Raw genomic sequence first — 57671 nt, 5'->3', positions numbered from 1 at the left:
GCTTTTAATGACAGTAAACAAACCCAAGCTTGCTCACCAACCTGAAGTTGAGTGAGCTTTTCAAAGCCCTCAGAGTGATACGATGTAGCAGAGTTTGCATCGTTGATTTCGATGAACCCTTCTAATGGCTTGGTCGTGACCAGCCAAATATTCACTTCTGATGCGGTCACTTTGCGGAGAATAGGGCCCGCAATGATAAGAGGAAGATGAGGATGTTGGGTTTTGTCTAATGATGAAGCCAAACTGGTTCCTTATTTGTCTGATTCTTCTAATATTTCTACTACTTGAGCGCTACTCAACTCGTGACCCGCAAGAAACAAACCTAGCATCGCTTCGGTCTTCGAATCGTTATCACTGTCTTCGTCCAGAACCTGTCGTAATCGAGTACGAATTAAGTCAATTTCATGGTCAACGAAACCCCGACCTTCTTCTGCCTGACATTCTTCTGGTGCATTGTCGAAGCTCAAAAATAACAGATTGCCGTCGAGTTGTGTTTCCACCAATCTTTCCGGCAGCCACTCTTCTCCCATAACAATATTTGGGTCAGTGTTGGTCGGCAAATTATTAAGGATGGAAATGAGTTCTGATACTTTCACTTTTTATTCGTTATCGTTAGGGCTAGCGACATAACTGGCACAACTCGTTAGGTAATTCATTCTATTTCAACGAGATTCAATGCCAATTTATCAAAGCATAAGATTTATTCTGTCACGTATATGACAACATTTCACATTGTAACGGCCCATTTAGAAAGAACATAAGCGTAAAGTTTCAATTAACGAATGATTGCTTTTTTATCGACCAATTTTATAGAAAATACGTGAAATGGCTCCGGCATGCCTCACTTCTGGCATTTATGGTTGGGGCTTGAATGTCTTTCCATTTTACAACGAGATCAAAAGGTCGGATTTGTCACCGCGAAAAATATCACCCATTCTCAGTGAGATGAAAACTAATACACTATTATCCCAGCTGAAATTTGTTTATCGCGCAAAGGTTAAAGCCATTTGCAATGCATCCGATAAATTTGATGGCATTAGCACGATGAGCATTGATTCTTCATATAACATTCAGATTGAGGGAACAAATTGCACTAATGACGAGTTCGCCAAGCGATTCTTTGTGGTTAACGGAGAAGGGCATATGGAAGGCGACGGATGGTTAGTGCTTTACGTTGACTCAATAGAAGTGCGTGTGGGTGAAGAAATAGAGATACCCAGCGATGTCGCGTTTGATGCAATGGTAGAGCGCATGGTTCAGGAGGCTGAAGAAGTATTAGAGCAACTCTATAAGAACGCGCTAGAAAACATAGAGAAGACCGCAGACGAAAATAAAACCGAAGGTTCATAACCCAACACTGTGGTAAATACTGGAATGCTTCTATTCGCAAATATGAAGTGGTCAATAAAAAGGGATGGCAATTGGGGCCATCCCTTTTGTATTCATACTAGTTGAATCAAGCTTACGCTAGCGTTGCTAGTTGGCTCTGAGCTTCAGTGATGCCTTTTGCTGCTGCATCTTCACCCATGTTTAGGGCTTCAGCGTAAACAAACTCCACATCAGCGATACCAACAAAACCAAGTACCGTGCGTAGGTAAGGCGTGATGTTGTCTGTCGGAGCATCTTTGTGAATACCGCCACGAGTCGTTACAACAATCGCTTTTTTGTTTTCAAATAGACCTTGAACGCCATTTTCGGTGTATTTAAATGTCACACCTGCACGAGCAATCAAGTCAATCCAGTTTTTAAGCTGAGTTGGAATCGTGAAGTTATACATTGGCGCTGCAATGACTAGCGTATCCGCTGCTTTCACTTCTTCGATAAGCGAATCTGACAGCTCAACAACTTGCTGTTGTTCCTGAGAAAGGTCACCTGTCGAGCGTAGTGCTGTCGCTACGGTAAGATCAAGCACTGGCAGTGGGTTCGCCGCTAAATCACGAACCGTTAGTTTGTCTTGAGCTACGTTTTTGATGAACTCTTCAACCAACTTGTTTGATTGTGAGTTGTCGCCAAGGATGCTTGATTTTAGAGCTAGTACACGAGACATAATGGTTATTCCTTAAATAAGTGCTTTCGACTATGTGATGCATTATAAGCAATGGGCTGAGGTTCTAAACCCGACTTGTTTGCTTAAGTTGTTCGAAAAAATTGAATAAGCTTTCAGTTGTCTTGTCTTGGCCCTGTTGTGATACAATTCGCGCAGTTTTATGTAATGAAAAGAATAGGAAACGCTTTGACTTCGTCACAGCCTACAAAGAAAACCTCCGCTGAAGCGCAATCTGCGCCAGAAAATGGAGCAAAGAAAGTTCAAGCGCCTCATGCTCAAGTGAACAATGCCGCCTCGCTACGCAAAGCACTTAATCAGTGCATGATGCGCGACCGTTTTCGCTTAAGTAAACGTATTTCTGGCGCAAGTAAAATTAAGAAAGATGCATCGCGTAATGTCGTGTTTGATGAAATCGCTTTAGACATTGCTAAGTCGATGATGGAAGTCGAACAACGTGGCAGTTATCAGCCAAAAATCGAATATCCTGCGATCCTGCCTGTTAGTCAAAAGAAAGACGACATTGCTAAGGCGATTGATGAAAACCAAGTGGTTATTATCGCTGGTGAAACGGGTTCGGGTAAAACCACGCAGATACCAAAAATTTGTGCAGAGCTTGGCCGTGGTAAATTTGGCCTGATTGGTCATACTCAGCCTCGTCGTCTTGCTGCACGTTCCGTAGCAAATCGCATCGCGGAAGAGATGGAAACTAAGCTCGGTGAATTTGTTGGTTATAAAGTTCGATTTAACGATCAAATCTCAGAGAACACTCAGATTAAATTGATGACGGACGGTATTTTGCTGGCAGAAATTCAGCATGACCGTTTTTTGAATCAATACGACACTATCATTATCGATGAAGCGCACGAGCGTAGCCTGAACATCGATTTTATTTTGGGCTATCTGAAAGAACTTCTGCCACGTCGTCCTGATTTAAAAGTCATCATTACGTCGGCAACCATCGATCCGGAACGTTTTTCCAAGCACTTCAACGATGCCCCAATTATTGAGGTGTCTGGTCGTACTTACCCAGTAGAAACGCGTTACCGTCCGTTAAGCGGCGATGAGGATAACGATCGTGACCAGCTAGAAGGTATCTTCGAAGCCGTCGATGAGCTGTGCGATGAAGGCTTGGGCGATATTCTGATCTTCATGAACGGTGAACGTGAAATCCGTGATACGGCAGATGCGCTTTCTAAACGTAATCTTAAGAGTACAGAGATTGTACCTTTGTATGCGCGTTTATCGGCTGGTGAACAGAACAAGATATTCCAACCACACGCTGGGCGCCGCATTGTATTGGCAACCAACGTAGCGGAAACGTCGTTAACCGTTCCGGGCATCAAATATGTGATTGACCCAGGTACCGCACGTATCAGTCGATACAGTTACCGAACCAAAGTACAGCGTCTTCCAATTGAGCCGGTTTCTCAGGCAAGTGCGAACCAGCGTAAAGGTCGTTGTGGTCGTGTGGAAGAGGGTATCTGTATCCGCCTCTACTCAGAGGAAGATTTCGAGTCACGCCCAGAGTTTACCGATCCAGAAATTCTGCGTACCAACCTAGCGTCGGTAATCCTGCAAATGACGGCTCTTGGTTTAGGCGATATTCAAGCGTTCCCATTTGTTGAAGCGCCAGACAAACGCAACATTCAAGATGGTGTGCGCCTGCTAGAAGAGTTGGGTGCGATTAATTCAGATGCAAAAGATCCGAAAAAACGCCTTACCCCAACTGGTCGCCAACTGGCACGATTACCAATCGACCCGCGTTTAGCGCGCATGGTGTTAGAAGCACCAAAGTACGGTGCGTTAAAAGAATTGATGGTGATTGCAGCCGCGTTGTCGATCCAAGACCCACGTGAGCGCCCATCGGACAAACAACAATCTTCAGACGATAAGCACCGTCGCTTTTTCCATGAAGAGTCTGACTTCCTGACGTTAGTAAATCTTTGGGATTACATTCAGAAGCAGCAAAAAGCGCTGACAGGTAATCAGTTCCGTAAACAGTGTAAGCAAGATTACTTGAACTACTTGCGTGTTCGCGAGTGGCAAGACGTTTATTTCCAAATTCACCAATCCATGCGTGAAATGGAATTTAAGCTCAATGACGAGCCTGCGTCATATCATGGTGTGCACAGCGCAATTCTGGTTGGCCTGTTATCTCACATCGGTATGAAAGATCAGGAGAAGAATGAGTATCAGGGTGCGCGGAATGCCCGTTTTCATATCTTCCCAGCGTCTGGCTTGTTTAAGAAGCAGCCTAAATGGATCATGTCAGCGGAGTTGGTAGAAACCTCAAAACTTTGGGGTCGAATTATTGCAAAAATTCAGCCTGAATGGATTGAGCCATTAGCCAAGCACTTAATCAAACGCAGCTACAGCGAACCGCACTGGTCGAAGAAACGCGCTGCGGTTATGGCGTACGAAAAAGTTATGCTGTATGGAGTGCCAATCGTCCCTAAACGTCTGGTGAATTACGGTAACATTGATTCATCTATCAGTCGTGAAATCTTCATTCGCAGTGCGTTAGTTGAAGGCGAGTGGGAAACCAAACACGCGTTCTTCAAGCAAAACCGCAAACTATTGCAAGAAGTCGAAGAGCTGGAACATAAATCTCGTCGTCGCGATATTTTGGTCGATGACGATGAGCTATTTGATTTCTACGACCAACGCGTCGGTACCGAAGTGGTTTCTGGTAAACACTTTGATTCATGGTGGAAAAAAGCGTCGAAAGAAAACAAGGAACTGCTCAACTTTGAAAAAGAGATGCTTTTCAAGGGCGATGCCAGCCATGTTACTGACTTAGACTACCCGAACTTCTGGCACCAAAATGGTTTAAAACTCAAGCTTAGCTATCAGTTTGAACCAGGCGATGATAGTGACGGTGTAACAGTTCATCTACCACTACCAATTCTTAACCAGGTGGAACAAGCCGGCTTTGACTGGCAGATCCCAGGTCTGCGCCATGAACTTGTGGTGAGCCTGATTAAGTCGTTGCCAAAAACCATTCGTAAGAACTTTGTGCCAGCGCCAAATTACGCAGATGCGTTCTTAGCTCGTTCTACGCCAATGGAAGCACCACTTCTCGATTCACTTGAGAAAGAGTTACGCCGCATGACGGGCGTAGAAGTACTGCGTGAAGACTGGAAGCTGGATCAGGTACCGGAACACTTGAAAGTGACATTCCGCGCCGTTGATCATCGCAATCGTAAGCTGAAGGAAAACAAAGACCTTCATGAGCTGAAAGAAAGCCTGAAAGAGAAAGTTCAGGAAACGCTTTCAAAAGTAGCTGACGATGATATCGAGCAGCAGGGCTTGCATACGTGGAGCTTTGGCGAACTGCCAAAAGTGTATCAACAAAAACGCGGCGGTTATGATGTGAAAGCGTACCCAGCCCTTGTCGATACCAAAGATAGCGTTGAAATCAAACTATACGAGACAGAATACGAGCAAATCTCAGCGATGCGTGCTGGTCAGCGTCGTTTAATTTTGTTGAATGTGCCATCGCCTATTAAATACTTGCACGCCAACTTGCCGAACAAATCAAAACTGGGCTTGTACTTTAACCCGTACGGTAAAGTACTGGATCTGATTGATGACTGCATTGCCTGTGGCGTCGATAAGCTTATCGAAGAGCAGGGCGGATTAGTTTGGGAACCAGAACAATTTGAAAAGTTGAAAGAACACGTTCGTGCCGAACTCGGCGATACCGTGGTTGAAATCGCTAAGCAAGTTGAAACTATTTTGACGACCGCCTTTAACATCAATAAGAAGTTGAAAGGTAAGATCGACTTTACCATGGCGTTTGCACTTTCAGACATCAAAGCTCAAATCGAGGGTTTGATCTTCAAAGGCTTTGCAACTGAGTGTGGCTGGAAACGTCTACCAGACATTCTCCGTTACATGCGTGCAATTGAACGCCGTATGGAGAAGTTGCCAATCGATCCGAATAAAGATCGCCTGCATATGTTGAAAATCGAGTCAGTAACCAAGGACTACAAAGAGTTATTGAATAAGATTCCAAAAGGCATGGCTATTCCAGAAAACGTAAAAGAAGTGCGTTGGATGCTAGAAGAATTGCGCGTCAGTTATTTTGCTCAGCAATTAGGCACTCCGTATCCGGTGTCTGACAAACGAGTCAAAAACGCGATTGATGCTTGTTAGCGTAACGTACAATCGTGACAGTTATTTATATCAACGCTCGTGCGGTTACTGGTATAGTAATTGCTAGTATTTGATAAATGTGTTGTTTTTAGTTCTAGGGAGGCAATAGTTTGCCTCCCTTGTATTTGCAGTGTCTACGTCAGATTGATAAGACGTAGGAATGAAAAGAGTAAAAGGTAAATGATGAAAAAAACTCTATTAGCAGTGGCACTACTTAGCGCATCTTCTGCGGCAATGGCAGATTCTTGGATTTACGGTGGCGCATCTGTAGGTCAGTCTGATTACAAAGGCGAGACGGATACATCATACTCAGTACACGTAGGTACAGGTATTCTTCCAATTATCGGTATTGAAGCTGGTGTGACTCAACACGGTGAATTTAACGTTGATGGTCGCGATACAAAACTTACCTCTTACTACGCAGCGCTAAAGCCAAGCATCGATTTCGGCCCACTGCACATTTACGCAAAAGGTGGTATCCACCAATGGGATAAAGAAGTAAAAGGCGGTAGCGACGATGACGACTTCGATCTAATGTACGGTGTTGGTGCTGAATACTTCATCTTTGGTCCACTTTCTGTGGGTGCAAGCTACATGAACTACACAGCAGATAAAGACGATATCGGTACGTTCTCTGTGAATGCATCTTTGCACTTCCTATAATTTTCGACATATCCGAGAGTTATAAAACACCGGCTTTAAGCCGGTGTTTTTGTTTCTGATAGTGACTTCGACTTGCTTCTCTGTCTGAATTGATATCACACTACAACGAATTGAATATAAATTATTCATTCTTTGATCTTAATTTCTCTATACCTTCCAATATATAGTGCTCATTAAACTATGAGCTAGGAGCGTGAAATCACGCAGACTTACAAAGGATGGTATGACTATGAAAACAAAACTCTCGATATTGGCTTTGGCGTTGTGTTCAACGTCTGCGTTCGCGGATTCGTGGCTATATGCTGGCGGACAAATCGGTCAATCTGATATTGAAGGCGAAAGTGATACAACCTACGGCTTACACGTTGGTACGGGGATTTTGCCGCTAATCGGTATCGAAGCGGGTTACTTTAACCACGGCAAAGTTGGACTGAATGTGGATGGAACCAAAGGCGATGGGGACTTCTCTTCACTCTATTTAGCGGTTAAACCAAGCATCGATTTTGGCCCGTTCCATATTTATGCCAAGGGTGGCATCAATGCTTTTAACGTTGACTATAAAGGTTCATTAAGTGCTATCGATAAAGATGATGGCGTCTCTTATATGTATGGTGTCGGTGCAGAGTACTTTTTGCTAGATAACATCTCAGTTGGTGCAAGTTACCAGGCTTTTGGTGTTGATATCGATGGCGACAGCGATTCAGTTAGTAGCTTTACCGGCAACGTTACTTTCCATTTCTTATAAACATCTCGCCCAGGCAAATTCATTTCTTAGTTTTTGCGACAGCCATAAAACAGCCATAAAGTGGTCACTTGCGATTCAGCGAGGGCCACTTTTTTGTTTAGTACCTGCTCACAATATGAGAGCAATGGTTATTAAAGCCAGAGACAATCATTAGACATCATAGTGTTTATTTTGCTGTCATTGAAAATAATCTGTCTTTTAAATGCAATAAAAGCATCACTTTTGCATATTTTTGTGACTAATGTTAATATTCGTCGCGATTAAAAACTTTAGAGCTCAAATTATTGGAGGGCGTATTGGAGTTCTTCTCATTTGAGGAGCGTTTCAAATTAACGTTAAATTTGTATTTATGGATAAAGCTTCATTTAAAAAATATAGTATCGAGACAACAGATTATCAGGTAGGGCAGGATAACGTACAAAAGTGGGGATTTGACGTTCACAATCCTGTTTTCGGAATCAGTGCCGGTCTTATTGTTTTATGTCTTATTTCATTGCTTTTAGTTGACCCTAATACCGCTCGTGACGCTTTGAACGGTGTTAAAAACGGAATCATTGAGCAATTTGATGCGTTTTTCATGTGGTCAGCGAACTTCTTCGTATTATTCGCCGTTGTTTTACTGTTATCGCCGCTGGGGAAAATTCGCTTAGGTGGCAAAGACGCAACACCTGATCATTCAAGAGTATCTTGGTTATCCATGCTATTTGCTGCAGGTATGGGTATTGGTTTACTGTTCTGGAGTGTTGCAGAGCCAACCGCGTACTTCACTGATTGGTGGGGAATGCCATTAAATGCGGAACCATACTCTGACGAAGCGAAATCGTTAGCAATGGCTGCGACCATGTTTCACTGGGGTGTTCATGGTTGGGGTATCTACGCCCTTGTTGCACTAGCTCTTGCCTTCTTTGCATTTAACAAGGGCTTACCACTGTCACTACGCTCTGCTTTTTACCCAATTTTTGGTGACCGTGCATGGGGTTGGTTAGGCCATGTTATCGACATCCTGGCAGTGCTTTCGACGCTGTTTGGTCTGGCGACTTCATTGGGTTTGGGTGCTCAGCAAGCGACAAGTGGTATCAACCATGTATTTGGTCTTGATGGTGGTATCGGCACTCAAATGATCGTGATCGCCTTTGTGACCTTCATTGCGGTACTTTCGGTCGTTCGTGGCATCGATGGTGGTGTTAAGGTGCTTAGTAATGTCAACATGGTGGTCGCTTTTGCGTTGCTTATTTTCATTACCTTCATCAGCTTCGACACCGCCTTTACGTCAATTTTTGATACAACAAAAGCGTATATCGAGTACATCATTCCGCTGAGTAATCCTCACGGTCGAGAAGATGAAACTTGGATGCAAGGTTGGACTGTATTCTACTGGGCATGGTGGGTTTCTTGGTCGCCATTCGTCGGTATGTTTATCGCACGAGTATCGAAAGGTCGTACAGTACGAGAATTCATTTGTGCAGTTATTATCATCCCAACAGTGGTTACACTTATCTGGATGGCTATCTTTGGTGGTATTGCACTTGATCAGGTCGTGAACAAAGTGGGTGAGCTGGGGACAAACGGCCTAACGGACATTTCTCTGACTCTGTTCCATGTGTATGACCAACTGCCATACAGCTCGGTAATTTCGATTCTTTCTATCGGCCTGATTTTGGTGTTCTTTGTAACGTCGTCGGATTCCGGTTCTTTGGTAATCGATAGCATTACAGCTGGCGGTAAAATTGATGCACCAGTACCTCAGCGAATTTTCTGGGCATGTATTGAAGGGGCAATCGCGGCGGTTATGCTTTGGATAGGCGGTAAAGAAGCCTTGCAAGCACTTCAGTCTGGCGTTGTCGCAACAGGCTTGCCGTTTACATTAGTTTTGTTGGTAATGTGTGTCAGCTTGGTTAAGGGTTTAAGAACTGAGCTACCTGCATACAAATAGTCTATCTGAAACACACGATTTCAATGCCGAGCTTTTTAAGCTCGGCATTTTTATTTGTTCTTTCCTTTTTAATAAATTCATTTAGAGTTTGTGCGTCGCCAACTTCAAATTTGTTAAATCATGTCTATTAATAAGCTCATTCTAATTCGTGGTCTTCCGGGATCTGGAAAAACAACGCTGGCTAAACAGCTGGTACCAATGCTCGATGCGAAACATTTTGAAGCGGACATGTACTTTGAAAAAGAAAGTGGGGAGTACCACTTCAATCCACAGCAACTTCCTCAAGCTCATGAGTGGTGTTTCCGTCAAGCTCGAAGATGGTTAAACCAAGGTAAAACCGTCATAGTGAGCAATACTTTTGTTCGCCTTTGGGAAATGAAGCGGTATCTGGATTACTGTAAAAAGAAGGGTATCGAGGTCGAGATAAAAGTGTGTGATGGTGAATATCAGAGTATTCACGATGTCCCAACGGCAACGATCGAGAAGATGCGACACCAGTGGCAGGATTAAGCACAAGCAACAATCAAACCTTGTCTAAAGATCAGTCTTAAATTTGCAGAGTCTTACTGACAATCATTGTTGTGAGTCGAAGAATAATTACTGACAAATAGGTTATCGAAGAAAGTTGCGCTTCAATATGGGAGATTTTTTGAACAAGGTTCCTCCCTATGCCCATAAAAATGACATTGATCGCACTCGCCATTATGGCATCCACGCACGTTCAAGCCCATCCAACTGTCGCGCCTTTAGTCTCGCTAGCAGAAACCTATCAAGATGGGATTGATGTATCGCAATACTGGTACAGTGAAAAACTGGATGGTATTCGTGCTTACTGGACGGGGCAACACCTTGTAACACGTAATGGAAACCGGATACACGCTCCTAAGTGGTTTACAGCACCATTGCCAGATTACCCTCTGGATGGTGAACTTTGGGCCGGGCGAGGTAATTTTCATTTGGTCCAGCAAACGGTTCTGGACAAAACACCGGTCGACAGCGCGTGGAAGAAAGTAGATTTTATGTTGTTTGATATGCCTTACTCTGCGGGTGACTATCGGAAACGCTATTACAATATCCAAAACTTGGTGTATGAGCTGGACGAGCCACACATTAAGTACGTCGAGCATATGACTATTCAAGATGAAGAGCACTTATTTAGCCAATTAGACAAAATCGCGTTAGCTGATGGGGAAGGTGTCATGTTACGCAAGGTGTCTAGTCGTTACCAAGCGGGCCGGGGCAGTGATTTACTTAAGTTAAAACGTTTTGCCGATACAGAAGCACAAGTGGTCGGACATAAGCCTGGAACTGGTCGCTTGTTGGGAATGATGGGCGCGATTCTGGTTCGTATGCCTGATGGTACAGAGTTTTATATTGGTAGTGGATTTACAGACGAGTTACGTCGAAACCCACCACAATTGGGTTCGATTATCACATTTAGGTACAACGGGTTTACTCATAACGGAAAACCTAAATTTGCCAGATTTTTGCGCGAGCGTTCTAAAGAGTAGCCTCGCTCGATTCTTACTTATCGACGTTTCCCACTGTCACACCACAACGCTTAAAAAGACCCTGCCAGAACTGTATGTGCTCCAGGGTTCTTTTTCTGAACGCGTTGTGAGCATCCATTAGCCCGTATGACTCGCCATGAAGGTCTATTCTTTTTTCGATTAAGCTAACGCCACTGTCCAGGCGTTGATATGTACTGTCCAAATAGGCCAGATATGGTTGTACTTCTTTCACGTAAATGGATTGAAAAACGTTATTTAAGTAACGAAACGTTGTGATATCTCGATTCTTGCCGCAAGTAATCTTACTTTGATTTGTGTCGAGCAATTGGGTGGTTTCATTCAGCCAATGGGAAGCGTTTACGAGAGAATAGTAAAGTCGACCCATAAGGCGAGACTTCTCCAGCACTTCCTGGTATTGCACGATATGAATATCCGGTAATCGAGAGATAGTCTTGTTAGGCGTTTCATACATATTACCTAAGAGGTTAAAAGCTTCGCTCACCACCGCAATTTGGTTTTTGTTATCGACAGATAGCCAATCAGAGGCTGTGAGTTGTTTTTGCATCGTCTCACTGGCAAATAACAGGTTATCAAGGTGAGTATGCAGGTGACTCCATTTCTGACCGTACAATAGAGTTAGAGTCTGTCGTTCATCATCACTAATTGGAAAGTCATTCAGGCATGAATTCAAAGTCCTGAGTAACGATGTCTGATAATCTAAATCGTGAAAGGCATCCTGTACTTTACCAAGTTGCGAGTTTTTGTCTGCCAAAAGATTAAACAAGCCACACTGACGAAGTTGGTAGCTTTCCAACAGTCCGAGTGTCAGTCTGGGTAGTGGCTGAAAAAGCGCTCGTCGAGGAGGAATGGTGATGGCGGGCAGGGAAGTTATCTCAACGCTTGAAACGTCCAATACATTCGCCAAGCGTTGATGGTATTTATCCAGCAGCGCTTGTTCAGGGTTGAATAAATCGGTACAACCTGAGAGTAATGTTATTGAGAACAATAGGGTTAGACGCACACTGTTCCTTTCTAATCACTGAGTTGGCTTGGTATAAAAGTATACCTGACTAAGGTTCGGTTCGATCAAAAAAGCCAGCGATTGCTGGCTTTTACAGGAGATTATTGTACCGAAAAGTTCAATTGAACCTCTGGCTTTTGGTGGTGCATCCAACGTAACCTGACGCCAAGCAACAGAGCGGCAGACGACAGGCCAATAATAAAGCCAATCCAGAAACCTTGCGCGCCCATTGGCTCAACGATCCAGTTGGTTCGGCCAAGGATGTAACCCATTGGTAAACCGCAAATCCAATAAGCAACAAAAGTACGATTAAAGATAGCGCGCATGTCTTTATACCCACGCAATGCACCCGCAGCGATCACTTGTACGGCATCGGTAAACTGATAGATCGCAGCGAGTAACAATAGTTCCATCGCCAGTTTGATAACTTCTTGGTTGCTGGTATATAACTCTGCGACAAATTCACGGAATACTACCGTTAGGAATGCCGTCACAACTGTCATCGCAGTACCAACCATGATACCAACACGCGATGCCACTCGGGCGCCTGCTACACTTTCTTCTCCAAGTTTATGCCCGACTCGAATACTAACAGCGGCACCAATACTCATTGGCAGCATGAACACAAGAGTCGAAAAGTTAATCGCGACCTGGTGAGCTGCAACAATAATTGGACCAAGAGGAGACACCAGAAGTGCAACGACAGCAAACAGCGTTACCTCAAAAAATAGCGCGGCAGCAACAGGAAAGCCGAGCTTAAACAGACGAATTTGTGCTTTCAGTTGTGGTGCGTGGAATTCAGCAAAGATATTGATGTTCTTTAGTCGTTCCGACGTAACCACATAAAATAAGAGCAGCGCAAACATAATCCAGTAAACGATAGTTGTTGCGACGCCACAACCAACGCCACCAAGCTCTGGCGCACCAAACTTGCCGTAAACGAAAATCCAGTTCAATGGAATGTTGAGCAATAAACCAATAAAACCGATCACCATTGCTGGTTTAGTGAGTGACATCCCATCGGTAAAACTTCTCAAAGCCTGAAACAGGAGAAAAGCCGGCACCGCTAAAATGACAGCGTGAATATAGCCTATGGTTTTTTCAGCCATCAGCGCTTCTATATCCATAAACCCAAGGATCAGTTGAGTCTGCAATAGCACCACAATAATAGGGATGCTAACGAATAGCGCCATGGCGATACCTTGCTGAATTTCGAAAGGTATTTTTACCCGACGACCAGAGCCGTTAAGCTGTGCAACAACAGGTACCAACGCCATTAACAAGCCAATGCCAAATAAAATCGATGGAAGCCAAATACTTGAAGCAACAGACACGGCTGCCATGTCAGTAGCACTTACGCCACCTGCCATTACCGTGTCTACAAACCCCATGCCTGTCTGAGCGACGGAAGCTATCAATACAGGGGTAGCTAATTTTATAAGACTCGACGCTTCTTCTTTATAGTGCTGCACGAAATACTCCAGGGCGCAAAGAGAGATTGAAATTGAAAGAATGAGAGAGCTCGAGAACAAAAGATGTGATGGACTGACCTAGTGGTTGATCTTAACCATGATAAGGTGGAAAAATGTCTCAGAGAGCCTCCGCGCAAATGATAAACAATTGTATCTTTATATGCCATACCTTTAACTGCATATTAACTTGAAAACAGTTTATAGTAGTCCGATAGAAGAAAGGTAAACGCGTAGAAATAAACATCTCTCGAGCGTTGTTTAGTAGAGATCAGATAAGTAGGTATAAACAAATGTTTACTGGAATAGTACAGGGCACGGCAAAAGTCGTGAAGATCGAAAAGAAAGAGCGTTTTCAAACTCATGTGATCGAGTTAGATGGCTCCCTTCTTGACGGGTTAGAGATTGGGGCTTCCGTCGCACATAATGGTTGCTGTCTGACCGTCACTCAAATCGACGGGAAGCACATTAGTTTTGATTTGATGCAGGCGACATTAGCATTGACCAATCTGGGTTTTCTCAGTGAGGGCGATAACGTCAATATCGAACGAGCGGCTAAATTTGGTGATGAAATTGGTGGTCACAATATGTCTGGTCATATTAGCTTGATGGCCACCATTGTTGACGTCATTGACACGCCAAATAACCGAACCATCTGGTTCGAGTTGCCTCAAGATTCAATGAAATACGTATTGGCCAAAGGGTATATTGGTATCGATGGTTGTTCGCTAACAATTGGCGAGGTAGAAGACAATCGTTTCTCTGTACATCTGATTCCTGAGACGTTGCAGAGAACTCTGTTTGGCGGTAGGAAAGTGACTGAACGTGTCAATATTGAGTTCGATCCACAAACTCAGGCTATTGTCGACACGGTCGAGCGTGTGCTGGCAGCGAAACAAATTTAAATATCAGTGATATTTGCCGTGATCTAAAAAAGGAGCGTTATTGCTCCTTTTTACGTTTTAGTTTATTCGTAGTTATCGTCAATAAACAGCTCTACTTTATCGTTCAGTTCATCCACATGCATGTTGAGATGAATGGCATGACAACAGGCAGGGCAGTCATCATAAAACTCTTGGTCACCATTACTGGCGTCTAAAGTGATTCCTATTGAGTGCCCACAATGCGGACACTTTACGTGTCTTTCAGTATAGTTTTTCATACAACAACTCCTCGTATTGCAGGGCTTTTAAAACAATTTATTGTGGAAGTTCAGCCCTATCACTTACTTTGTCCCAACATCGAGAGATACTTAAATATTAAGTGTAGTTGTTGCTATTTGAATCGAAATAAGTACAAAACTTGACCCCAAACTCAACACTGAATCTGGGGTCAATTTTCAGAGTGATATCACTCGTAAATTTACATTATGCAACGTTTTAAATATTTCAGATCAGACAGAAATAATTTTGTTAATTGTTAGCTGAGCTTGCTCTAAATAATGCCCGCCAAACAGGTTGCAGTGGTTAAGAACATGGTAGAGATTATAAATCTCTTTACGTTCCTGGTATCCAGGCAATAATGGCATAACTGATTCATATCCTTGATAAAATTCAGGTCTGAACCCACCGAAAAGCTCCGTCATCGCAATGTCGCACTCTCTGTCGCCCCAGTAGCATGCAGGGTCATAGCAAATAGGTCCGACAGGTGTCACGGCAGCATTACCATTCCATAAGTCACCATGCAGTAACGATGGCTCCGGTGTGTGATTCGACAAAAGCTGTTTCACGACGTTAACAAAGTCCTCAATATCGACCAAAGTTACGCCTTTTTCTTTCAGTAATTGTAATTGCCATCCTATGCGCTGCTCTGCAAAGAACATGCACCACTTCTTGTGCCACTGGTTAGGTTGTAGGGTTGAACCCAAATAGTTGTCGGTATCAAATCCAAACTCTTTTTGTTCTCCCCATTGGTGTAATTGAGCAAGCTGTTGGCCAAACAAGAAGCTGTTTTGCGCATCTTCTAACGGTTTAGTTGGGAGGTAGTTAAGAATTAAGAAAGAGTTATTTTTTGTTTTGCCGACCAGTACGACCTCTGGAACAAATACGGTTGAAGTTTCACGTAACAGATGCAGGCTTTCAGCTTCTACTTGGAACTTAGACAAAAAATCACGATCGTTTATTTTAACGAAATAGCGTTGCTCGCCATCATTGATCATATAGCTTTCATTGATATCTCCACCAGAAAGGCGAACTTTTTCGTTGATTTGATATTCAAATAACAGCGTATCAGAAAGCTGTTGCGATATTGCTTGCCACATACAAAACCTCGCGAATCTGTTTGACCACCAATAGTTTAGGATAAACGACGAGAAATTGGCGCGTTGCTGCGCATACTTGAACAATAAATTTATGAATCTGCTGACGAAATTTGCATAAGTGTGAATCATATCGCTCATAAGTTTATGATTTATCGTCCTAGCAGATGGTTATATACCCACACAACATGTATTATAATTTTTTTGACTTTGGTTCCATTGATAGCATGAAAGTACTGATATGTGATGACTCAGCAATCGCAAGAAAACTGATTATAAGAACAATCGTGCAAAGTTCATCAATGCAGCTGATCGAAGCCCAAGATGGGTATGAAGCACTGAAGATTCTGGCTGAACAAAATATTGACATTATGTTCCTCGATCTCACGATGCCGATTATGGACGGTTTCGAAGTTCTAAAATCCTTACCAGTAAGCCGCTACAACACCCAGATAGTGATCATCTCTGGCGATGTCCAACAAGAAGCCCAACAGCGCTGCATCGAATTAGGTGCAAAAGCATTTATTGCAAAACCATTGTCTGAAGAGCAAGTGGCCCCGCTGTATGAGCAACTGGGAATGCAATACGCATTTAAGCCTACCGTAGAGCTCAGTCCTAAACAGCAAGTATTCGATGATCTTTCCTCGCTTGCGAAGTTTCGAGAAGTCGCGAATGTTGCCCTAGGAAAAGGGGCCGCCATCATGGCCGATCATTTACGCGAGTTTATTCAGTTGCCTGTACCTCACGTTGGGCCACTAACATATGGAGAGCTCCATATGACGCTGGTTGATGTCATTCGTCGTGACGGTTCGATTGCGGTCGCACAACGGTTTGTTGGTGGTGGTATTCATGGTGAAGCATTAGTTTGCCTCAGAGGTAAACACATCGACCAGATAGGAGAGCGGCTAGGCTTTCAACTGGAGTTCACCAGCTATAACGAGATCATTCTTAATATCTCTAACTTGTTAGTGTCTTCGTTCTTAACGTCGTTAGGTTGCCAGTTAGATAAGCAGTTCTCGCTTCGCCAGCCGAGTATCATCGAAACCTTACCGACTTATAGTGAGCAGCAAGGTCAAAAAGGGGAGCTTTTTACGATTGAATATACATACATGGCGGAATCACTGGACTTTGAATGTGAAGTGCTCTTTCTGATAGACAAACCATCTGTAGAAATCATTTATGAAATCATGGAGTTAATCTGATGTCCGAAATCACGCTGGACATGGCTGACTTTCACTGGGTCACGCAAATCTTAGACACAATGGACTCTGGCCTTATTGTGCTGGATCGCCAGTATAAGGTCTGCGTGTGGAACAGCTTTATGCAATCCTACAGCGGTGTATTGTCGCAAGAAATTCTCGGTGAGAGTCTATTCGACCACTTTGAAGACCTGCCTAGAGCTTGGCTCGAGACAAAATTAAATACATCAGCCGACTTGGAAACTCGTTCATTTTCTAGTTGGGAAAATCGTCCGTACCTTTTTAAGTTTACTAACTTTTCACCTGTATCGAACAGCAGCACATTTATGTATCAGGATATCGTGATCACGCCGCTGCGCTCTCTTTCCGGAGAGATAAGCCATATCGCTATCCAAATAAACGATGTGTCTGAAACGGCACGAAGCCGTATTTATCTTAAAGAAACCAATCAACACCTTTCAGAAATCAGTCGTAAAGACGGTCTTACCGGTTTGTTTAATCGCGCTTATTGGGAACAATCACTCAAAGAAGAATTTACCCAAATAAAAGTCGTTGATGGGTCATGTTCCCTGGTTATTTTCGATATTGACCACTTTAAACAAGTTAATGATAACTATGGTCACCCTGTTGGGGATGAAGTGATTCGTCGAACGTCAGCTCTGTTAAGAAAAACAGCCCGAAGCAGCGACATTTGTGGTCGTTTTGGCGGGGAAGAGTTCACAGTGTTGTTAAAAAATACCAATCAGGAACAGGCCAGTTATTTTGCAGAGCGGCTACGTAAACGCGTAGAACAAGAGACCGTGAAAGTTGAAGATTCTCTGATTAACTACACCGTCAGTATCGGCGTATGCGAATATAAGCCTCACTTTGAAAGCCATATACAATGGTTAAAAAGTGCAGACTCCGCTTTGTATCGTGCAAAAGAAAGCGGACGAAACCAAAGTTGTGTATTTGGTGACGACTAAATCGAGACGAGTTTCTATATTGTTGGTTACTAGCTGTCCATTTGGCTCGTAAATACGCATTTCTATGACATAAGTTAGTGAAATTTCTTAGTAATGTCTTACTATTGATACAATTGTGCACCCAGCATTCTAGTCTTGACGTTAATGGAGAAATACAGTGGTTGTTGAAACGGATGGTTACCTTGCTCTTATCGAACACTTGTCGCTAAACCTTGATATCTTTACCACCGAGCGTGGTGATACAGGTTCAGAAAGTATCGAAGATGTGGTTACCGATATGGTGGCATCAAATATCATGATGATTTTTGAGCAAAACCCTGAACTTCATTCCAGTGTGCGTTTTAAGTTGTTAAAAGAAGCGGATGCCGTAGTAGAAGACTTGGGTGAAGTCCTCGCTGGAGTCTGGGGTAAGAAGGCGACCAATGAACAGATTACTTTTCTGGAAGAGTACGTCGCATTGGTGAAAAATCTTTTTGATAACGCAGTGGCGATTTACGACTAGAGGCTTATGTTGTTTGAATCGTGAATTCTTATCGTTCAAAACTCTAGTGGCGTTACAATGTCACCCTTCTGATTTGCCAAAATTTTGATGCCCAGTAGGGGTTGTCAATCCGAGAAATAATGACGCCTTTCGATGTGGACGCGTGCATAAACTGCTTGTTACCCAAATAGATACCAACATGATATGTTGTTCTTCTGGTCTTAAAAAAGACAAGGTCCCCTTGTTTGGCTTCATTCCATCCTAATTCTACGCCTTGTTTAGATTGCTGCCTTGTCGTCCTCGGTAAAGCAAGTTGATACGCTTCCACAAAGGCCTTTTGCACAAAGGCAGAACAATCAATACCTGACTTTTGTGTCCCACCCAAGCGGTACGGAGTGCCGTGCCACTCGTTATAAAACTGCAGTAACTCCGGTTTGCTAGCCAAAGTTTTCGCAGGAGGAACTGTCACAGCCACGGCGTGCTCTGCAGGCTCAGGACCCGACGAACAAGCTGTCATAAGTGTGCTGATTATCAAAGAGAAATAAATACGACGCAAATCATCCACCTACCATTCAAGTGATTAATACATGAAATATTATTGTCATAATCAATCCATACTATTGAACGCTTATCACGGTTTTATCAACTTTATGTGATGGACACGCAGTAAAACCGTTCAAACCTAAGAAAGAATAAAAATTGATTATGGCAACGCGCAAACGCTCACGCTTTTCACTCTCACTGATTCAGACGATCAGTGCAACACTTTTAACTATCATTGCACTTGTTATAGCTCTTTCTGCTTCAAGTTTCAAAGGAATGGGACAGATCGGAGAACAATTTGAAGATCTGTCTCAAAAAGCATTACCTATGGCAATGGCCAACGCCAAGTTAACCAGAAATGTTCTCGAGATCGTTAAATTGCTAAACCATGGCATGCAAGTTACCGAACCTAAAGAACTCCCTATAATTGAATCACAAATAGAAGCGTTAGCTATTCAATCTGAGGGCTTAACGGAAAAAACCTCTGGCGTTGCGGTTTCGCTTTCAAATGAATTAAAAACCAAAGTCGAAAACTTGCACAACATCACTCAAGCGATATTGCTAAAGCAGAATGCAGTGATCCAGATTCAAACGGATATCAATTCTGCGGTTGGTGGGTTCCGCTACGGTCTAAGCTCTATCGGCCCGGAAATGAACCGCATCAGCTCTTTTTTGAGTGCAGACAATCCTCAATCAAGTGACGCTGCCAATCGGTTTATTGCTTCAGCAAGTTCGATGGAAAGCACCTTTTTAATGATGCTGACGCATACTGACCTCGCAAAAGCGGAAAAAGAATACCGTGAAATGCGAAACCGAATCGCAGGGATTAACCTCGCATACTCCGATTTCCAAGCACTGCACCCTGAAGTCAGTGACTATGCCAGTCTAACAGCGCCTTATGAAATGGTAAAAGCAGGCTTTACTGACAAAGGTATTCTGCATTTGATTCTTGCTAAACTGGAACAAAGCGAACAACAAAGAGCGGAATTTAAACAAGCTTCCCAGCTCGCTGACGAGACGATGCTGTTACTTGATCAGGTTTCACTCGCAGCTTCTGAGTTGATTAATGAGAGAGAAAACGTAGTAAATACGACGATAAAAACCGTTAGCTTAATGGTCATTATCGCCGCAGTGGTTATCTCAATCATTATTTTCGCAACTTTGGTTGGTTTGAGAAGCTGGACGAATCGAGGACTACAATCGGTCCTTAGCCGATTATCTGCACTGACTGAACACGATTTCCGAGAGAAAGCCGATGAGGTGGGGCCTGAAGAACTGAAAGAGGTGGCGCGTAAACTGAATCTGGTCATTGATTCCACCTATGACTCCATCTCTACGGTGACGCGGAATTGTGAGACGCTTTATCAAACGGCGGAAATCAGCCATACCGCCGCAGAGCAGACTAACGAAGGACTTAGTAAACAAAATGAAGCCTTGGTGAGTATGGTCACGACCATTACACAATTGGAAGCCTCGATACGAGAAATAGCCATGGTGACGAACGCTTCAGCCGAAGATGCTCTTGTGGCGACAACGCAAACCGAAAAAGGGGTTGAAGTTGTTGAACTAAATCGCGCTAGACTGGAGTCACTAGAGACGTCATTTACTATGAATGAACAGTCCATACTGGAGCTCGATGAGCGCGTGAAACAGATTCGCGAAATGGTCGATATGATCAGTGGTATTGCTGATAACACTAACTTGTTGGCCTTGAATGCTGCGATTGAAGCGGCGCGTGCAGGTGAGCAAGGACGTGGTTTTGCGGTGGTAGCAGATGAAGTGCGTAAACTTGCCAGCGATACGTCTCAACAAACCACCAATATTCGGGCAATGATGAATGAGTTGACGACGGCGGCAGAGCGTTCTCGACAAGCCGTGAGCGATTCCCGGGAAGAAATGACGCATGCACTAGAATCTAGTCATGAAGTTAAATTGGTATTTTCCGACATCAATAACGCCGTTAAGCTTATTCAAGAACGTGTTGAACAGATCTCTGTGGCGACAGAAGAGCAGGAGCGGGCAACCGCTGATGTGTCACAATCAATCGCACAAATATCGGAACAAGGCGAGCAAACAAAGCTACGACTAGAATCTATGGTCGAAAGCTCAGAACAAGTGGCAGAAATTGCTGGCCATCAACAAGCTATGCTTCATAAGTATGACTTGTAAATCATAAGTAAACCGACGACAAGCCAAGGCCGGATCTATCGACGTCCTTGGCCTTTTTGTTCCCGTTTCGTATCCCACGCATACTTACTAAGTCTTCCATGCCAAAGTTATTTGGATATACATGCGCTCGCAGCGTGCGAATTTGATAACATGTAACTATCCTTGCAGTAGCAGCATGTTCGTAACCGAATACATTTCCAATTACTTGGTCATGCATTAGGGCATGGTCGGTCCCAAAAATTGCCACAAAATTATAAATTGTTCGATTAGTTCTATATGCTCTTCGCTATTCACTAAAATAAGGAAACGATGATGGATAAATTCGTAGTGTTTCTCTTATGCCTTTTTTTGACGATTGGCGGTGCTGTACACATTTACGACAACATTGCCGACGGTTTATTACCTTATGATTTTGCACCGCGTTGGTTAAATATCTACTGGAGTATATTGGGCATTTTCGACCTGTTGGCAGTTTACCTTTTGATTCGATACCGCAGGGCTGGTCTGGTATTGATGTTGGTAATTTTGTTCACCAATGTGATTTTTAACTCTCACGCACATTACTCGTTGGGAATATTAGATAACAACACGGCTTTACAGATGAAGACGCTATTTTTAGGTTTTGCTATGGGCGTATCTATATGGCTTTGGAACGCTCGTAAGAATCGACAGTCGCGCCAGATTTTCCGGTAATATTGTCATAATCAGTTTGTAAGGGAATGACCAAGAAAAACCAGCGTCATTCCAAATCAATGTTATTTTTTTGTCTTAACACGATAGCGGAATGGTTGGGTAAGAAGCTTATCCAACCTCTGCTCCTGTTTGTCTCTGATGTCCGGTAAACCAATGACAACATGGTCATGCCCAAGCTCTGGTTGAGCGCGGTACGTCGAAAACATTCGATCCCACACAGACAAAAAGAACCCAAAGTTAGAATGCGTTTCTCTCGGAATGACGGAGTGATGCACCCTATGCATATCCGGAGTAACAATCGCTTTCCTTAGCCATGCATCTGCAGGTAACGCAAGCTTCGCATTACTGTGATTGAACATAGCACTCGCGTTGAGAATAATTTCAAACATAACAATGGCGATTGGAGAAACACCGAGCATAAATACGGCACCAATTTTAATCACCATGGAAATCAAAATCTCAATTGGGTGGAAGCGGGCGCCCGTCGTCACATCAATATCCAAATCAGCATGGTGCATCCGATGAAGTTTCCACAATACAGGGACACGGTGGAAGATAACGTGCTGCACATAAATAATAAAATCGAGCAGGATGATTGAGAGTAGTACGTTTAACCAATCAGGCAACGACAGTAATTGGAATAGTCCCCACTGATGCTCGCTAGCAATAACGGCAGCCTGGAATGCCGCGATAGGCATGACTAACGCGATAACAACACTGTTGAGTGCGACGAGTGAGAGGTTGTTTACCCAACGAAAAGCGCGAGACACCGTCAATACTTTTCTGGGTAATACGTTTTCCCATAACGTGCAAAGCAGCAATACACCGACAAAGCAACCGAGCCTTATCCAAGCGGGGTCGTTAAATGCTGTTTCTGTCACAGAAGTTCCTCTCAGTTATCTATTCTGTCTGAACAGACCAAATTCAGTGCCAATTTCTTTCGGTATCTATACCTTACCTTGAGGCTAAGCGGTTATGCCAGTAGAATCGCGCTCTACTTTTTATTTGGCATTGCTACTCATGAGAATTCACGCTTTTCACCGTTTATATCAGCACCGTCAGTCTATCTCGACAAAGACTTTTAACGCGCGAGGCTGCAAAGTTATTCGCTGCCAATATTGTCAGGTCTCACAAGAGCACTGCCTGTGTGAACTACAGCCAAATATCAAATCCAATCTCGCTTGTATGTTGATTGTATCGGAAAACGAAGTGTTTAAGCCGAGTAATACGGGTCGCCTGATTGCCGATACCATTGAGGAAACCTACGTATATCAATGGAACCGGACGGAACCTTCCAATGAGATGCTCGCGCTATTAAAAAGTGATGACTATCAGCCGGTGATCATATTCCCGGCAGATTATGTCGATGACACTTCACGATTAATGGACAGCCTGAGCCCTGAGCTCTTGAGAACACCGGAAAGCAGCAACAAGAAATGGCTGTTGATTTTTATTGATGGCAGCTGGCGCGAAGCGAGAAAGATTTTCCGCCGTTCTGACTATCTACAATCGTTACCGGTATTATCGATACAACCAGAAACACTCTCTGAATACATCATGCGACGTTCTGAGAACGAGCAGCATCTCTCTACGGCTGAAGTTGCCACTTTAGTGCTTAAACAGGCAGGTGAGCACCAAGCTTCAGAGTGTCTCCAATTGTGGTTCGAAGCTTTTAGAGAAACCTACATGTTGACCAAAACACGAGTCAAAACGGATCCCAACCGTCCGCATCTACATCGTTTCAAAGCGTGGGCAAAAACTGAGAACTGACTCTAAGGAATGAGTTTTTGTTGATCGCTTGTTGTTCAACTGGCTTGAGTGAGAGGATAAATCTGGATTTGGTCACGGTTTGTAGGCGTATAGATATGGATAATGCCAGAAGTTTATCTTTTTGACTCCACTAAATTTTTGGGAGTCCTGTTAGCACTTTTTAGGAGAGAATTGCATGTATTATGGCTTTGATGTCGGTGGCACAAAGATTGAGTTTGGTGCATTTAACGAAAAGCTTGAGCGTGTAGCAACTGAGCGTGTACCAACACCAACTGATAACTATGAACTATTGGTTGACACTATCGCTGATCTTATTAGTAAGTACGACGCTGAATTTGGCTGCGAAGGTACCATTGGCCTGGGTCTTCCGGGAATGGAAGATGCTGATGATGCAACCGTATTGACAGTAAATGTACCAGCTGCGAAAGGAAAACCACTACGTGCAGATCTAGAAGCGAAAATCGGTCGCTCTGTGAAGATCGAAAACGACGCAAACTGTTTCGCGCTTTCAGAAGCTTGGGATGAAGATCTACAAGGTGAACCATCTGTACTGGGCTTAATCTTGGGTACTGGTTTTGGTGGCGGCTTTATTTACGAAGGTAAAGTTTTCTCAGGTCGTAACCACGTAGCGGGAGAGGTTGGCCATATGCGTCTTCCTATCGATGCATGGTTCCACCTAGGTGACAATGCGCCATTACTTGGTTGTGGATGTGGCAAGAAAGGTTGTCTTGATAGCTACCTATCCGGTCGCGGTTTTGAGCTGATTTATGCGCATTACTTCGGCGAGCAGAAAAAAGCGATCGATATCATCAAAGCGTATGGCGAAGGTGAAGCTTCAGCAGTTGAACACGTTGAGCGCTTTATGGAACTTCTGGCGATTTGTTTGGGCAACATCTTTACCGCAACAGATCCAAATGTTGTCGTACTGGGCGGTGGTCTATCTAACTTCGATCTTATTTACGAAGAGATGCCAAAGCGTATTCCAAAACACCTGCTTTCTGTAGCGAAATGTCCAAAAATCATCAAAGCAAAACACGGTGATTCGGGTGGTGTTCGCGGTGCTGCATTCTTAAACATCAAGTAAATAGTTAGCTTGGTTTAACATTTAGAATTGAATAAAAGCCCTGTTGCTAATTGTGCAACAGGGCTTTTTGTTTGCGTAGACTTTGTCAGGAAACCGTCTTTACCGAGCTTTACACTTCATTTACGTCACTTGAACTAGCCTCTGGTAAGATTTCTTTAAATCTTAGAGATTAATTAACGGGGATGACTATGTTTAACGTTTCAACATTTCGTAACGGTGCCATTGCGTTGGTACTGATGAGTATGGTGGCCCCATCTTTTGCGAAGCAAGCGCCGGGACATGGTCATGACCATCAAGCCCCGAGCAAAGTTGTTGTGGTAACGCCAGACCATAGACCGAGTCATAAGGCTCCGTCACATCGTTCGTATCATCATAGCGGATTGCCTTCTACAGCCGCAATTTTAGCAATTGCGGGAATAACGTATGCGATTATCGATAATGCTTATTACAAGCAAAGTGGTGACCAGTACATTTATGTTGAGCAGCCACCTGTATCTTCGTCTCAGCAAGTCAATTCCGTAAGCAGCAGTCTATCGGGTCAGGTTGTGAATACACTCCCAAGCGGTGTAGTGAGAGTAACGGTAGACGGTGCTACCTATTATGTCCGAGGCAATGACTGGTATGCGCCAATTGCAGGGACGAGTAAGTTTGTGGTTGTTGCGCCTCAGCTCTAAACTCGAACAGATCCAATCAGATACAAAAAAGCTCGCGTTTAATCGCGAGCTTTTGCTATTTGGTAAAAACTATTTATTCTTTTTACCAACGCCCAAGTTTTCCTTTTGGGCCAGAGTGATTTTAGTAAAACCAAGTTTTTTAAAGTGGTTATCACGATAGTTTCGAACGGCTTTGGTATCAGAAATCGCTTCGATTTGCTGTTCCATTTTTAGGAACTCAGAAATATCAATACCTTCTGCTTCAGCAACGGCTTCATGAATATTGCGATGTTGCTGGTAAGAGAACGTCAGTTCTTTGTCTTCGTTCTTGTATGTGTAAAGAATGGTGCGAGCCATAATAATCTCTCGAATAGTGTGTTAATGCTTTCAGTGAAATTGAGCCATACCTACCGTAAGCAGTGATGGATATTTGATATGGAGTACCAACCTCAAACTCCACTAAAAACGAAAGGCCAGCATAGCTGACCTTTATAAAATCGTTGCTAGTAACCTATTGGGGCTAGATTCTGCCTTGAAGAGGGATGATTGTCACGTTTTCTCCCACTTTAACTGTATCGATAGCAGGGGATATTTCGATTAGACAATTCGCTTCACTCATCGAACGCAAAATACCGGAGCCTTGCTTACCCGTCGTGCGAACGGTGAGGCGGCCGGTTTCGTCTAGCTGATAGAATCCGCGGCTAAACTCAGTTCTGCCTTGACGAGAGCGTAAGTTTTCCGTTGCAATCGCGTTGACTTTTAATGGTTGCCAGCCTTGCTCTCCCTGCATTTTGCGGATTGCTGGCTCAACGAAGTTGATGAACGAGACCATCACGGCAACAGGGTTACCCGGTAAACCAAAAAACGGCTTACTGTTTATTTGGCCAAACGCAAGTGGGCGACCAGGGCGCATGTTGATACGCCAAAAGTCAATTTGTCCCAACTTTTCCAGAGCTAACTTAATGTAGTCCGCATCACCAACAGACACGCCACCAGATGTCATTACCATGTCTGCTTGCTGGGATGCTTGCTCCAATGCTTCGATCATCTGTTGTTCATTGTCTTCCAGAATACCAAAATCCAAAATTTCACACCCGAGCTGTTCAAGCATACCCATAATGGTAAATCGGTTTGAGTCGAAGATTGAATTAGGCTTCTGCTCGGTGCCTGGCGCTTGCACTTCGTCACCCGTTGAGAAGATTGCGACTTTGAGTTTACGAAAGACACTTGCTTGCCCGAAACCAAGAGAGGCGATCATGCCCATTTCCGGAGAGGCGAGGCGAGTACCAGAGGTAAAGACGTTACTGCCAATTTCAAGATCTTCACCAGCTTGACGAACGTTCTGACCCGCTTTTATGCCTGAAGTATTAAACGTTACCTTGTCACCATTTTGTACAGCTTGTTCGCGCATCACCACCGTGTCACCATTAACCGGTGTTGGTGCTCCCGTCATGATTTTAACCGCTTGCCCCATCTGCAACGGTTTATCGTAAGCATGGCCAGCAAGGACTTCTGCCATCACTTGATAACTCTCTCGCTCAAGGTCGTCACTGCGAATAGCGTAACCATCCATTGCCGAGTTTGTGTATTGAGGCACGTTAACCGGAGAAACGATGTCATCAGCCAATACTCGACCGTAACTACGTTCAACATCGCATAGTTCAATGTCAGTCAAGGAAGGCACTAAAGAGAGAATTTTCTCTCGCCCTTGCTCCACAGATAGGAAAGCAGGGGATAAGGTGTCACAGCACGCGGCTTCTTTGTCTTTCGATTTTGGTTGTTTCGTCGCATTGACATACTGAAGCACAAACTCCGCGATAGCATCCAAATCGTTGATGTTCATCTGCGGTAATTCGGAATCTAATTCACCACTGTCGGAGGCAATCGCAATGATGTTTTCATCAGAAGGGTAAAGCCAAGGTTTGCCGACTTCTTCTCGGTGAAGTTCGATTTTTGGAAAGGCGATGTTTTTACAACCTTCAACCAGAACGACATCTAACTTGTCTTCATCAAAACGAGTCAACAGGTATTCGAACTCTGCCTCAGCATCCGGAGTTTCTGTCATCAAAGCAAAACGATTTCGGGATGCGATCAACATTTGTGAAGCGCCAGCCTTGCGTAAACGATAGCTGTCTTTACCTGGCTTATCGACGTCAAAGTTGTGGTGCGCGTGTTTCAATATGCCAATACGTAAACCAGCTTCGGTCAGTTTTGGTAACAGTGCTTCTAGCAACGTAGTTTTACCAGTACCTGAGTAAGCGGCAAAACCAAGAATAGGGATATTTAGCGTGTGTTTCATGATTCTAATTGTCCAAATTGCGCCAGTTCTTCCGGAGTGTTTAAGTTGACGAAACAGTTTGGTGAGTCACTGAAATCAACGTAGCTGGTGTGACACTCTTTATAAAGCAAAATGATTTTTCGATCGCCACGCTCTAAAAATGCCGTCAGTTTCGGCAGTACGCGCTTATGGTACATGGTGAAAACTGGTTGCTGGTGATCACCATCGTGCGCGACCAATATGTCAGTGTCATCTTTGACCGCCTGACAAAAGCGTTCGACTAAATCGGTATTAATTTGTGGACTGTCACATGGAACAAATCCGACCCAATCCGTTTGCGCGTGCATTAATCCGGCATGAATGCCACCCATCGGCCCCGGATAATCTTTGAACTGGTCACTGAAGACGAAACCAAACTGACGGTAAGCGTCTTGGTTTCGATTAGCATTGATTAAAATGCTTGGTGTTTGTGGTGATAGACGTTCTATGACGTGTTTGATGAGTGGTTTCTGATTTAGCTCTATCAGGCCTTTATCTTTTCCACCCATGCGGCTGGCTTGACCGCCAGCTAAGATGACCCAACTAGTTTGTGTTGGTTGAAGCATATGCATTCTCTTGGGAGTTTTCTTTTGGTATGACATATAACAGTGGTGACTCTACCAAAGTCTTGTTTTTAATCCACCACTGTTTTTTACATAAATCGGTTAGCGCGTTGGTTTGATGGCTCGTGATCACGATACTAGAGCCACGATCTAAAAGATCTTTGGCCATTACGACTAATCGCTCGATCGATTCGGCGTCTAGTGAAGCACTTGGCTCATCCATCAATAAAATCGACGGTTTTAAGATCCATGCTCTCGCCATGGCAACACGCTGCTTTTCGCCACCTGACAATACAGAGATATGTTCATCGGCTAAGGTTTCCAAACCTACCATGCGTAGCGCGTTGATAACTTGCGCTCGCTTATCTTTTGCGTTGTCCTGCTGATATTTCACGCCATAAACAACGTTTTCGTAAACGCTGCCGTCAAATAGGTAAGGAGATTGATGGAGATAAATAACATCGACACGACCATTTCGGCGGGTCAGTTTTTTCAGCCAGGTATCTTTAGGTGCGGCTACAGTGCCGGTTGATGCTTTCAAAAGACCGGCTAGAATTTTCAGCAGTGTTGTTTTTCCGACGCCGTTATCGCCTTTAAGATAAATCGCATCGTTCGGTCCAATCGTTAGCTCGGGAATGTGAAAGAGCACGCGCTCTTTAAAGCGCATGGACAATTGTTCGGCGGTAATTTTTATAGTCATAGTACGCCTCTACAGAGAATAGAAAACGAGTCGATCATTAGCGTCATGTTCTAAGATAGCCTTTGCCTCTCATACTCGACAGGAAGAAGTTTAATGCTAATGCTAAGGATAGTAATACAATTCCTAATGCAACACCTTGCGCAAAAGCACCTTTACTACTTTCCATTGCGATCGCTGTTGGTATATTGCGTGTCACGCCCATAATGTTGCCACCAACCATCATCGAACAGCCGACTTCAGTAACGATTCGCGAAAAGCCTGCAATGACCGCTGCGAGTAACGGGAATCGCGTTTCCCAAATCATGGTCGATGCAACACGAGGAAGGGATACACCTAAGGTAAGCGATGTCTCTATCATACGACGGTCGCTCGATTGCAATGCACCGTGCATCATCGAAACTAACACGGGAAAGCAAATCAACATTTGACCGAATATCATCGCCTTCTGCGTAAACAGCATTTCCCAACCACCCCAAGGGCCAGCTCTCGACAACAGCATGTAGAGCAAGAGGCCGATAACAACCGTTGGTACCGCTTGAAGCGTATTGATGATAGACAGCAAAAACCACTTTCCACGAAAATCGGTGTAAGCGAGTACAAAGGACATCAAAATTGCCGGCAATACCACTAACGATATTGCCGTAATAGAAACGCTAAAGGAGACCGCGACGATCTCCCAAAGCTCTGCATCGAAATTCACCAGAAGCTGGAGCGCTTCTAGTGTTGTTTCAGCAAGATTCATAGTGCGTTATTTACTGTCCGCGTTCGCTACAAACAGCTGTTTTCCGTTAAGGCGGAAGCTGTTAATTAATTCCTGACCGTGTTGGTTAACCAACCAATCACTGAATACTTGCGCGCCTTTGTGATTAATAGTTGGGTAACGTTCAGGGTTAACTAAGATCACCTGATAAGGGTTAAATAGCATTTCATCCCCCTGGAACAGAATTTCCAGATCCAGTTTGTTTTCATATGCCAGCCAAGTACCGCGGTCTGTCATCGTGTAGCCTTGCATCTCTGACGCCATGTTCAGAGTAGGGCCCATACCTTGGCCTACGCTGCGGTAGCCACCAAAGTTTGGTTCAATTTTTGTTTGTGCCCAAAAGCCCATTTCTTTCTTGTGTGTGCCTGAATCGTCACCACGAGAAATAAAGGTTGCGTCTTTGCTTGCGATTTCTTTAAACACATCAAGAACGCTTTCATCATCTTTGATTTCAGCTGGATCGGCTTTAGGACCAACAACCACAAAATCGTTGTACATTAGCTTACGCGCTTGAACGCCGTACCCTTTTTCTACGAATAGGCCTTCTGCTTTAGGCGCGTGTGTCATTACCAAATCCACATCGCCATTTTCACCCATTTTGAGCGCTTTGCCGGTACCTGCAGCGATGATGTCGACTTTATAGCCTGTCTCTTTTTCGAATTCTGGTAGTAGGTAATCCAGCAGTCCTGAATGGTACGTGCTGGTCGTGGTTGCTAAGCGAATGTGTTCGCCATCTTGAGCGGAAAAAGCAGAGTAACTTACTAGTGTGATTGACGTTGCTGCCAAGGTTAGCGCAATTTTTTTCATTTTTATTTGTTTCCTTTCCAATGATGTTTCGGCTTCTTTTACGTTTAACGTGTGAGAAGTTCCTGAACGATATTGATTGCTCAAATCACAAGCCTTCCTTGAGTGGCAGACTCTAAGAGCCCAACATATTGGCGACTTGGATACCCCTTATAGCAAACAAGATGCCAACAATATTCAACCTAAAAATGTTCTATTTATGCGCAATTTCATAGACTTGTTTGCATAAATTCTCCCATTGGTACAAAATGTCTCAGTTATTGAGGAGGGTACCCCTGTCGTGTTGGTACACTCTGTCCCACCTGAAACCATCTGGGGTAAATATGTCTGCGCAATCCCATATTAGTACAAAGCAACAATTCAACGCGTTTTCTGTTCTGGTCGTTGATGACGAGCCAGGCATGCAAGCCATTCTGAAAAAAGCCTTGGGTAAACTCTTTTCCCAGGTTGATACGGCTGGCTGCATTGAAGAAGCAGAGCAACTGAGAAGCTCTCGTCATTACGATCTGATTTTACTCGACATTAATTTGCCCGGCCGCTCAGGAATTGAGTGGGAAGAAGCCTTTACCGATGATGAAAAAAGAGCAGATGTAATATTCATGACCGGTTATGCTGATCTTGAAACCGCGATTCGAGCTCTCCAGCTTGGGGCTTCAGATTTTATTCTCAAACCTTTTAATCTCGAGCAAATGCTTAAATCGGTGACCCGCTGTATGGAGCGTCGATTGAATGAGCGTATGCAATATGCGATGAAACGGGATTATCAACGCTACAACAGCTCAGAAATCATAGGTGGTTCAGAGAAAACCCGTCAACTTAAGTTATTGATAACTCAGTTTGCACCATCACGTGCGTCAGTATTAATCGAAGGAGAGTCCGGTACCGGGAAAGAACTGGTTGCTCGCGGTATTCACCAGGCTAGTGATAGAAGTGGTCCATTTGTTCCGGTCAACTGCGCAGCAATCGCGCCTGAGTTATTAGAAAGTGAGCTTTTTGGCCACACTTCCGGCGCGTTCACCGGCGCGAAGAAATCACGTGAAGGTCTGTTTAGAGTGGCTAATGGCGGAACCCTTTTCCTTGATGAAATCGGTGAAATGCCGTTATCGATGCAAGCATCACTTTTACGAGTGTTAGAGCAACGAACAATCCGACCGGTTGGTTCAGAAAAAGAAATTAGCATCGATGTCCGTGTCGTGGCTGCGACTAACCGAAATTTGCAGGAGGAAGTGAATCAGGGCAACTTCCGTAGCGATTTGTATTACCGCCTTAACGTTCTGAAGATTGAAGTGTGTCCACTTCGTGAACGTAAAGGTGATCTCTTTGAACTCATTCCTTTCTTCAGCAACATGCTAACTCGCGAGCTAGGAATGCCCGCGCCGAAGTGGGCACATGAAGATATGGAAGCAATGAGCGAGTACGATTGGCCAGGTAACATTCGTGAGTTAAAAAACCTGATTGAGCGTTGCATCTTATTAGGTAAGCCGCCTGCTCATCATTGGCGAGAAGTAAACGGCTCTCACGCCTTGCCAAATGTTTCTATGACCGTTTCACATACCGCCGAGCTTCCAACGCTCAAGGAAAGTAATGAGTTTTTAGGCGACGGTTATCCCAATAGCTGGACTCTTAAAGAAGTAGAAAAAGCGCATATTCAACAGGTTGTTACCCTGCACGATGGTAACAAATCGGCGGCAGCACGTGATTTAGGCGTGGCACGCAAAACGTTAGAGCGTAAGTACAAAGAGTGGGACGCAGAGGATGAGGAATATGCCAACTAAGTGGCAGCAGCACAAAGGATTGTCTAAGTGGACGCACCGATTCAAAAGTATGGTGCGTTACCGCCTGTTAATTCTGACATCAGCACCTATCTTCGTGACGCTGCTCGCGTTGATTGCCATCACCATTTATTGGTCTATTCAATACACGTGGCAGAATACGTTGCTTGATGTTTCTGAGCGCTTGGGGGTTGCAGAAAATAGTGTCGAGCTGTTGCAACAAAAGCAAGCCAACTACGTTAGGGCGTTCGCAGATTCTTATGACTTTCACAACCGTATCAATCAAAATACGCCGCCGGAAGAACTGCAGGCCTGGGTCTCCACCCAGAAGCATCGTTACGGGTTAGATTTTCTCTCTTTCCAACACGTGAACTCCGTTGAAAACAAATTCCGCTTTATGGATTTGACTAAGCGGGAGTCATTCTTCGATATATTGAACAAACAAGAGCTTGAACAACTTGATCCCGATCTGGCTAAACGGGCAGAGGTTCCGATTGTGAGCCAAGGCAGTGGAACAGAAACCCGAGGTTTAGTAAGCCGTACGGTCATCCCTGTTTATAGTCGCGCTAACGATTTAATTGGCTTCTTGGACGGAGGATTACTCCTCAACAACAGTACCGTGCTGGTAGACCAAATCCGTGACCTTATTTATCCCAATGTAAATGACCGATTACGACCAGTTGGCACCCTGACCCTGTTTTTGTCTGACCTGCGCGTAAGCACCAACGTCCCGCTGGACAGTGATCATCGCCTTGGCAGGGCCATTGGTACGAAAGTGAGCAACGAAGTTTCAGAGCAAGTACTGTCCCGGGGTGAAATGTGGGTTGGTCGGGCTTTCGTTTACGATGCTTGGTATATCACCGCTTATCAGCCCATTAAAGACCAGTATGATAATGTGATTGGCATGCTATATACCGGTTATTTAATGTGGCCGTTTGTCAAAGCGTATGTGACAAACATTGCGGAAGTCAGCCTGATGACCTTGATGTTACTGCTTGTGTCTGGTGTGATGGTGTACCGAGGTTCGCGTGATTTATTCCGTCCGATAGAACGTATTCACAAGGTGGTAAAACTGGTTCAACTGGGCAAAGAAAAGCGCATTGGTCCTTTGGGGCTTAATGACGACCATGAACTGGCACAACTGGCTAAGCAATTCGATAACATGTTGGACGCACTGCAAGAGCGCAAGATAGAGCTGAAGAATTCCGCAGCGCAGTTAGAGTGTAAAGTTCAAGAACGTACAGCGAGTTTGCGAGAGAAAACCCAAGAGCTGGAACTGCACATTCAGTTACTTAATCAAACCCGAGATAAGCTGGTCGTGCATGAAAAGCTTTCTGCACTGGGAGAGCTTACCGCGGGCATCGCCCATGAAATTAATAACCCAACGGCGGTGATCCTCGGTAATATCGAACTCATTCATTTTGAACTTGGCGACGACGCAAATCGAGTTCAAGAAGAAATTGACGCTATTCACGCTCAAATCGATCGCATCAGAAACATTACCCGCAGTTTGTTGCAATACAGTCGGCAGGGCGGAGTTCAGGATGAGATCACCTGGCAGCATGTTAATCCGATCATCGACGAAAGTATCACGTTGGTTAAAACAGGGAGCAAAAAGCGCGACATTGAATTTGTTGCTGATTTGCAGGCTCATACCCCGGTTGAAATTAATCGCCATCACCTGTTGCAGATATTGGTTAACTTACAGATGAACGCCATCCACGCCATGAACGGTCAAGGTAAATTGATCGTCACGAGTGAAGACTGGCTGGAAAATGGCTTAGTAAAAGGTACCGTTATCCATGTTGCCGACGAAGGCTGTGGAATCAAGCCAGAAAACGTGAGTCGTATTTTCTCACCGTTCTACACCACCAAACGAGATGGCACCGGATTGGGGCTGTCTGTGTCGCAAAGTATTCTTAGCCAAACGGGCGGGGAGCTAAAAGTGGAGTCCGAGTGGGGCAAAGGCAGCGTGTTCAGTATTTATCTGCCGAAAAAAGCTGAGTTAATGCTGGAGGTCACCAATATCGCTTAATCTGGCTCGGATATTTAATGTGATATCCATCAAATAAAGGTTTTCTGAATAATTAATAAAAACAAAACTTGCAGTGTGTAGCCTTAACAAGTACCGTTGCCCGGTTTTTATAAATACACTCAAATTGCTAAGGTAAAGGTTTTGATCTCCACAGCGAATATTACTCAACAATTCGGCGCTAAGCCGCTATTCGAAAACATCTCAGTTAAGTTCGGCGAAGGTAACCGCTACGGCTTAATTGGCGCTAACGGTTGTGGTAAATCAACCTTTATGAAAATCCTCAGCGGCGAGCTTGAGCAAACCAGTGGTAACGTAAGCTACGACCCGAACGAGCGTGTTGCAAAGCTAAACCAGGATCAATTTGCGTACGAAGAGTTCACGGTTATCGATACGGTAATCATGGGCCACAAAGAACTATGGGAAGTTAAGAAAGAACGTGACCGCATTTACTCTCTTGCAGAGATGAGTGAAGAAGACGGCATGAAAGTAGCTGATCTTGAAGTTCAGTTCGCAGAAATGGACGGCTACATGGCAGAAGCGAAAGCTGGTGAGCTTCTTCTTGCTGTTGGTATTCCAATGGAGCAACACTTTGGCCTGATGAGCGAAGTTGCACCTGGCTGGAAACTGCGTGTGCTTCTTGCTCAGGTTCTGTTTGCAGACCCAGATATCATGCTACTTGACGAACCAACCAACAACTTGGACATGGACACTATCCGTTGGTTGGAAGACACGCTAAACGCGCGTAACTGCACAATGATCATCATCTCGCACGACCGTCACTTCCTAAATTCAGTTTGTACCCACATGGCTGACTTGGATTACGGTGAGCTACGTGTTTACCCAGGTAACTACGACGAGTATATGACCGCGGCTTCGCAAGCTCGTGAACGTCTACTCAACGACAACGCGAAGAAGAAAGCGCAAATCGCTGAACTTCAAACGTTCGTTGCACGTTTCTCTGCAAACGCATCGAAAGCTAAGCAAGCAACATCTCGCGCGAAGCAGATTGATAAAATCAAACTGGATGAAGTTAAAGCGTCTAGCCGTCAAAACCCATTCATTCGTTTTGAACAGTCTAAAGAGCTATTCCGTAACGCTCTGATTGTTGAAAACCTAAGCCAAGGTTTTGAAGATGACCTGTTCGCAAACTTCGATGCAATCTTTGAAGTGGGTGAGCGTGTCGCCATTATTGGTGAGAACGGTGTCGGTAAAACTACGCTGTTGAATACTTTGGCTGGCGTTCTGGAACCACGTACGGGTACGTACAAATGGTCTGAGAACTCAAACATTGGTTACTACGCGCAAGACCACGCACATGATTTTGCAGAAGACTTAAACTTGACAGACTGGATGGGTCAATGGCGTCAGGAAGGCGATGACGAGCAAGTCGTACGCAGCTTCTTGGGTCGTATGCTATTTGGCCAGGACGACATCAAGAAGTCGGTAAAAGTGCTATCAGGTGGTGAGCAAGGCCGTATGTTGCTTGGTAAGCTAATGATGCACAAACCAAACATGCTGCTAATGGATGAACCAACCAACCACATGGATATGGAATCCATTGAATCACTTAACACGGCACTTGAGCAGTACAAAGGTACTTTGTTCTTCGTATCTCACGACCGTGTATTCGTTGACTCGTTGGCTACCCGTATTCTTGAAATTCGTGACGGCAAAATCACAGACTTCAAAGGCACTTACTCTGAGTTCCTTAAATCACGTGGTATCGACGGTTAATACAACGTCTAAAGCGAACCTTTAAAAACTAAAAAGACCTCACATTGAGGTCTTTTTCTCGTTTGGATGTCTAATCCTTAAATTGACCGGTTAGGTAAGCATAAATCCCAACAACACCGAATGTAATTATCATCGAAACCATGATGCCACTTGGCGTGAGCAAAAAGTTCCAAAGCTGGTCATTGTCCATAGTTCACATCCTTTGTGAATAAACGGTATTAGCGATACTAATCGCAGTAAAATAGGAGTCGTCAAAATAGCCAACCCCATATTGGCAGCGATTAACTTAAGTTTACACCAAACTTTGCTTTTGCAAATTATTCCTTTTGGGTACCTTTTACATCAAAATCAATTTTTTCCGCGCCAGTAAATACCTGAAAACGCAACCCTTTAGCACGCGCGATCGTAGTAATACCGTATTGTCTGGCGAGATCTAACCCCATCTGGGTTACACCAGAACGAGAAAGAAGAACAGGGATGCCCATTTGAGCGACTTTAATCACCATCTCAGATGTAAGACGTCCGGTTGTATAAAATATTTTGTCATCGCCAGTTTCTTGATTTAACCACATCTCTCCGGCAAGCGTATCCACGGCATTGTGACGGCCTACATCTTCCACAAACGACAACACTTGATTCCCTTTACAAACTGCGCATCCATGAACCGCACCTGCTTTTCGGTATGTATCGTTGTAATGAGTCAGCGCTTCAAGCGTGGCATAGATTTCTGACTGCTTAAGCGGTACTTGCGGAACCTGATAGTTCTCCAATTGTTTCATCACATTGCCGTACATGGTGCCTTGGCCACAACCCGAGGTAACGGTTTTCTTTTTCAACGCACCTTCTAAATGCTCGATGTTTTCTTTGGTTATCACTGCGGCAGAATGGGTTTCCCAATCGATAATGACAGACTCTATCGCTTCCGGATCAGATAAGAAGCTTTGATTCTTTAAATAGCCTAAAACTAGCGCATCTGGACGGGATCCTATCGTCATCAGCGTTACAATTTCTTTCCAGTTCAGCATTACGGTAAGAGGTCGCTCGCAGGCAATCTGTTTCGTCAGCTTTTCACCGTATTCATCGTACACATCGACTTCGATAGTCTGCAGGGGATTTTCACTGGTTTTAATAATATTTGGTTTTACCACAGTCTTGTCCTGTTCAGTGAAGGAGCTACTTGCTCACAAGGATTGTTCTTTTTAACACGAGGTTGAATAGCAAATCTCATTCCAACATAGCGGTTGACGGAAAAAATGCGAGAGATTCACGCTACTTAATATAAAAACTGAGAGTTCGCAGGAATGACACATACAACCCATTGAGTTTCGACTAATTTGGTATTTATATCTGTATCTTGTCTAGTATTACAGTGGTTGATTTGGCGCGTTTATTGCTACGTATACCTAACGTGGTTTGAGAGCGTGGGCCAGAATGTCCTTTTCGCCAATCAAACCAAATGAAGCAAGTTGGGTGAGTTATGTCGGACATTAACAAAGATTTAGAAAATATATATGAGAAAACCGAAGATTCATGGCCTATCGGCGTAGAACTGGTTGAACATGAAATTATTACAGGTGCCTGGGTAACAACCCAATGGCAACTAACACAGTTTGTACTGACGCCTGATAAAGACACCACTGATGTTTGTCTTCTCCAATTACACCGAGATGAACGCACGGATTACCGATTTAACCTAAGCTCGCAAAACCCAAAACTCTTTCTTGTAATGGATAACCTCGACTCCAATGAGAAGCCAGCGATACAGCTTCTCACCGCCTCTCAAGCCGTCGCGGCTCGATATATGGATGGGGACAATTTAGTGTTATCAAACAACATGCCATTACCTGTGCAAGCCTGGATGGAGGCCTTTATCGGACGCCATGGAGAAATGCTAGAGTTGAAAGGTAAGAAGCGCAAAGGAGCGGGTAGAGCAAATGGCAACTAGTCATGATTTTTTAAGCCGTTGGTCAAAACGCAAGTTAGAAGAATCTCAAAACACGCATGAAGATGCCGAACAAAGTGACGTGACAAATACGGAGGCAGACGCAAATCCTTCCGCTAATCGCATTGCTGCTGAAGAGAGCCCGACAGCTGAAGTAAGTGAAACGGCTGCCAACGTTGACGAGCAAAAGCCGGAAGAGATGTCGATTGCAAACCTATTGGTTTCAGAAGCATCAGAAAGCGTGAAAAAAGCCGCGTTACGTAAGTTGTTTCTATCAGAAGAGTTCAATGTCCGTGACGGGTTAGACGATTACGATGACGACTACAGCAATTTGAAGTCACTTTCGGAAGGTGTAGCAGAAACACTGCGAGACTGGGTGAAAGATAAAACTGAAGACGACGCAACCATTGAAAATAATGAGCTGGCTATGGTTCAAACAGAGGCTTCAGATGCTGATGAAAATGAGCAAGAAATCGTCGAACCTGCTCAAAATGAATCTGAACTGGATAAATATACAGTAGTAGATAAAAATGGCACTTTAGAGTCAGAATCGCTATCAGAACAAGTAGGACAAAATATACCACACTCAAAATAGGTACATTTTGACTAAACACTCAACTGGCCGGGTGGGACATATTGTCTCATCCGGCTTTTTTATTAGATAGAACCAGCTCGATACCAAGTAAATTATTGAAAATATTGAATATTAAAATTGGCATGACGCTTGCTAATTGAGTGGTAATACCAATCTTCTTGTAACGCTATCGGCTTTCTGAATTTTGCTATGGGCTCTGATGCTCCATACAAAACAGCTTAATTATAAGTTAATCAGCAGAATCTACCGCGCTAACTACAATGAAAGATGGAAGATTATCCATGTTGATAAATGGAAACGAGCAATGTTGAAACAACTATTAGAACAAACGACTTCCAGTAACGGTAAAGCAAGGCTATATGCTTTTGAAAATACCATCGAGTTGACAAACCTGATCCCACCGACGGTGAGCTACGAAAGTGGCGGTAACACTTTAATTGTCGGCCCGACGGCGATCATTGAAAGTGCCGCAGCTCAATTATCACAAATGAACAGCCTTACGTTGCTGTCTACTGACGGAGAAAAGGGAACTCACAGTGCGCTTTATTATGCGAACTCTGTTCAGGTGTCTGGCTTTCTGGGTACATTTGAAGTAATTATTGAAAACAATGGTTCGACAAACAATCTCGCTAAAGTAGCAATTAATACGGATTGTTTCGACGTCGTTCTCGATCTTTGCCTTAACAGCTGTATGTCTGAGGAAGTACCAGCTCCGGGTTATTATCCAGTCGGTCGTGGCTATCCCAAACTCGCAGAAGCGCTGGAAGAAATCCCGACGTTAATGGGGACGTTTGATAAACCGAAGTTTTTCCGTTTAGATACCGACTTGTGTGCGCACAGTTCTCGAGGCGTAAAAGGTTGTGAGCGTTGTGTTGATGCCTGTCCGGCGGGTGCACTATCCAGTGAAGGTAGTCCTAAAACAGGACATCGTATCGAGATTAACCCATACCTGTGTCAGGGTGTCGGGACTTGTGCAACCGCATGTCCTACAGAAGCGATTCATTACGCACTCCCAAATCCAGAAGATACCCAAAAGTTCATTGAACGTACCTTAGCGAATTACGAAAAAGCAGGTGGCGTTGATCCTATCGTACTGATTTGTAGTTCACGCCATGAAACCTACAACGTCATGGCTTTAAAAGCGCTTCCAGATAATGTCATTCCTATTGTGGTTGAAGAGTTGCCATCTGTTGGTATCGATACTTGGTTTGCAGCGCTTGTGAACGGAGCGACCCAGGTTCTGTTTGCTGCTTCACGTTTTATGCCGCCAACCATTTTGCGCGTACTTAATAGTGAAGTCGGTATAGCACATGAATTGCTTGATCAACTTGGCATTGCAAAAGAAACCATCGATATCTTGTATTTGGAATCTCTGCGTGAAGGCGCACCGACATTGTGTACAGATTCCTTCGATTTAGCGGTAGGAGAGCTACAAGGCAATAAACGTCAGCGCCTGTTTACCGCGCTAGATGCGTTATCTGCCTCGCGTATTCCTGTCGATAATACCGTTGAATTACCGGGCAATGCCCCTTATGGCTCGGTTTCTTGTGAAAGTAAAGATTGTACCTTATGTATGAGCTGCGTTGCTGTGTGTCCGACTCGCGCACTGCATACCGATGGTCAGTCTCCGTCTCTTAAATTTGTTGAACAAGATTGTGTTCAATGTGGCTTATGTGAAAAAGCGTGTCCGGAAAATGTACTTACGCTAACGCCTCGCATGAACTGGGTGAAAGAAGAACGTCAGAAAGCAGTCGTCATTCACCAAGAGAAAGCGGCTGAGTGTCTTCGTTGCCACAAACCTTTCGCACCTCAATCCATGATCGACATGTTGCAAAACAAGCTACGTGGACATTCTCATTTTACTGATGAAGCCGCAATTAACCGTATCGCCATGTGTGAAGACTGCCGCGTGGTCGATATGTTTGAGTCGATGGCCTCTGATCCAATGAAACAACTCAAGTATTAGGAGCTCACAGTGGAAAAGCAGCAAGAACAAACACTGAGAACAGAAATATACCTGATTTTATCGGCGCTTTTTCGCAGTGCGCCAACGGAAGAGATGCTTGAGTTTCTTAAGTATCTGGAAGTGGAACCTTCGGCAAGTGCAATGCAGCAAGCATGGATTGCGCTTCAGCTAGCGGCTGAAAAAGCGGAACGAGAAACGCTTGAAGATGAATATCAAGATCTCTTTATCGGTATTGGTCGTGGTGAAGTCGTTCCATTTGGATCATGGCACCGCACAGGCTCAATGATGGAAAAGCCGCTAGCGGATATTCGTCACGATTTAGATTTACTGGGCATAGAGCGCGCTCAAAACGTTAAAGAACCCGAAGATCACATTTCAGCACTTTGTGAAGTCATGGCCATGCTGACTGGCGAAGAAGAGGGCTTGCAACAAGCAGTGTTTAACAAACATCTCGCCCCTTGGTTTAGCGCATTCACTCGCCAGTTAGAAAATGCAGAAAGTGCAAACTTTTATAAACCAGCCGCTCAGCTTTGCAACGCGTTTCTAACGCTTGAACAGGTTCGATTTAGCGAGAATACAAAGAGCAGTAAAGCCAAATTAAAAATTGATGTGAAAAACGTCACTGATTATGAGTAATCAAGCAGTACAAAGTCATATCGATAGAGAGGCATGATCCTCCAAAGATCTACCGGAAGGTAAGGAAGCAATGATGAAAGATAATAAAGAAATAAACTCAAGCCGCAGGGAGCTATTGAAAGGCTTAACAACCGCTGCCGTTGCTGGTGCCGTCGTCGCAGGAACCACGAAAGTGGCAAACGCGTCGGAAACCGTTGAGTCTTCTGAAAAAGACGTGAAGAAGAAAGGGTACCGTGAAACTCAACACATTCGTGATTACTACGACACACTTTAGGAGGTAAGAGATGAAACTTGTCAAACGCTCCGACAGTGTGAGCAAAGAAACCAACCAACTTGGCATTTCGCGCCGTGCATTTATGAAAAACACCTCATTTGCTGCTGGTGGCGCTGTTGTCGGTGCAAGTCTGTTTGCTCCGGGCATGATGAAAAAAGCGGAAGCGAAAACTGTCGACCCAGAAGCGAAAACAGAAGTGAAACGCACCATCTGTTCTCACTGTTCGGTAGGCTGTGGTATTTACGCTGAAGTTCAAAATGGAGTTTGGACCGGTCAGGAACCAGCTTTTGATCACCCATTTAACGCTGGTGGACACTGTGCGAAAGGGGCTGCGCTGCGTGAACATGGCCATGGTGAACGTCGCCTAAAATACCCAATGAAGCTTGAAAACGGTAAGTGGAAAAAGCTGTCTTGGGACGAAGCAATTGAAGAAATCGGCACCAAGGTATTGGATATCCGTAAAGAATCCGGCCCTGACTCTGTTTATTTCTTAGGCAGTGCGAAACACAGCAACGAACAAGCGTACCTATTCCGTAAAATGGCATCTCTTTGGGGAACCAATAACGTTGACCACCAAGCGCGTATTTGTCACTCAACCACGGTAGCAGGGGTAGCAAACACCTGGGGCTACGGTGCAATGACGAACTCTTTCAATGACATGCATAACTGTAAGTCTATGCTGTTCATTGGCTCTAACCCTGCAGAAGCGCACCCAGTTGCGATGCAACACATTCTGATCGCCAAAGAGAAAAACAACTGTAAGATTGTAGTGGCGGATCCTCGTCGTACTCGTACTGCTGCAAAATCCGATCACTATGTATCTCTTCGCCCAGGTTCAGACGTCGCTTTCATTTGGGGTGTATTGTGGCACGTGTTTGAAAACCAATGGGAAGATAAAGAATTTATCCGTCAGCGTGTATTTGGTATGGATGAAATCCGTGCTGAAGTCGCAAAATGGACACCAGCAGAAGTTGAACGCGTTTCAGGCGTAAGCGAGGAAGACGTTTACCAGACTGCAAAACTACTATCTGAAAACCGTCCGGGCTGTGTTGTCTGGTGTATGGGTGGTACTCAGCACACCACAGGTAACAACAACACTCGCGCTTACTGTGTACTAGAACTTGCACTTGGTAACATTGGTAAATCAGGCGGCGGTGCCAACATTTTCCGTGGTCACGATAACGTTCAGGGCGCAACAGACCTTGGTGTCCTAGCCGATACACTACCAGGCTATTATGGCCTTTCTGAAGGTTCTTGGCGTCACTGGTCAAAAGTTTGGGACATCGACTACGAGTGGATCAAAGCCCGTTTTGATGACAACGAGTATGGCGGTCAAAAACCAATGCACAGTGCTGGTATTCCGGTATCGCGTTGGATCGATGGTGTGTTAGAAGACAAAGACAACATTCGTCAGCGAGAAAACATTCGCGCCATGTTCTACTGGGGGCACGCTGTAAACTCTCAAACACGTGGTGTTGAGATGAAGAAGGCGATGCAGAAACTGGATATGATGGTCATCGTTGACCCATACCCAACCGTAGCGGCGGTAATGAACGATCGCACTGATGGTGTTTACCTGCTTCCTGCGACTACCCAATTCGAAACTTACGGCAGTGTTACGGCTTCTAACCGCTCCTTGCAGTGGCGCGATCAGGTTGTCGAGCCTTTGTTTGAATCAAAACCTGACCACGAAATCATGTACCTGTTGTCGAAAAAGCTTGGCTTCGACGATCTGCTTTTCAAAAATATTCGTGTAGAAAACAACCAGCCTTTGATTGAAGACCTGACTCGTGAATTCAACAAAGGTATGTGGACGATCGGTTACACAGGTCAGAGTCCGGAGCGTCTCAAAGCGCACCAACAAAACTGGCACACATTCCATAAAACCACGCTTGAAGCAGAGGGCGGACCAATTAATGGTGAAACCTACGGTCTACCTTGGCCATGTTGGGGTACGCCAGAGATGGGGCACCCGGGCACTCATATCCTTTACGATACTTCTAAAACCGTTGCCGAAGGTGGTGGTAACTTCCGTACACGCTTTGGTGTGGAGTTTGAAGGTAAAAACTTGCTAGCTGAAGACAGCTATTCGAAAGGCAGTGAGATCAAAGATGGTTATCCGGAATTTACCGACAAGTTGCTAAAACAACTAGGATGGTGGGACGACCTTACAGCCGAAGAGAAAGTCGCAGCAGAAGGTAAAAACTGGAAAACCGACCTGTCTGGCGGCATTCAGCGTGTTGCTATCGCGCACGGTTGTATCCCATTTGGTAACGCAAAAGCACGTGCGATTGTTTGGACATTCCCAGACCGCGTTCCGTTGCACCGTGAACCGCTCTACACACCTAGACGTGACCTTGTAACGGATTACCCAACCTGGGAAGACAAAGACGCGATTTTCCGTGTTCCAACGTTATATAAATCGATTCAGGACCAAGACAAATCTGGCGAGTACCCGATTGTTCTGACTTCTGGTCGCTTGGTTGAATACGAAGGCGGCGGTGATGAAACTCGTTCAAACCCTTGGTTGGCGGAGCTTCAGCAAGAAATGTTCGTAGAAGTAAACCCGAAAGACGCTAACGATCTTGGCTTTAAAGATGGTGATGATGTTTGGGTTGAAGGTGCGGAGAAAGGCCGAATCAAGGTGAAAGCGATGGTGACTCGTCGTGTGAAACCTGGACTGGCATTTATTCCGTTCCACTTTGGTGGTGAGTTTGAAGGTGAAGATCTTCGCCCTAAATACCCTGAAGGTACTCAACCGTATGTAAGCGGTGAGTCTGCCAACACAGCAACCACCTACGGTTACGATCCGGTTACCCTGATGCAGGAAACCAAAGTAACCCTATGTAACATTCGTAAAGCGTAAGGAGTCCGACAATGGCACGAATGAAATTCCTATGTGACACCAAACGCTGTATCGAGTGTAACGGCTGTGTTACTGCATGTAAGAACGAAAATGACGATGCGCTCGAGTGGGGTATTCAGCGCCGTCGCGTCGTAACACTTAATGATGGCGAGGCAGGTGAAAACTCGATTTCTGTCGCTTGTATGCACTGTACCGACGCGCCTTGTATGGCAGTGTGTCCTGCAGACTGCTTTGAGCACACAGAAGATGGCATCGTACTTCACAACAAAGATCTGTGTATCGGTTGTGGTTACTGTCTGTTTGCGTGTCCATTTGGTGCGCCTCAGTTCCCTAAACAAGAAGCGTTTGGTGAGCGTGGTAAAATGGACAAATGTACCTTCTGTGCTGGCGGCCCTGAGACAGAACCTGGTTCGGTTGAAGAACGTCAGAAATATGGTGCGAACCGTATTGCAGAAGGCAAACTGCCTATGTGTGCGTCATTATGTTCAACGAAAGCATTGTTGGCGGGTGATGCCGAGAAAGTATCTGATATTTTCCGTCAGCGTGTAGTAGAGCGTGGCGCTAAGAATGCAGGTTGGACAGACGGAAATGATCTTTCTTACGACGCAACAAAAAGCTAAGTAAGGAGAGACACATGTTAAACACTCTAAAACGTGCGTCTCTGGTAATGCTGTCAGCCATGACAGCATTACTGCTGACTTTTGCTATGCCAGCGTCCGCAGAAGAGCAATCTTCCAAAGTCGTGCAGCAGGAAATGACACAACTCGCAGGGGCGGATTATTGGCGTCAGATCAGGCAGGGTGAGTCAGGTTACACCACGTCTCAATCACCTGAGCATGGCGTGCTAATCAGTAAGCCGGGCGAAACCTGGTACATCCTGAAAGAAAAGTGGATGTCACCAGCCGGTGCTATCGCTATTTTCGGTAGTATCGCGATGGTTGTATTGGCTTATGTCTTTGTCGGGCCTCTGATGCTAAGTAAGCCTCGCACAGGCAAAAAGATTAAGCGCTGGTCTCGACTCGATCGTGCACTGCACTGGAGCATGGCGTTTACCTTTTTAACCCTGGCGTTCAGTGGGTTGATGCTTGTTTACGGCAAACACTTCCTGAAGCCATACGTGCCTAGTGAGTTCTGGGGTTTCATCGTTATGTTGGCGAAGCAATACCACAACTACATGGGGCCGCTGTTCTTTATCTTGCTGATGTTAATTCTGCTGAAATGGTGGCGTAAATCGATCCCGAACATGACAGACGTACGTTGGTTCATGAAAATGGGCGGGATGGTTGGTAAACACAAAGGCACTCATCCATCGGCAGGTTTCTCAAACGGTGGTGAGAAAGCGGTTTACTGGTTACTCATTTTTGTCGGTGCAATCGCTGCAGCAAGTGGTCTGGTTTTGGATTTCCCTATCTTTGATCAAACCCGCCGTGATATGGAGTTGTCTAACCTGATTCACGCAGTCTCAGCACTCATTCTTATCTGTGGCTTTGTTTTCCACATCTATATCGGCTTGTTCGGTATGGAAGGCGCACTGGAAGGCATGGTAACGGGTGAGGTTGACGAAACATGGGCGAAAGAGCACCACGATCTCTGGTACGAAGAAGTCAAATCTCAAGAGGCAATGGGAGAATCAGACGAGGTTAAAGCAACAGATAAAGGAGCGAAAGCGAATGAACAAACATCATAACGGGATTTGGGTTGCGTACATCCTGAGTTGTTTTACCCCGTTTACGTTTTTGATCTCAGGCGTTGTCGCTATTATTTATGCTGGTTATCGTTTGGACAAAGGCGAAGACAGTGATGTGGTTATCTCGCATTACTACGGGCTAATTCGTACTTTCTTCCTGTACCTCACGTTCTTTGTTGTCTTAATCGTGACCGTTGCCACCACAAATGGTGTGTTAAAAGGGGTCAGTGACTATTGGGTGCGTAGCACAATGTTAGATAACATCGCGTATGTTATTCCATACATTGGCAGTGTGTTCGCCGTTGTAGCGATAGGCGTGTGGCTGTGGCGGATGCTTCAAGGCATGCATCAATTACGTAATAACAAGCCGCACAGACCTTCTACAGGTCCTAACTTGTAGGTCTCCTTAGCGTCATTCTTATTAAGAGTAGGAATGACGCTAATATTATCAATCAGTAGGAATACTTTCATTTCATTCTAAACCTTATCCCACTCCCAGCAGTACGATGAAAATATCACTACGGTTAACTCAAACTGTTGCCAACCAACATTCACGTTAAACTTTTTTTTAACGCTAGAATGATAGTTTCCTGCAAAGTCATGCGAGTTTATCCAACAGTCAGTCCGTTTGATTCTACTTATAATAAAAACGTTGGCTAGTTGAGCTAGTTCTTGTCGTATCAAGGGAGGTTGTTATGCACACAACAGTGGATGATTTCAGTACGTTAGAACCATATAACGCATCATTTCAGGCGAGAGTTGATAAAGCACAGGATCTACTGTGGCAGATTAATCACACTCATCCCAGGGAAAAAGAAAAACGCCATCAACTATTCGGTCAGTTGCTGGGCCGTTATCACAACAATGAAATTGTGCCACCATTCCACTGTGATTTAGGTGAAAAAATCTTTTTCGGTCAAGGTGGATTTGTTAACTATGGCTTAGTGGTAACCGATATTGCCGAGGTGCATATTGGTGACAATGTGCTGATAGGACCAAGAGTTCAGTTATGTGCCGCTGGCCATCCTATATTGGCTGAAAACCGGGTTGCTCCTATCTCTTGCGGCGAGCCGATTCATATTGGTAACCGAGTTTGGATTGGTGCTGGTGCCATTGTGTTGGCTGGGGTAACCATAGGTGATAACACGGTGATTGGTGCGGGCAGTGTGGTAAACAAAGATATTCCGGCTAACGTAGTAGCGGTAGGCTCTCCATGCAAGGTGATAAAGCAACTATCGGCCCCTGACTTCAAGAGCAACAGCCTTAGCAATCAGGCCTCAGAGCCTATTGCAGAGGCTGACTCGCTGTAATTTGCATTCCGCTGCACGGCACCTGGTGCCACGCCAAAATGTTTTTTAAACCGATTGGAAAAATAACTGACATCAAAATAACCAAGGCTATGTGCTACTTGCTTAATACTAAGGTGCTGACCCTGTAGCAGTTGACGAGCTCGGGTCATTCTTAGTGCAAGTAGATACTGCTTTGGACTCTGCTCAAAATATTTCAAACATATTCTGTGAAAGTGTGGTGGCGAATAGTGCACTCGCGCTGCCAGCTCCTCGATAGACCAAGGATAATGCAGCTGATTTTCAACCTCACTAAACAGTTGTCTAAGTTTTACTTCTATTGGATCTACGACGGCTCTTTGCTGCAAGGACCTACGGATCAAATCCACCAAAAGTTGGCCACAACTTCCTATGCTACCATCATTTACGTGAATGGCTTTGAGTTCATGGTGCAACAAATGCATCAAGTGATAAACAGACAAAGCTTGTTCACAGTGCATCACTTCGGGAGCACTCCCAGAAAGTGTTTGCCACTGCCTGGTATTATCGACACTTAGCCAAGCACATTCCCATTCATCACCCACCAGTTCATATCCACATATGCTATCAGCGGGTACCAGACTTAACGTATTAGCTTCTATGGAAAGTGTGTTATTGGGAGTAAACAAGCGCGCTTGCCCATGAATAGTATAAAGAAAAACATGAAAACCAGGCCGTGTACGGCAGACACGATAGTGCTGCTTAGCCTTCATAACGCCACATAAGTGCACGTCATTTTTGGCCAACGGCAATACATTTTCAGGGCTTATAAATCGCTCTTCGGTAGCGTCGTCTACTTCTAAACAGTCTCGCCATGTTGTTGTCATACCTTGATTTTTCCTTCCCCTGATAGTTTTTCCCATCCTGATGCGAGTTTATCCTATTTCTTGATAGTGGCGTACTTCTTATAGTGGGATTCTCTATTTTGATTAGCCCGTTCTCAGGGCCGCAGGCAATGATATGAGATCAAAATCACTTTACGATAGCACCTTTTTTCCCAGACTTTTTTCCATTGCTTTACCATTTGCGTTACAGCTATTGCTGTACGCGGTATTAGGCCTGGTCGATATCATGATGGTCGGTCAACTTGGGGAGACTGAAGTGGCTGCGGTAGGACTCAGCAACCGGATTTTCTATTTTAATCTGGTATTGATCCTTGGAATCACAGGTGGCGTGAATGTACTGGCAGCACAGTATTATGGTAGTGGAGACGAGGCAGGGATCCGTCGTTGTGTTGTACAAGCCGTTATGGCTGCAACACTGATATCGTTGCCATTTATTGCGCTCTATAGCATCCATCCCCGACTGTTTTTGCACTTGGCGAGTGAAGACGCCCCGTTGGTATTGTTGAGCGCGGAATACATGCAGATAACCGGGGTATCATTGTTCTTCACGTGTTTGGTCGTACCCATTGAAGCAGCGCTTCGCGCAACAGGAGATAGTAAAACACCCACCATAATTAGCCTAATCTCAGTAGCTCTTAATATTGCACTAAATTGGTTGTTAATTTTTGGCAACTTAGGGTTCCCAGAGCTTGGTGTTGCAGGCAGTGCTTGGGGAACAACCATCGCGCGATTGCTGCAAACTGTGTGTATTGTGGGGCTCATCTGGAGGAAAAAACAATGGCTGATACCAACACAGAACGATGTTGAAAATGCGCTTAGTCGCAAGAACATTAGGCTATTTGCAGCCATCGCTATTCCCGTGATGTTACATGATGGAGGCTGGGCTTTAGGTACTTTAGTTTATGCTTTTATCTACGGCCAAATGGGCGTTGAAGCTTTGGCGATAATGAGCCTCTTGAGCCCACTCGAAAATTGCCTATACGCGTTTTTCCTTGGCTTTGCTTTAGCGTGTTCGACCATGCTCGGGCATGAGTTGGGCGCAAACCGATATCATCAGGCATGGTCACAATCAAAAGTGTTTTTATGGCTGGGCACTGGCGTTGCTGTGTTGGTCGGTATTGTCCTTTATTTACTAAGAGAGGAAATTGTGCCGCTGTTTGGTAAGCTCAACGAACAAACCCTAACAAATGCAATTTATGTGTTAGCCGTTCTCGCATCAGCACTGTGTATTAAAGTGTTTAATACAGTGGCAGTCATTGGTGTATTACGCAGTGGTGGTGATATAAAGTTTGCAGCGTTATTTAACCTTTTCTGTATGTGGTGTATCGGTATTCCATTGGTGTACCTTAGTGCTTTGCAATGGCTATGGCCTCTTTATTTGGTTTATCTGATCTCTATGACGGAAGAAGTGGTCAAAGCCGGGCTAGCCATCTATCGAGTGTTACAGCGTAAATGGTTAAATAATCTAATATCTGAGGATAGAAAGGAGCTTTCTGAGCCGGAACCCAGTAAACAAACCGTAACCTCCAACTAAATTCCTTATTGATTAATTATTGTTCCATCTAATGGTGCGCACCAAATCGGTACATTTGTACTAATTTGGTGCGCTTTTTTGGTTTCTGTATTGACCAAACCTTAGACTTAAAACTCACTAAAACTTATAAATATCAATAATATTCATAGGATTAATGTTTTACCGCATAACAATGCAAGCTAGTTTAAACAGTCTGGAACATATTTTGCCTAAGCAGTGTACAAACATAATAAATTCACCATTTTTGTGAATTGATAATTTTTAAGCACCTGCTTGGTGCGATTATTTATATTGCTGCATGGAGTGTAACGAGAATGACTCAAACTGTAAGTCAGGTATACGGAGCTGTACAAACCCTGACCCAAAGTTCCGACACCTTATTTTTATTGCTTGGCGCCATCATGGTATTTCTGATGCATTCAGGTTTTGCTTTTCTTGAGGTAGGGACCGTACGTCAAAAGAACCAAGTTAACGCGTTGGTTAAAATTTTGGCCGATTTTGGTGTTTCTGCCATAGCCTACTTCTTTATTGGCTATTGGGTTGCATACGGCGGTACTTTCTTTGCCGATGCGCAGACACTGTCTCAAGGCAATGGATATGAGCTTGTTAAATTCTTTTTCTTGCTAACGTTTGCTGCCGCTATACCAGCGATTGTCTCTGGGGGAATTGCCGAACGTGCGCGTTTTTATCCTATCCTCATTGCGACATTTTTCACGGTAGGTATCGTTTATCCGCTGTTTGAAGGCATCATTTGGAACGGTAATTTTGGTGTCCAAGATTGGTTTGAAGCAAGTTTTGGCTTTGGCTTTCATGACTTCGCAGGTTCGGTCGTTGTCCACGGAGTGGGTGGCTGGATTGCTCTCGTTGCCGTCATTTTCTTAGGTATGCGTAAAGGGCGCATTCGCGCAGGCAAACATACCAACTTTGCACCATCAAACATTCCATTCTTAGCGCTTGGTGCCTGGATTCTTTGTGTGGGCTGGTTCGGCTTTAACGTAATGTCGGCTCAAGCGATTTCTGGAATCAGCGGTCTGGTCGCAATGAACTCATTGATGGCCATGGTTGGTGGCATTATTGCATCACTTATCGCGGGCAAAAATGACCCGGGCTTTATCCATAACGGCCCTCTGGCTGGATTAGTTGCCGTGTGTGCGGGCTCTGACCTTATGCATCCAATTGGTGCGCTGGTGACAGGTGCGATTGCGGGCGTGCTCTTTGTTTACCTGTTCACACATCTACAAAACAAAACCAAGATTGACGATGTGTTGGGTGTTTGGCCTCTTCACGGTATTTGTGGCGCATGGGGCGGCATTGCTGCGGGCATCTTTGGACAAACAGCGTTAGGCGGGTTAGGCGGTGTTAGCCTTGTTGTTCAGCTTATGGGAACCGTATTAGGTATTTCTATTGCTGTATTAGGTGCGTTGGCTGTCTATGGCGCAATTAACGCAGTTACGGGCATTAGATTGTCTGAAGAAGATGAATTTAATGGTGCCGACTTAGCTATCCACAAAATCTCTTCAACTAACGAAGATTAACAAAATGCAAAAGAGCGGCATTGCGCCGCTCTTTTTATCGAGGTATTGTTCATCTCGGTGTCGAGCGTTTCAATACGTTCTAGCAATTTCCTTTTTTTGCCTGACCCGGAGGGCAGAATTTACCATGACCATCGTGCCTGTCATGATCATTGGTACCAACGCTCACTCTCACATCATCAATTTCACCTTCAACATTGGTCAATTGACAGCCCGCTAGAGTCGTAAGTAAGACAAGAGCCAGAGATACGTGTCTCATTGCTTTTCCTCTCAAAATATCATTTTATTATTGTTCATTACTACCATTGTCTAATCCATATTACTACAGCTGATATTGTTTCAGTGTTAAGCTAATGAAAAAGAACAACAAGGATCAGTTATGAATTTCCCGTATAGAAACATTGTAGTACTTACTGGGGCAGGTATCTCAGCAGAGTCCGGCATTCAAACATTTCGAGCTCAAGATGGCCTTTGGGAGAACCACCGTATTGAAGACGTGGCAACCCCTGAAGGATTTGAGCGAGATCCCGACCTTGTTCAGGCATTTTATAATCAACGTCGTAAAAAGCTACAGGACGAGGCGATACAGCCAAACGCAGCGCATCTCGCTTTAGGGCGACTTGAGGCAGAGCTGGATGGCAAAGTGACCGTCATTACGCAGAATATCGATAATTTGCATGAAAGAGGCGGAAGCCACAATGTCATCCACATGCATGGCGAACTGCTCAAAGCCCGCTGTAGCGAATCGCATCAGGTGATAGAACACACTGAGGATATCGAAACCGGTGAGCTTTGCCACTGTTGTCAAATTCCGTCCCAAATGCGCCCTCACATTGTTTGGTTTGGCGAAATGCCTCTGCGCATGGGTGATATTTACGAAGCACTAGAACAAGCGGACTTGTTTATTTCTATTGGTACATCTGGTGTGGTGTATCCTGCGGCTGGATTTGTCCACGATGCAAAAATGCACGGCGCACATACCATCGAGATTAATCTAGAGCCAAGTGCAATAGAAAGTGAGTTCGAAGAGAAACGCTACGGCAAGGCAAGTATCGAAGTGCCAAAGTTGGTGAATGAAATTTTATCTTTAGAAGCAAAATAAAGCCTTCAAAAACAATAAAAGCGGCCAATTTAGTTGGCCGCTTTTTTCTTTATACTTTGACTGGTATTAGTTGTTTACTTTTAGCTTTTGGAAGTACTCATCGTACATCACACTCGCTTCACCAACTTCATCTTGCCAAGTACCGCTGTCCATCACTTCTTGCGGAGGGAAGATGCTTTGGTCGTTAACAAATTCTTTTGGAAGTAGGTCAAACGCCGTCTTAACTGGAGTAGGGTAACCAATCTCCAGTGCAATCTTAGCCGCATTCTCTGGACGCAGCAGGAAGTCGATCATCTTATGTGCGGCTTCCACGTTTTTAGCACCCGCAGGAATCGCAAGACTGTCCATCCAGAAGATTGTGCCTTTTTCTGGCCAGATGATATCAATGTTCGCGCCTTCCTCACGAGCCATGTAAGCAGAGCCATTCCACAGCATGCCAAGAGAAACTTCACCCGCTAGGTATGGGTTCGCTGGGAAATCAGAGTTAAACACCAACACATTTGGCATCAACTTTTGCAGCTCTTCGTAAGCAGCTTTGATTTCATCAGGGTTTGTCGTATTTGGTGAGTAACCAAGTTTCGTCAATGCGATATGGAAAACTTCACGAGAATCGTCCATCAGCATTAATTGACCTTCCCACTTGCTATCCCAGAAGTCGTCCCATTTTGTGACGGATGACTTATCCAGCATATCCGCATTGATACCAATGCCTGTCGCACCCCAGATATAAGGGATAGAGTAGTTGTTATTTGGATCAAAAGGTTTGTTTAAGAAGTTAGGATCGATGTCGGCAAAATGGGATAACTTCTCTTTGTCAATCTCTTGAAGCATGCCTTCTTTGCGCATTTTAGATACGAAATAGGTAGACGGTACTACCAAGTCGTAACCAGAACCTTGTGTTTTTAACTTCGCGTACATGCTTTCGTTAGACTCGTAAGTCGAGTAAAGCACCTTGATTCCTGTTTCTTTTGTAAAGTCTTCAAGAACTTCGTTTGGAATGTATTCAGACCAGTTGTAGAAGTAGAGTTCTTGATCAGCCGCTATTGCTGGAGTAGCGAACAGAGTCGCTGCACATAGAGCGCTTGCGTAGAATTTACTTTTCATTTGTTTTCCGTTTTGTTTAGCGATTGGACAAATCAATACTAGCGGTAATGATTAAGTTGAACCAAATTGCATTAAGTACAATTCTGTCTATGAAATTCGATGCCTCTCACTCCATTGAGATGAAACGAGTCGAACCAAATAGACGTAGCAAGGTATAATTATATCAGTCAATTATAAAAATAGGCAGCCATTGCTGCCTATTTTCATTTTGGTCAATTTGCCTGCGGCAAATTCGATTACTGGCCAGCTTTTAGCTTAAGGAAGTAACCTTCGTATTTCACTGTCAGATCGCCCACAGAGTCTTGCCATTCAACACGGTCAAGGTCTTCTTGTGAAGGGAACAGAGGAGCAACGTCTTTAAACTTCTCGTTCGACGCTTTCACTGCGGTCAGGTAACCAGTGTCACGAGAAATCTGCTCTGCGATTTCAGGACGCAATAGGAAGTCGATCATCTTGTGCGCCGCTTCTACGTTTTTCGCACCAGAAGAGATAGCGAAGTTGTCAACCCAACCAATACCGCCTTCTTTCGGGAATACCAGTTTAAGGTTTAGACCTTCGTTTTGAGCTGCTGCTGCGCTGCCGTTCCAAAGCATGCCAACACCAACTTCACCAGACATGTATGGTGCACCTGGGTTGTCAGAGTTAAATAGAAGCACGTTAGGCATCAGCTTTTGTAGCTCTGCATACGCTTCGTCGATCTGTTTTGGATCCGTTGAGTTACCTGAATAACCTAGTTTACGCAGTGCAATGTGGAATACTTCACGCGTGTCGTCCATTAGCATCACTTGACCTTCAAGCTCTGGCTTCCATAGGTCAGCCCAGCTTTGGAAGTCGTTTGGATCGTACATGTCGGTATTGACAGCTAGACCAGTAATTGCAACAACGTGAGGAATAGAGTAGTCATTCTTAGGATCGAATGGTTTGTCCAGGTAGTTCTGGTCAAGGTTGCCGAAGTTTTTCAACTTAGATTTATCGATCTTTTGTAGCATACCTTCATCGCGCATTTTCGCTACGAAGTAAGTAGAAGGTACCACTAAGTCATAACCTTCGTTATGAGTTTTTAGCTTTGCATACAAAGTTTCGTTCGACTCATAAGTTGAGTAGATCACTTTGATACCAGTTTCTTTGGTAAATTGTTCCAGGAGATTACTGTTGATGTAAGGACCCCAGTTCATAAATACCAATTCATTATCGTCCGCTGCCACTGAACCTGAGAACAGAGAAAGCGCACATGCACTACCAGCTAATAAAGTAGCCCATTTTTTCATTGACGTTAGCTCCAAACCAAACGTTGTCCAAACTATTTTGGACGATAGATAGAAAAACAGAATGGCATGTAACCATTCTGTTTCGTGATGTTAACGGGTATTGATTTTACTTTACTTTTTCTCTTGCAAGCAACTGAGAAATCACCACAAGTACCAAAGAAACAATCAACATAACCGTTGCCAGGGCATTCACTTCCGGTGAAATACCCACTTTCACCATTGAGTAAATTTTCAATGGTAAGATTTCGTAGGTTGGGCCTGTCACAAACGAACTGATGATCACATCGTCCAAAGACAGGGTAAAGCTTAATAACCAACCTGCTGCAACCGCTGGTTTCGCCAGGGGAAGGATGATCTTCTTCAAGATAACCCATTCACTTGCACCTAAGTCTTTTGCTGCTTCCAACATTTTCACATCAAAGCCGTTCAAGCGGCTATAAACCGTTACCACGACAAATGGTAAACAGAAGGTGATGTGCGCAATCAACAGTGTAAAGAAACCAAGCTGTGCACCCAGCACTAAAAACAGCGCCAACAATGAAATTGCCATCACGATGTCTGGTGACATCATTACAACAAACAGCATGCCGTTTACTGCGCCTTTCCCTTTAAAGGAATAGCGGAATAGGGCAACTGCCGTCAAACTACCAATAATAGTAGCAGCTGTTGCAGAAAATACGGCAACATTTAACGAGTGCCACGCCGCCTGCATCAGGCTGTCGTTGTTAATTAAGGTTTCGTACCACTTAGTGGTAAATCCACCCCATTTCATGCCAAATTTATTCGCATTAAATGAGTTCACAATAAGCACGATGATTGGCAAATACAAAAATGCGTAAACCAGTGCCATAAAGCTAAATCTAACTGTGCGTCCCATTAGTCTAGCTCCACTTTCTTATTCAATAACTTACCTGCTCTATAGTAGGCGTATAGCATAATCGCCATGGCAATGGTGAGCGCAATACTGGTCGCAGCACCAAATGGCCAATCACGTGCATTCAGCACCTGGCTCTTGATTACGTTACCTATCAGCAGGTTCTTCGCGCCGCCCAGAAGGTCCGATATATAGAACATGCCAAGCGCAGGAAGTAGCACCAACAAACAGCCACCGATGATGCCAGGCATCGTCAAAGGCAGGATAACTTTGGTAATCGTCTGAAACTTGTTCGCGCCTAAATCTTTCGCAGCTTCGATGTAGGTGTTGTCTAGCTTCTCAATCGCCGAATAAAGCGGCAGAATCATAAATGGAAGCAAGATGTACACGAGACCAATCATTACCGCCGTTTCGGTATACATAAGTCGCAAAGGCTTATCGATGATTTCCATCGCCATCAGCGACTTATTCAAAATGCCTTGAGTACCCAAAACAATCTTTAAGCCGTACGTACGGATCAACGAGTTCGTCCAGAAGGGTACAATCACCAAAAACAGCATAAACGGACGCCATTTCTCTGGCATTTTCGCGACGATATACGCAAATGGGTAACCAATCACTAAACACAGCAACGTCGCAATGATCGCCATGTAGAACGAGTGCATGAGCACTTTCGCATACAGCGGATCTAACAGACGAACGTAGTTATCCAACGTAAAGGTGAGTTCGATTAGGTTCGCTTCGTCACGCGTTAAGAAACTTGTACCGATAATCATCAAGTTTGGCACCAACACAAACAGTGTCAGCCAACCAACAATTAGGGTAATGATTGCGTTCTGAAGATTAATCTTCTTGGTTATCATTGAGGACAACCTCCCAGCTCTCAACCCAAGTAATAGCGACTTTCTGGCCGAGTGAGTGGTCCACATCAGGATCATCTTCGTTAAAGAATTCGCTTACCATTACACGCATGCCTGAATCGAGTTCGATAACAGAATCTAGCGTCATACCTTTATAGGTACGTTCCGTCACGTGACCAACAATGCCTTTTTCTTCCGACTCTTTGATCTCTTCGATACGTAAGTCTTCAGGGCGGAGTAGAACTTGGAGTTTATCGCCAGCTTGTGCTTCGTCGTCGTAATAAACCACTGACTCAACACCTTCAATGTCAGCGCGAATGCGTTTTTCATCGATGCGCTCTAACATGGTTGCATTGAATACGTTGATCTCGCCGATAAAGCGCGCAACAAACAGGTTTTTAGGCTCTTCGTAAATTTCACGTGGAGAACCATCCTGCTCAATGACACCGTCACGCATTACGATGATGCGGTCTGACATTGATAGCGCTTCTTCCTGATCGTGCGTCACAAAGATAAAGGTGATGCCTAGCTGGCGCTGCAATTGTTTAAGCTCAATCTGCATTTGCTTACGCAATTTGTAATCCAGTGCAGAAAGCGATTCATCAAGCAACAATACTTTTGGCTTGTTCACTACCGCACGAGCGATAGCAATACGCTGTTGCTGGCCACCTGAAAGTTGATGTGGTTTACGCTGAGCCATTTTTTCAAGACGCACCATACGTAACGCTTCCATGACTCGCGGTTCAATCTCAGCTGCAGGCGTTTTCTGCATACGAAGACCAAACGCAACGTTTTCATAAACAGTCATATGTGGAAATAGTGCGTAACTTTGGAATACGGTGTTGACGTGTCGTTGTTCAGCAGGAACCTGAGTAACATCTTGGTTATCCAAAATAATTTGACCGTTATCTACCGCCTCAAAGCCCGCGACCATGCGCAAAACGGTTGTTTTACCACAACCTGATGGACCAAGAATCGTTAGAAACTCACCATGATTAACATCCAGATTTAAATTGCTGATGATTTCCTTACCATCAAAACTCTTACTAATGCCAGATAAACGAATAACTGGATTTCCTGCTTGCTGTTTAGCGTTCAACGTCTGTATTTCTCCCACGTTCAAATTTGGGTTTACGCCAATTGATGTGACTTTAGCCATTCACTTTTGAGGCGCGCATCATAATCACCAAAATTGTGAAATCAAAGCATTTTTTA

Annotated in this window: 55 protein-coding genes (1 of these 55 cut by a window edge); 32 read left to right on the top strand and 23 right to left on the bottom strand. The window is 44.5% G+C overall.

Features of this window, described 5'->3' with window-relative positions:
- Together V1U08_RS07805 and V1U08_RS07800 are read right to left on the bottom strand one after the other, a co-directional pair.
- Positions 1-242, bottom strand: partial view of an alkaline phosphatase D family protein gene (locus V1U08_RS07805; protein ID WP_330470343.1) — the 5' end (the start) only. It extends 1699 nt beyond the left edge of the window; 242 of the gene's 1941 nt are visible here — the first part of the coding sequence; its start codon is at positions 240-242; its stop codon lies beyond the left edge, outside the window.
- 9 nt (positions 243-251) lie between these two features.
- Positions 252-596: a hypothetical protein gene (locus V1U08_RS07800; RefSeq protein ID WP_330470342.1), complete on the bottom strand. Its 345-nt coding sequence runs from the start codon at positions 594-596 to the stop codon at positions 252-254.
- Between the two features lie 448 nt (positions 597-1044).
- Between V1U08_RS07800 and V1U08_RS07795 the strand changes: the two genes are divergently transcribed.
- Entirely contained in the window at positions 1045-1350 is a 306-nt protein-coding gene (locus V1U08_RS07795) for a hypothetical protein (RefSeq protein ID WP_231113050.1), read from the top strand.
- Between the two features lie 112 nt (positions 1351-1462).
- Here the strand turns inward: V1U08_RS07795 and V1U08_RS07790 are convergent, their stop codons facing one another.
- Positions 1463-2047 (bottom strand): FMN-dependent NADH-azoreductase, encoded by a 585-nt coding sequence (locus tag V1U08_RS07790; protein WP_014231776.1) that lies wholly within the window; start codon positions 2045-2047, stop codon positions 1463-1465.
- 186 nt (positions 2048-2233) lie between these two features.
- Between V1U08_RS07790 and hrpA the strand changes: the two genes are divergently transcribed.
- From hrpA to V1U08_RS07760, 6 genes are all read left to right on the top strand, one after another.
- A complete protein-coding gene (gene hrpA / locus V1U08_RS07785) occupies positions 2234-6205 on the top strand; it encodes an ATP-dependent RNA helicase HrpA (protein WP_174234188.1) in 3972 nt (1323 codons plus the stop codon).
- 183 nt (positions 6206-6388) lie between these two features.
- Positions 6389-6868, top strand: a complete 480-nt coding sequence (locus tag V1U08_RS07780) for a porin family protein (protein WP_014231778.1) — start codon at positions 6389-6391, stop codon at positions 6866-6868.
- A gap of 229 nt (positions 6869-7097) precedes the next feature.
- Positions 7098-7613 (top strand): porin family protein, encoded by a 516-nt coding sequence (locus V1U08_RS07775; protein ID WP_014231779.1) that lies wholly within the window; start codon positions 7098-7100, stop codon positions 7611-7613.
- A 349-nt stretch (positions 7614-7962) separates the two neighbouring features.
- Positions 7963-9546, top strand: coding sequence for a BCCT family transporter (locus V1U08_RS07770; protein WP_014231780.1), 1584 nt, complete (start codon positions 7963-7965; stop codon positions 9544-9546).
- 120 nt (positions 9547-9666) lie between these two features.
- Positions 9667-10056, top strand: coding sequence for an ATP-binding protein (locus V1U08_RS07765; RefSeq protein ID WP_014231781.1), 390 nt, complete (start codon positions 9667-9669; stop codon positions 10054-10056).
- Between the two features lie 158 nt (positions 10057-10214).
- Complete coding sequence (locus tag V1U08_RS07760) at positions 10215-11057, top strand: DNA ligase (RefSeq protein WP_330470341.1); 843 nt, start codon at positions 10215-10217, stop codon at positions 11055-11057.
- 13 nt (positions 11058-11070) lie between these two features.
- Here the strand turns inward: V1U08_RS07760 and V1U08_RS07755 are convergent, their stop codons facing one another.
- The gene (locus tag V1U08_RS07755; RefSeq protein WP_330470340.1) at positions 11071-12078 is read right to left on the bottom strand and encodes a DUF3080 domain-containing protein; all 1008 of its coding nucleotides are present in this window, start codon (positions 12076-12078) and stop codon (positions 11071-11073) included.
- Positions 12079-12179: 101 nt separating this feature from the next.
- Complete coding sequence (locus V1U08_RS07750) at positions 12180-13550, bottom strand: MATE family efflux transporter (protein ID WP_268669103.1); 1371 nt, start codon at positions 13548-13550, stop codon at positions 12180-12182.
- Between the two features lie 290 nt (positions 13551-13840).
- Between V1U08_RS07750 and V1U08_RS07745 the strand changes: the two genes are divergently transcribed.
- Positions 13841-14452 (top strand): riboflavin synthase, encoded by a 612-nt coding sequence (locus tag V1U08_RS07745; protein WP_065296816.1) that lies wholly within the window; start codon positions 13841-13843, stop codon positions 14450-14452.
- A gap of 62 nt (positions 14453-14514) precedes the next feature.
- Here V1U08_RS07745 and V1U08_RS07740 read toward each other — a convergent pair whose 3' ends face one another.
- Both V1U08_RS07740 and V1U08_RS07735 read right to left on the bottom strand, forming a co-directional pair.
- A complete protein-coding gene (locus tag V1U08_RS07740; protein ID WP_014231786.1) occupies positions 14515-14709 on the bottom strand; it encodes a CPXCG motif-containing cysteine-rich protein in 195 nt (64 codons plus the stop codon).
- Positions 14710-14940: 231 nt separating this feature from the next.
- Positions 14941-15807, bottom strand: a complete 867-nt coding sequence (locus tag V1U08_RS07735; RefSeq protein ID WP_014231787.1) for a fructosamine kinase family protein — start codon at positions 15805-15807, stop codon at positions 14941-14943.
- Positions 15808-16031: 224 nt separating this feature from the next.
- Between V1U08_RS07735 and V1U08_RS07730 the strand changes: the two genes are divergently transcribed.
- From V1U08_RS07730 to V1U08_RS07720, 3 genes are all read left to right on the top strand, one after another.
- Positions 16032-17006, top strand: a complete 975-nt coding sequence (locus V1U08_RS07730) for a response regulator (RefSeq protein ID WP_024372671.1) — start codon at positions 16032-16034, stop codon at positions 17004-17006.
- Entirely contained in the window at positions 17006-17968 is a 963-nt protein-coding gene (locus V1U08_RS07725) for a GGDEF domain-containing protein (protein WP_014231789.1), read from the top strand. Before V1U08_RS07730 ends, V1U08_RS07725 begins: the two co-directional genes overlap by 1 nt.
- Before the next feature lie 157 nt (positions 17969-18125).
- Entirely contained in the window at positions 18126-18470 is a 345-nt protein-coding gene (locus V1U08_RS07720) for a DUF3802 family protein (RefSeq protein ID WP_014231790.1), read from the top strand.
- Positions 18471-18522: 52 nt separating this feature from the next.
- On the opposite strand, the gene V1U08_RS07715 is transcribed toward V1U08_RS07720, so the two are convergent.
- On the bottom strand, positions 18523-19014 hold the full coding sequence (locus V1U08_RS07715) for an NlpC/P60 family protein (RefSeq protein WP_014231791.1): 492 nt from the start codon (positions 19012-19014) through the stop codon (positions 18523-18525).
- A gap of 140 nt (positions 19015-19154) precedes the next feature.
- Between V1U08_RS07715 and V1U08_RS07710 the strand changes: the two genes are divergently transcribed.
- Entirely contained in the window at positions 19155-21161 is a 2007-nt protein-coding gene (locus tag V1U08_RS07710) for a methyl-accepting chemotaxis protein (RefSeq protein WP_330470339.1), read from the top strand.
- Positions 21162-21473: 312 nt separating this feature from the next.
- On the top strand, positions 21474-21854 hold the full coding sequence (locus tag V1U08_RS07705) for a hypothetical protein (RefSeq protein ID WP_330470338.1): 381 nt from the start codon (positions 21474-21476) through the stop codon (positions 21852-21854).
- Positions 21855-21916: 62 nt separating this feature from the next.
- Here V1U08_RS07705 and V1U08_RS07700 read toward each other — a convergent pair whose 3' ends face one another.
- The gene (locus V1U08_RS07700; RefSeq protein WP_330470337.1) at positions 21917-22735 is read right to left on the bottom strand and encodes a sterol desaturase family protein; all 819 of its coding nucleotides are present in this window, start codon (positions 22733-22735) and stop codon (positions 21917-21919) included.
- Between the two features lie 139 nt (positions 22736-22874).
- Between V1U08_RS07700 and V1U08_RS07695 the strand changes: the two genes are divergently transcribed.
- The 3 genes from V1U08_RS07695 (at position 22875) to V1U08_RS07685 (ending at position 25382) form a co-directional block, all read left to right on the top strand.
- The gene (locus tag V1U08_RS07695) at positions 22875-23624 is read left to right on the top strand and encodes a tRNA-uridine aminocarboxypropyltransferase (protein ID WP_239948059.1); all 750 of its coding nucleotides are present in this window, start codon (positions 22875-22877) and stop codon (positions 23622-23624) included.
- A gap of 175 nt (positions 23625-23799) precedes the next feature.
- A complete protein-coding gene (nagK, locus tag V1U08_RS07690) occupies positions 23800-24708 on the top strand; it encodes an N-acetylglucosamine kinase (protein ID WP_014231796.1) in 909 nt (302 codons plus the stop codon).
- A gap of 188 nt (positions 24709-24896) precedes the next feature.
- The gene (locus V1U08_RS07685) at positions 24897-25382 is read left to right on the top strand and encodes a DUF6515 family protein (protein ID WP_330470336.1); all 486 of its coding nucleotides are present in this window, start codon (positions 24897-24899) and stop codon (positions 25380-25382) included.
- 69 nt (positions 25383-25451) lie between these two features.
- On the opposite strand, the gene V1U08_RS07680 is transcribed toward V1U08_RS07685, so the two are convergent.
- The 6 genes from V1U08_RS07680 to V1U08_RS07655 all read right to left on the bottom strand — a co-directional run bounded on the left by V1U08_RS07680 (position 25452) and on the right by V1U08_RS07655 (position 30508).
- Complete coding sequence (locus tag V1U08_RS07680) at positions 25452-25718, bottom strand: DUF2960 domain-containing protein (RefSeq protein ID WP_014231798.1); 267 nt, start codon at positions 25716-25718, stop codon at positions 25452-25454.
- Between the two features lie 163 nt (positions 25719-25881).
- Positions 25882-27660: a bifunctional molybdopterin-guanine dinucleotide biosynthesis adaptor protein MobB/molybdopterin molybdotransferase MoeA gene (locus V1U08_RS07675; protein ID WP_330470335.1), complete on the bottom strand. Its 1779-nt coding sequence runs from the start codon at positions 27658-27660 to the stop codon at positions 25882-25884.
- Complete coding sequence (mobA, locus tag V1U08_RS07670; protein WP_065296822.1) at positions 27657-28244, bottom strand: molybdenum cofactor guanylyltransferase MobA; 588 nt, start codon at positions 28242-28244, stop codon at positions 27657-27659. Before mobA ends, V1U08_RS07675 begins: the two co-directional genes overlap by 4 nt.
- Positions 28222-28941 (bottom strand): energy-coupling factor ABC transporter ATP-binding protein, encoded by a 720-nt coding sequence (locus V1U08_RS07665; RefSeq protein ID WP_020333261.1) that lies wholly within the window; start codon positions 28939-28941, stop codon positions 28222-28224. Before V1U08_RS07665 ends, mobA begins: the two co-directional genes overlap by 23 nt.
- Before the next feature lie 43 nt (positions 28942-28984).
- Entirely contained in the window at positions 28985-29683 is a 699-nt protein-coding gene (locus V1U08_RS07660; RefSeq protein WP_014231802.1) for an ABC transporter permease, read from the bottom strand.
- A gap of 6 nt (positions 29684-29689) precedes the next feature.
- Positions 29690-30508: a substrate-binding domain-containing protein gene (locus V1U08_RS07655; RefSeq protein WP_330470334.1), complete on the bottom strand. Its 819-nt coding sequence runs from the start codon at positions 30506-30508 to the stop codon at positions 29690-29692.
- Positions 30509-30828: 320 nt separating this feature from the next.
- On the opposite strand from V1U08_RS07655, the gene V1U08_RS07650 reads away from it, so the two are divergent.
- The 3 genes from V1U08_RS07650 to V1U08_RS07640 all read left to right on the top strand — a co-directional run bounded on the left by V1U08_RS07650 (position 30829) and on the right by V1U08_RS07640 (position 36046).
- A complete protein-coding gene (locus V1U08_RS07650) occupies positions 30829-32280 on the top strand; it encodes a sigma-54-dependent transcriptional regulator (RefSeq protein WP_065302509.1) in 1452 nt (483 codons plus the stop codon).
- On the top strand, positions 32270-34312 hold the full coding sequence (locus tag V1U08_RS07645; protein ID WP_014231805.1) for a sensor histidine kinase: 2043 nt from the start codon (positions 32270-32272) through the stop codon (positions 34310-34312). Before V1U08_RS07650 ends, V1U08_RS07645 begins: the two co-directional genes overlap by 11 nt.
- Positions 34313-34453: 141 nt before the next feature.
- Positions 34454-36046 carry an ABC-F family ATPase gene (locus tag V1U08_RS07640; protein ID WP_014231806.1) on the top strand — a complete coding sequence of 531 codons (1593 nt, stop codon included), beginning with the start codon at positions 34454-34456 and terminating at the stop codon, positions 36044-36046.
- A gap of 317 nt (positions 36047-36363) precedes the next feature.
- Here the strand turns inward: V1U08_RS07640 and V1U08_RS07635 are convergent, their stop codons facing one another.
- Positions 36364-37194 carry a formate dehydrogenase accessory sulfurtransferase FdhD gene (locus tag V1U08_RS07635; RefSeq protein WP_330470333.1) on the bottom strand — a complete coding sequence of 277 codons (831 nt, stop codon included), beginning with the start codon at positions 37192-37194 and terminating at the stop codon, positions 36364-36366.
- Between the two features lie 329 nt (positions 37195-37523).
- Between V1U08_RS07635 and V1U08_RS07630 the strand changes: the two genes are divergently transcribed.
- The 10 genes from V1U08_RS07630 (at position 37524) to V1U08_RS07585 (ending at position 47322) form a co-directional block, all read left to right on the top strand.
- A complete protein-coding gene (locus tag V1U08_RS07630; protein WP_014231809.1) occupies positions 37524-37991 on the top strand; it encodes a DUF3305 domain-containing protein in 468 nt (155 codons plus the stop codon).
- Complete coding sequence (locus V1U08_RS07625) at positions 37981-38583, top strand: DUF3306 domain-containing protein (protein WP_268669114.1); 603 nt, start codon at positions 37981-37983, stop codon at positions 38581-38583. Before V1U08_RS07630 ends, V1U08_RS07625 begins: the two co-directional genes overlap by 11 nt.
- A gap of 304 nt (positions 38584-38887) precedes the next feature.
- Complete coding sequence (locus V1U08_RS07620) at positions 38888-40549, top strand: 4Fe-4S dicluster domain-containing protein (protein WP_014231811.1); 1662 nt, start codon at positions 38888-38890, stop codon at positions 40547-40549.
- A gap of 9 nt (positions 40550-40558) precedes the next feature.
- Positions 40559-41185, top strand: a complete 627-nt coding sequence (locus V1U08_RS07615; RefSeq protein WP_330470332.1) for a TorD/DmsD family molecular chaperone — start codon at positions 40559-40561, stop codon at positions 41183-41185.
- A gap of 73 nt (positions 41186-41258) precedes the next feature.
- Positions 41259-41459, top strand: coding sequence for a twin-arginine translocation signal domain-containing protein (locus V1U08_RS07610; protein ID WP_330470331.1), 201 nt, complete (start codon positions 41259-41261; stop codon positions 41457-41459).
- A gap of 10 nt (positions 41460-41469) precedes the next feature.
- Positions 41470-44325 (top strand): formate dehydrogenase subunit alpha, encoded by a 2856-nt coding sequence (locus V1U08_RS07605; RefSeq protein WP_014231814.1) that lies wholly within the window; start codon positions 41470-41472, stop codon positions 44323-44325.
- Between the two features lie 11 nt (positions 44326-44336).
- Positions 44337-44945 carry a formate dehydrogenase FDH3 subunit beta gene (gene fdh3B, locus V1U08_RS07600; RefSeq protein WP_014231815.1) on the top strand — a complete coding sequence of 203 codons (609 nt, stop codon included), beginning with the start codon at positions 44337-44339 and terminating at the stop codon, positions 44943-44945.
- A 14-nt stretch (positions 44946-44959) separates the two neighbouring features.
- On the top strand, positions 44960-46012 hold the full coding sequence (locus V1U08_RS07595; protein ID WP_014231816.1) for a formate dehydrogenase subunit gamma: 1053 nt from the start codon (positions 44960-44962) through the stop codon (positions 46010-46012).
- Positions 45996-46412, top strand: a complete 417-nt coding sequence (locus tag V1U08_RS07590) for a hypothetical protein (protein WP_014231817.1) — start codon at positions 45996-45998, stop codon at positions 46410-46412. The genes V1U08_RS07595 and V1U08_RS07590 overlap by 17 nt, the downstream gene beginning before the upstream one ends.
- 295 nt (positions 46413-46707) lie before the next feature.
- Positions 46708-47322 carry a sugar O-acetyltransferase gene (locus tag V1U08_RS07585; protein WP_014231818.1) on the top strand — a complete coding sequence of 205 codons (615 nt, stop codon included), beginning with the start codon at positions 46708-46710 and terminating at the stop codon, positions 47320-47322.
- On the opposite strand, the gene V1U08_RS07580 is transcribed toward V1U08_RS07585, so the two are convergent.
- Positions 47283-48164, bottom strand: a complete 882-nt coding sequence (locus tag V1U08_RS07580; RefSeq protein WP_330470330.1) for a helix-turn-helix transcriptional regulator — start codon at positions 48162-48164, stop codon at positions 47283-47285. The genes V1U08_RS07585 and V1U08_RS07580 overlap by 40 nt on opposite strands.
- Positions 48165-48297: 133 nt before the next feature.
- Between V1U08_RS07580 and V1U08_RS07575 the strand changes: the two genes are divergently transcribed.
- Both V1U08_RS07575 and V1U08_RS07570 read left to right on the top strand, forming a co-directional pair.
- Positions 48298-49716: an MATE family efflux transporter gene (locus V1U08_RS07575; RefSeq protein ID WP_330470329.1), complete on the top strand. Its 1419-nt coding sequence runs from the start codon at positions 48298-48300 to the stop codon at positions 49714-49716.
- Between the two features lie 314 nt (positions 49717-50030).
- Positions 50031-51251: an ammonium transporter gene (locus V1U08_RS07570; RefSeq protein ID WP_330470328.1), complete on the top strand. Its 1221-nt coding sequence runs from the start codon at positions 50031-50033 to the stop codon at positions 51249-51251.
- 79 nt (positions 51252-51330) lie between these two features.
- Here the strand turns inward: V1U08_RS07570 and V1U08_RS07565 are convergent, their stop codons facing one another.
- A complete protein-coding gene (locus V1U08_RS07565; RefSeq protein ID WP_014231823.1) occupies positions 51331-51507 on the bottom strand; it encodes a hypothetical protein in 177 nt (58 codons plus the stop codon).
- 120 nt (positions 51508-51627) lie between these two features.
- Between V1U08_RS07565 and cobB the strand changes: the two genes are divergently transcribed.
- Positions 51628-52350, top strand: a complete 723-nt coding sequence (gene cobB, locus V1U08_RS07560) for a Sir2 family NAD+-dependent deacetylase (RefSeq protein WP_014231824.1) — start codon at positions 51628-51630, stop codon at positions 52348-52350.
- Between the two features lie 66 nt (positions 52351-52416).
- Here the strand turns inward: cobB and V1U08_RS07555 are convergent, their stop codons facing one another.
- The 5 genes from V1U08_RS07555 to potA form a co-directional block, all read right to left on the bottom strand.
- On the bottom strand, positions 52417-53454 hold the full coding sequence (locus tag V1U08_RS07555; RefSeq protein WP_014231825.1) for an extracellular solute-binding protein: 1038 nt from the start codon (positions 53452-53454) through the stop codon (positions 52417-52419).
- Positions 53455-53690: 236 nt separating this feature from the next.
- Complete coding sequence (locus tag V1U08_RS07550; protein ID WP_014231826.1) at positions 53691-54722, bottom strand: extracellular solute-binding protein; 1032 nt, start codon at positions 54720-54722, stop codon at positions 53691-53693.
- Between the two features lie 106 nt (positions 54723-54828).
- Positions 54829-55599 (bottom strand): spermidine/putrescine ABC transporter permease PotC, encoded by a 771-nt coding sequence (gene potC, locus V1U08_RS07545; RefSeq protein WP_065302498.1) that lies wholly within the window; start codon positions 55597-55599, stop codon positions 54829-54831.
- Entirely contained in the window at positions 55599-56459 is an 861-nt protein-coding gene (potB, locus tag V1U08_RS07540; protein WP_014231828.1) for a spermidine/putrescine ABC transporter permease PotB, read from the bottom strand. The genes potC and potB overlap by 1 nt, the downstream gene beginning before the upstream one ends.
- Positions 56440-57615: a spermidine/putrescine ABC transporter ATP-binding protein PotA gene (potA, locus tag V1U08_RS07535; RefSeq protein ID WP_162470574.1), complete on the bottom strand. Its 1176-nt coding sequence runs from the start codon at positions 57613-57615 to the stop codon at positions 56440-56442. Before potA ends, potB begins: the two co-directional genes overlap by 20 nt.
- Positions 57616-57671 lie beyond the last annotated feature (56 nt).

The sequence above is a fragment of the Vibrio sp. YYF0003 genome (assembly GCF_036350715.1).
GTDB classification, from domain to species: domain Bacteria; phylum Pseudomonadota; class Gammaproteobacteria; order Enterobacterales; family Vibrionaceae; genus Vibrio; species Vibrio natriegens.
The sequence above is the reverse complement of the archived record's forward strand: the minus strand, read 5'-3'. Positions and strand labels throughout refer to the sequence as shown.

Excerpts from the sequence above, each read along its gene's own strand:
- V1U08_RS07675 (WP_330470335.1), bottom strand. The coding sequence starts at position 27,660 with ATGAAACACACGCTAAATATCCCTATTCTTGGTTTTGCCGCTTACTCA.
- fdh3B (WP_014231815.1), top strand. The coding sequence starts at position 44,337 with ATGGCACGAATGAAATTCCTATGTGACACCAAACGCTGTATCGAGTGT.
- V1U08_RS07625 (WP_268669114.1), top strand. The coding sequence starts at position 37,981 with ATGGCAACTAGTCATGATTTTTTAAGCCGTTGGTCAAAACGCAAGTTA.
- V1U08_RS07580 (WP_330470330.1), bottom strand. The coding sequence starts at position 48,164 with ATGACAACAACATGGCGAGACTGTTTAGAAGTAGACGACGCTACCGAA.
- V1U08_RS07570 (WP_330470328.1), top strand. The coding sequence starts at position 50,031 with ATGACTCAAACTGTAAGTCAGGTATACGGAGCTGTACAAACCCTGACC.
- potC (WP_065302498.1), bottom strand. The coding sequence starts at position 55,599 with ATGGGACGCACAGTTAGATTTAGCTTTATGGCACTGGTTTACGCATTT.
- V1U08_RS07740 (WP_014231786.1), bottom strand. The coding sequence starts at position 14,709 with ATGAAAAACTATACTGAAAGACACGTAAAGTGTCCGCATTGTGGGCAC.
- V1U08_RS07680 (WP_014231798.1), bottom strand. The coding sequence starts at position 25,718 with ATGGCTCGCACCATTCTTTACACATACAAGAACGAAGACAAAGAACTG.
- V1U08_RS07735 (WP_014231787.1), bottom strand. The coding sequence starts at position 15,807 with ATGTGGCAAGCAATATCGCAACAGCTTTCTGATACGCTGTTATTTGAA.
- V1U08_RS07585 (WP_014231818.1), top strand. The coding sequence starts at position 46,708 with ATGCACACAACAGTGGATGATTTCAGTACGTTAGAACCATATAACGCA.
- nagK (WP_014231796.1), top strand. The coding sequence starts at position 23,800 with ATGTATTATGGCTTTGATGTCGGTGGCACAAAGATTGAGTTTGGTGCA.
- V1U08_RS07695 (WP_239948059.1), top strand. The coding sequence starts at position 22,875 with ATGAGAATTCACGCTTTTCACCGTTTATATCAGCACCGTCAGTCTATC.
- V1U08_RS07770 (WP_014231780.1), top strand. The coding sequence starts at position 7,963 with ATGGATAAAGCTTCATTTAAAAAATATAGTATCGAGACAACAGATTAT.
- V1U08_RS07710 (WP_330470339.1), top strand. The coding sequence starts at position 19,155 with ATGGCAACGCGCAAACGCTCACGCTTTTCACTCTCACTGATTCAGACG.
- V1U08_RS07655 (WP_330470334.1), bottom strand. The coding sequence starts at position 30,508 with ATGAAAAAAATTGCGCTAACCTTGGCAGCAACGTCAATCACACTAGTA.
- V1U08_RS07790 (WP_014231776.1), bottom strand. The coding sequence starts at position 2,047 with ATGTCTCGTGTACTAGCTCTAAAATCAAGCATCCTTGGCGACAACTCA.
- V1U08_RS07780 (WP_014231778.1), top strand. The coding sequence starts at position 6,389 with ATGAAAAAAACTCTATTAGCAGTGGCACTACTTAGCGCATCTTCTGCG.
- V1U08_RS07685 (WP_330470336.1), top strand. The coding sequence starts at position 24,897 with ATGTTTAACGTTTCAACATTTCGTAACGGTGCCATTGCGTTGGTACTG.
- V1U08_RS07575 (WP_330470329.1), top strand. The coding sequence starts at position 48,298 with ATGAGATCAAAATCACTTTACGATAGCACCTTTTTTCCCAGACTTTTT.
- V1U08_RS07605 (WP_014231814.1), top strand. The coding sequence starts at position 41,470 with ATGAAACTTGTCAAACGCTCCGACAGTGTGAGCAAAGAAACCAACCAA.
- mobA (WP_065296822.1), bottom strand. The coding sequence starts at position 28,244 with ATGCTTCAACCAACACAAACTAGTTGGGTCATCTTAGCTGGCGGTCAA.
- V1U08_RS07705 (WP_330470338.1), top strand. The coding sequence starts at position 21,474 with ATGGATAAATTCGTAGTGTTTCTCTTATGCCTTTTTTTGACGATTGGC.
- V1U08_RS07760 (WP_330470341.1), top strand. The coding sequence starts at position 10,215 with ATGCCCATAAAAATGACATTGATCGCACTCGCCATTATGGCATCCACG.
- V1U08_RS07775 (WP_014231779.1), top strand. The coding sequence starts at position 7,098 with ATGAAAACAAAACTCTCGATATTGGCTTTGGCGTTGTGTTCAACGTCT.
- V1U08_RS07595 (WP_014231816.1), top strand. The coding sequence starts at position 44,960 with ATGTTAAACACTCTAAAACGTGCGTCTCTGGTAATGCTGTCAGCCATG.
- V1U08_RS07565 (WP_014231823.1), bottom strand. The coding sequence starts at position 51,507 with ATGAGACACGTATCTCTGGCTCTTGTCTTACTTACGACTCTAGCGGGC.
- potA (WP_162470574.1), bottom strand. The coding sequence starts at position 57,615 with ATGGCTAAAGTCACATCAATTGGCGTAAACCCAAATTTGAACGTGGGA.
- V1U08_RS07660 (WP_014231802.1), bottom strand. The coding sequence starts at position 29,683 with ATGAATCTTGCTGAAACAACACTAGAAGCGCTCCAGCTTCTGGTGAAT.
- potB (WP_014231828.1), bottom strand. The coding sequence starts at position 56,459 with ATGATAACCAAGAAGATTAATCTTCAGAACGCAATCATTACCCTAATT.
- V1U08_RS07650 (WP_065302509.1), top strand. The coding sequence starts at position 30,829 with ATGTCTGCGCAATCCCATATTAGTACAAAGCAACAATTCAACGCGTTT.
- V1U08_RS07730 (WP_024372671.1), top strand. The coding sequence starts at position 16,032 with ATGAAAGTACTGATATGTGATGACTCAGCAATCGCAAGAAAACTGATT.
- V1U08_RS07620 (WP_014231811.1), top strand. The coding sequence starts at position 38,888 with ATGTTGAAACAACTATTAGAACAAACGACTTCCAGTAACGGTAAAGCA.
- V1U08_RS07630 (WP_014231809.1), top strand. The coding sequence starts at position 37,524 with ATGTCGGACATTAACAAAGATTTAGAAAATATATATGAGAAAACCGAA.
- V1U08_RS07590 (WP_014231817.1), top strand. The coding sequence starts at position 45,996 with ATGAACAAACATCATAACGGGATTTGGGTTGCGTACATCCTGAGTTGT.
- V1U08_RS07725 (WP_014231789.1), top strand. The coding sequence starts at position 17,006 with ATGTCCGAAATCACGCTGGACATGGCTGACTTTCACTGGGTCACGCAA.
- V1U08_RS07555 (WP_014231825.1), bottom strand. The coding sequence starts at position 53,454 with ATGAAAAGTAAATTCTACGCAAGCGCTCTATGTGCAGCGACTCTGTTC.
- V1U08_RS07745 (WP_065296816.1), top strand. The coding sequence starts at position 13,841 with ATGTTTACTGGAATAGTACAGGGCACGGCAAAAGTCGTGAAGATCGAA.
- V1U08_RS07550 (WP_014231826.1), bottom strand. The coding sequence starts at position 54,722 with ATGAAAAAATGGGCTACTTTATTAGCTGGTAGTGCATGTGCGCTTTCT.
- cobB (WP_014231824.1), top strand. The coding sequence starts at position 51,628 with ATGAATTTCCCGTATAGAAACATTGTAGTACTTACTGGGGCAGGTATC.
- V1U08_RS07610 (WP_330470331.1), top strand. The coding sequence starts at position 41,259 with ATGAAAGATAATAAAGAAATAAACTCAAGCCGCAGGGAGCTATTGAAA.
- V1U08_RS07765 (WP_014231781.1), top strand. The coding sequence starts at position 9,667 with ATGTCTATTAATAAGCTCATTCTAATTCGTGGTCTTCCGGGATCTGGA.
- V1U08_RS07665 (WP_020333261.1), bottom strand. The coding sequence starts at position 28,941 with ATGACTATAAAAATTACCGCCGAACAATTGTCCATGCGCTTTAAAGAG.
- V1U08_RS07645 (WP_014231805.1), top strand. The coding sequence starts at position 32,270 with ATGCCAACTAAGTGGCAGCAGCACAAAGGATTGTCTAAGTGGACGCAC.
- V1U08_RS07795 (WP_231113050.1), top strand. The coding sequence starts at position 1,045 with ATGAGCATTGATTCTTCATATAACATTCAGATTGAGGGAACAAATTGC.